Consider the following 57671-nt stretch of genomic DNA (forward strand, 5'->3'; position numbering starts at 1 on the left):
TCATCCCTCGACCGTCACCCGCCGACCGTCATCCGTCAACTGAAAACCCCTCACCCTTAGGAGCCACCCCTCCCATGTGCGGAATCGTCGCCTACATCGGTCCCAAGGACGCCACCCCCTTCCTCCTCGAAGGTCTGCAACGCCTGGAGTACCGCGGTTACGACTCCGCCGGTGTCGCCGTCACCGGGAAGGGCGCCGGCCTCAAGGTGCGCAAGGCCAAGGGCCGGGTCGCCGACCTGGCCGCCACCGTCCCCGCCCGCTTCAAGGGCGCCACCGGCATCGGCCACACCCGCTGGGCCACCCACGGCGAGCCGAGCGACGCCAACGCCCACCCGCACCTGGACAACGCCGGCCGCTTCGCCGTCGTGCACAACGGCATCATCGAGAACGCCGACCAGCTGCGGGCCCGCCTCACCGCCGAGGGCGCCGTCTTCACCTCCGAGACCGACACCGAGGTGCTGGTCCACCTGATCGCCGCGCACTCCGGCGAGGGCACCGACCTGGAGGAGGCGGTCCGCGCCGCCCTCGCCCTGGTGGTCGGAACCTACGGCATCGCCGTGCTCGACGCCGAGCAGCCCGACCGGATCGTGGTGGCCCGCAACGGCAGCCCGATCGTGCTGGGCATCGGTGAGAAGGAGATGTTCGTCGCCTCCGACGTCGCCGCCCTGGTCCGCTACACCCGCCAGGTGGTGCACCTGGAGGACGGCGAGCTCGCGGTGATCCGCGCCGAGGGCTTCCGCACCTTCACCGAGGACGCCCGCCCGACGACCCGTCAGCCCTCCACGGTGGACTGGGAGATCGACTCCTACGACACCGCCGGCCACGCGCACTTCCTGAGCAAGGAGATCCACGAGCAGCCCGCGGCCGTCGAGCGCACCCTGAGCGGCCGCCTCGACGAGCGGTTCGCCACCGCGCACCTGGGCGGCCTCAACATGGACGCCCGCGAGCTGCGCGACATCCGCCGGGTGAAGATCATCGGCTGCGGATCCGCCTACTACGCCGGCCAGATGGGCGCCCAGCTGATCGAGGAGCTGGCCCGGATCCCGGCCGACTCCGAGCCGGCCTCGGAGTTCCGCTACCGCAACCCGGTGATCGAGGCGGACACCCTCTACGTCGCGGTCAGCCAGTCCGGCGAGACCTACGACACGCTGGCCGCCGTCCAGGAGGTCAAGCGCAAGGGCGGCCGGGTGCTCGGCGTGGTCAACACGGTCGGCAGCGCGATCGCCCGGGCCTGCGACGGCGGCATCTACCTGCACGCGGGCCCGGAGATCTCGGTCGCCTCCACCAAGGCGTTCACCTCCACCGTGGTCGCCTTCGCGCTCCTCGCCCTGCACTTCGGTCGGATCAACGACCTCTCGCCGGCCGACGGGCGCCGCATCGTCGAGGGTCTCAAGGCGCTGCCCGGCCAGATCCGCGAGATCCTCCAGCAGGAGAAGGAGATCGCCGAGCTCGCCGCCGAGTACGCCGACTGCCAGGGCATGATGTTCATCGGTCGGGTGCGCGGCTACCCGGTGGCCCGTGAGGGCGCGCAGAAGCTGAAGGAGATCAGCTACGTGCACGCCGAGGCCTACCCGGCCTCCGAGCTGAAGCACGGCCCGCTGGCCCTGATCAGCCCCGAACTGCCCACCGTGGCCCTGGTCCCGGACGACGAGCTGCTCGACAAGAACCTCACCACCCTCGGCGAGATCCGGGCCCGGGCCGGCCGCGTGCTGGCCATCGCCCACCGGGCTCCCGACCCCAAGCTCGCCAACCACGCCCTGCTGATCCCCAAGAACGAGCCCGAGCTGGACCCGCTGCTGCTCAACATCCCGCTCCAGCTCCTCGCCTACCACGCCGCGGTGGCCCTCAAGCGGGACGTCGACAAGCCCCGCAACCTGGCCAAGTCGGTCACCGTCGAGTAGTCGCCGGCCCCACGAGCACACCGGCGGGGAGCCGTAACCCCTCGGCTCCCCGCCGGTTCAGCTCCCTGCCGGTTCAGCTCACGCGCCCTCAGCTCCCCGCCAGCGTGAACGCCGCGTTCACCAGCGCCACATGACTGAACGCCTGCGGAGTGTTCCCGAGCTGACGATCCGTCAGCGGATCCCACTCCTCCGACAGCAGTCCCAGGTCGTTCCCCAGTCGCACCGTCCGGTCGAACAGCTCGTGCGCCTGGTCGCGCTCGCCGATCGTGGCCAGCGCGTCCGCCAGCCAGAACGAGCAGGCCACGAAGGCGCCTTCGGTGCCGGCCAACCCGTCCTGCCGGTACCGGCGGACGAACCCGCCGTGGTCCAGCCGGTCCCGCACCGCCGCGACCGTGCGCCGCGCCCGGGGGTCGTCCGGTGGCAGGAATCCGGTCTTCACCACGAACAGCGTGGCCGCGTCCAACTCCCGCCCGCCGTAGTGCTGGACGAAGACGCCGAGCCGCTCGTCGTAGCCGTGCTCGCAGACGTCGGCGTGCACGGTCTCGCGCAGTGCCCGCCAGCGGTCGAGCGGCGCGGGCAGGCCGGTGGCCTCGGCCAGTTTGACGGCGCGGTCGGCGGCCACCCAGGTCATCACCTTGGAGTGGACGAAGTGCCGGCGGCGGCCGCGTACTTCCCACAGACCCTCGTCCGGTTCGCGCCAGTGGGTCTCCAGGTAGGCCATCAGCGAGCGCAGCAGCCCCCAGACCTGGCGCTCCATCGGGACCCCGGCCGCGAAGGCCAGGTGCAGGGTGTCCACCACCTCGCCGTAGACGTCGAGTTGGAGTTGGCCGACGGCCGCGTTGCCGAACCGTACCGGCGCCGAGTCGGCGTAGCCGGGCAGCCAGGCCGCCTCGGTCTCCGGCAGTCCGCGTTCGCCGGCGACGCCGTAGACCGCCTGCAGGTCCCCGGGGTCGCCGGCGATGGCCCGGAGCAGCCAGCGCCGCCAGGCCGCCGCCTCCTCCCGGAATCCGCCGCGCAGCAGCGCCGACAGGGTCATGCTGGAGTCGCGCAGCCAGCAGTAGCGGTAGTCCCAGTTGCGTTCGCCGCCCAGCACCTCGGGGAGCGCGGCGGTGGGCGCGGCGACGATCCCGCCGGTGGGCGCGTAAGCCAGTGCCTTCAGGGTGATCAGCGAGCGCAGTACCGCGTCCTGCCAGGGCCCCTGGTAGCGGCAGCCGTCGGCCCAGTGCTGCCAGCGCTCGGTGGTCTCGCGCAACTCGCGGGCGGGGTCGACCCGGTGGGCGCCGGGTCGGTGCGAGGGCTGCCAGGTGAGGACGAACGGGATGCTGTCGCCGGCGCGGACGGTGAACTCCGAGCGGGTGGCGCCGTCCTGACCGTAGGTGTGCACCCCGTCGGGGACTCGCAGCCAGGCCGAGTCGGGTCCGGCGACCGCGACCCGGTGGTGGTCGGTGCGCCGCACCCAGGGCACGATCCGCCCGTAGTTGAACCGCAGGCGAAGGTCCCCGGCCATCGGCACCTCTCCGGCCAGGCCGGTGACGATCCGGATCAGTTGCGGATTGCCCTCGCGCTGCGGCATGAAGTCGGTGACCTGCACCGTTCCGCCCGGTGCGGTCCAGCGGGATTCCAGCACCAGTGTGCCGTCCCGGTAGTTGCGGGAGACCTGGTAGCTTTCGGGGTCATTGGGAGCCAGTCGCCAATGGCCGTGTTGCTCCTCGCCGAGCAGTGCGGCGAAGCAGCTCGGCGAGTCGAAACGAGGCAGGCAGAGCCAGTCGACCGAGCCGTCCCGGGCCACCAGGGCGGCGGTCTGCAGGTCCCCGATCAGGGCGTAGTCCTCGATCCGTCCCGCCATGCGGCCATTGTCCGCTGCACTGGGAGAGTCGGCAGGCCCACCAGGCGGCCGCGCCGCCGCCGCTTGCGGTGAGCACGCGTCCGTAGGATGATCTTTGTGCCTCTTGTCTATTTCTGTGTCGGAAGGGGTCCCTGATGCGGCGACCGTCGTGGGTGCCCGCGGGTATGGATCTTGACCGGCCGGCAGCGGCCCGCGTGTACGACTACTACTTGGGTGGTTCCCACAATTTCGCGGCCGACCGCGAGATGGCGCGCAAGGCCATCGAGATGTGGCCGGACCTCCCGCTGATCATGCGGGCCAACCGCGCCTTCCTGCGCAGGTCGGTCACGTTCCTGGCCGAGCAGGGCTTCACCCGCTTCCTGGACATCGGCTCCGGCATACCGACCTTCGGCGCGGTGCACGAGGTGGCCCGGCAGATCCAGCCGGACAGCCGGGTGGTCTACGTCGACAAGGACCCGGTCGCGGTCGCGCACAGCCGGCTGCTGCTGCAGGACGACAAGCTCAGCGCCGTGGTCGACGCCGACCTCACCAACCCCGAGGACCTGCTCTCCCGCCCCGAAGTGGTCGAGCTGCTGGCGCCCGGCGAGCCGGTGGCGCTGCTGCTGGTCGCGGTGCTGCACTTCGTCACCGACGAGCAGGACCCGGAGGGCATCCTGGCCACGCTGCGTGACGCACTGCCGAGCGGCAGCGCGCTGGCGATCTGCCACGCCTCGCTGGAGGGCCGCCCGGACCAGGCCGAGACCCACCAGGCGCTGTACAACCGGACACCCACCCCGATGACCATGCGCGCGGCCGACCGGATCAACCGCTTCTTCGACGGCTTCGAGCTGGTCGAGCCCGGCGTGGTCTACCTGCCGCAGTGGCGCCCGGACGAGCCCGCCGCGGTCGGTGAACACCCCGAGCGGATGGTCGGCCTGGTCGGCGTGGGGCTCTTGCCGTGACCAGACCCCAGCCGGCAGGCGACCGCACGCTGACTCCCACCGCCGGGCAGCGCTTCCCCGACCCGGCGCAGTGGGGGCAGCTGCTGCGCAGCAGCCAGGGGGCCGCGATGCACCCCGACGCGCTGCACCGGCTGGTCAGCCGCACCGCCGAGCTGCTGCACCAGGCCCAGGCCGAGGCGCTGCTGGACACCGGCTCGGCCGCCGAGGCCGGCGCGCTGCTGGTCGAGGCGCACTTCACCGACCCGGACCTGCTGGCCCGGGCGATCGGCCTGCTGCAGGCCGGCGGCGCCGGGCAGCCGCACAGCGCCGAGCTGGCCGGGGCGTTCGCGGCCGGCTGGGCCGAGGCGCTGCGCGAGCGCACCCTGCAGGAGCAGGAGGCGATACGGCTGGCCGCGGACACCGCCCGCCGGGAGGCCGAGCGCGCGCTGCGCGAGTCCGAGGCCCGGTTCCGCGCACTCTTCGAGAGCGCCGCGATCGGCATCGGCATCGGCGACGTCGAGGGCAACATCCTGGCCGTCAACAAGGCGTTGCAGGAGATCTTCGGCGCCCGCCCGGAGGACATGCAGGGCCGCCGGGTCAACGACCTGGTGCACCCCGAGGACAGCCCGGGCGTCTGGGAGGCGTACGAGGAGCTGGTCAGCGGCAAGCGCGAGCACTTCTCCTTCGACAAGCCGTACTACCGCCAGGACGGCGAGGTGGTCTGGACCCACCTGACCTGCTCGCTGATCCGCGACGACGACGGCACCCCGGTCTACCAGGTGGCGATGCTGGAGGACATCACCGACCGTTACCGGCTGCAGGAGCGGCTGCGCCACCAGGCCACCCACGACCCGCTGACCGGCCTGCCCAACCGCTCGGCCTTCTTCGAGCGGCTGGAGGCGGTCTTCGACGCGCCCGAGCCGGGAGCCAGGTTCGGGCTGTGCTACGTGGACCTGGACGGCTTCAAGGTGGTCAACGACAGCCTGGGCCACGAGATGGGCGACCAGCTGCTGGCCGCCGTCGCACTGCGGCTGGAGTCCGCGCTGCGCCCGCTGGGGCACCTGGTGGCGCGCCTGGGCGGCGACGAGTTCGTGGTGCTGCTGGAGGACTGCCGGGGCGAGCAGGAGGCGGTGGCGGCGGCCAAGACGGTGCTGGCGGCGCTCGCCAAGCCGGTGCCGATCGACGGGCACCGCCTCGCGATCGGCGCCAGCGTCGGGGTGCTGGAGCGGCCGGTCGCGGCGACCACGCCGATGGCCGCCGTGCGGGCCGCCGACCTGACCCTGTACCGGGCCAAGGAGGAGGGCCGCGGCCGCTCTTCGACCCGCAGCGCAACGCCCGCGCGGTGAGCCGCTACGCGGTCTCGGTGCGGATGCCGGTGGCGCTCGATCGCGGTGAGTTCTTCATCGACTACCAGCCGCTGTGCAACCTGGTCGACGGCCGGCTCTCGGCGGTGGAGGCGCTGGTCCGCTGGCGTCACCCGCAGCTGGGCGTGCTCGGCCCGGACGAGTTCATCGGCACCGCCGAGGAGACCGGCCTGATCATGCCGCTGGGCCGCTGGGTGCTGGAGCAGGCCTGCGGGCAGGCCGCCGACTGGGTCGAGCAGTTCGGCGACCGGGCGCCGCAGATCAACGTCAACCTGGCGGTCCGTCAGGTCCGCAACGCCGGACTGGTCTCGGACATCGACCGGATCCTGCGCTCCTCGGGCCTCGATCCCAGCCGGCTGCAGCTGGAGATCACCGAGAGCGCCGTGGTCGGCCCCGAGGACGAGTCGCTGCGGGCCCTGCACTCGCTGGTGGACATGGGCGTCTCGCTGGCCATCGACGACTTCGGCACCGGCTGGTCCAACCTGGCCTACCTGCGCGACCTGCCGGTCTCCAGCCTGAAGATCGCCGGCTCCTTCGTCAGCGACCTCAAGGACTCCGGACGCGAGCAGGTGCTGGGCTGGCGGATCGTCGGCGGCCTGGTGTCGCTGGCCCACACGCTGGGACTGACCGTCACCGCCGAGGGCGTGGAGAACGCCGACCACGCGGAACGGCTGCGCTCGATGGGGTGCGACCGGGCGCAGGGCTGGCACTTCGGGCGTCCGACTCGGCCGCAGGAGATCGCCCGGCGAATCCTCGAATCGGACAAATAGCCACAAACCTCTTGACGTGGGCCGCTTTCGGCGCCCATGATGGGCCCATCGGGGGTGTTTTTGGGGAGGCCAGTGGGGGACGTGAGCGGGGGGCCAGTGGGGAGCGGGGGAATCTAATCCGCCAGGGCAACCCGTGTGCCTATCAGGCCCTGCCCTTGCCTCAGGAGAGGCAGTTCGCGATGACTTCCACTATGCCACCGAGGACCGTGCCGCCGAGCACGGACTACGGCCGTCGGGCTGACGACCGTCTGCTGCGCCGGTCCGGTGACCGGTCCCAGGTCAGACACACCGTCAGTCTGGTCGTCCCGGCCCGCGACGAGGCCCGCAACATCCCCTGGGTGTTCGAGCAGATCCCGCGCTGCGTGGACGAGGTGGTGCTGGTCGACGGCGATTCGCAGGACGCAACGCTGCGGATGGCCAGCACCTGTCTGCCGAGCGTGCGCAGCGTGCGCCAGAGCGGTCCCGGCAAGGGCACCGCACTGCGCACCGGCTTCGCCGCCGCCACCGGCGAGTACATCGTGATGATCGACGCCGACGGCTCGATGTCCCCCGGCGAGATCCCGCACTACCTGCACTTCCTGGACCACGGCTACGACTTCGTCAAGGGCTCGCGGTTCCTCTCCGGCGGCGGTTCGCTCGATCTCACCGCCGTCCGCTCGCTCGGCAACCGCGCCCTGCTCGCCGTAGTCAACCGGCTGTACGGCGCGCGGCTGACCGACCTCTGCTACGGCTACTGCGCGTTCCGGCGCGGCTTCCTGGACACCCTGGAACTGACCGCCAGCGGCTTCGAGATCGAGGCCGAGATGATCGCGCACGCGCTGCGCAAGGGACTTCGGATCGCCGAGGTCCCCAGCCTGGAACTCCCTCGCCGCAGCGGGCGCTCGCACCTGCATGCGGTCTCGGACGGCCGACGGGTACTGCGGACCCTGATCGCCGAGCGCCCAGGCGCCCGGCCCGCACAGACGAAGGCCGTGGGGGAGCGATGAACGGCTCCGACCGGTGCGCCGAAGCGGCCTGCCCCCGCCTTGCCGCCCGCGACTCGCTCTACACCCCCGTCCGGGTCGTCGAGCTGGACCTGGACAACCCGTGGGAGCTGCGCTCCCCCGCAGGCCAGGGTCCCGCCCACCCCGACGGACGCGTGTTGGCGTTGGTGCGGCTGCACGGACACCCGCTCGGACTGGTTTCTGCCACCGGCGCTCCTGGCCACGAAGCCGGGCTGTGCCGGGCACTGGTCGATGCCGCTCATCGCGAACTCGCCGTACCGATCGCCCGACACCTCGCGGCCGACGCCGCGTCCACCGGCGCCCCTTCCGCCACCTCAACCACCGCAGCCCCCGGAGCGCGCCCCTGTCGGGCGGGCCGCGCCCGGGTGCTTGCGGATCCGCCCGCGATCAGCGCCGTGGTCGCCACCCACAAGCGGGTGGACATGCTGCGCGGCTGCCTCGACTCCCTCCTGCGGACCGGCTATCCGTGGGTCGAGGTGATCGTGGTCGACAACGCCCCGGACAGCGGGCAGGCCGCCGAACTGGTGCGCACCCGCTATCCGGGGCAGGTGCGCTACCTGGCCGAGCCGGTGCCGGGCGTGGCCAGCGCACACAACCGCGCACTGCCGCTGCTCCGCAGCGAGATCACGGCCTTCGCCGACGACGACACCCTGGTGGACGCCGACTGGCCGTTCGCGATCGCCGAGACCTTCGCCCGCTCACCGCGGATCGGCTGCGTGACCGGGCTGATCCTGCCCGCCGAACTCGCCACCGCCGCGCAGGCCACCCTGCAGGCGCACGGCGACTACGAGAAGGGCTTCGAGGAGCGCAGCTACTCGCTGGACCAACCGCCCGACGACCCGCTCTTCCCGTTCGCCGCCGGCCGGTTCGGCTCCGGTGCCAACATGGCGTTCCACACCGAACTGCTGCGCCGGATCGGCGGGTTCGACCCGGTGATCGGCACCGGGACGCGCGCGCTCGGCGGTGAGGACCTGCTCTCGCTGTTCCGGGTGGTGGCCAGCGGCAGCACCCTGGCCTACCAGCCCGAGTCGATCGTCTGGCACCGGCACCGGCGCAACCCCGAGGCGCTGCCAGTGCAGGCCTTCAACTACGGTGCGGGACTGGCCGCCTACGTGATCGCCGCAGTGCTGGCCGAGCCCCGGCTGCTGCCTGCGCTGCTGCGCCGGCTGCCGCGCGGCATCGCCTACGCGCTCTCCCGGGCGCGGATCGACCCCGCCCCAGAGGGCGAGTGGTCGCGTCGACTCTCGCTGCTCGAACTCCAAGGGCTGCTCTACGGACCGGTCGGCTACCTGCGCAGCCGGTACCGCGCACGGCAACTGCCGCAACGGAGCTGAGCACGCCATGGCCACCCGCACCGCTCCCGCCCGGCTACCGCAGCAGTCGCTCTGCCGACCGTATCCGACCATCCTGCGGGCCCGCTTGCGGTCCGCCCTGGCCACCGAGCCGCTGCTGCGCAACGGGCATGTGCTGACCATCAGTTCTGTGCTCACCGCCGGCCTGGGCGCGGTCTTCTGGCTGCTCGCCACCTCCTGGTACAGCGCCGACACCGTGGGCCGCAGCTATGCGGCGCTGGGCACGGTCGCGCTGCTCGCCGGGATCGGCCAGTTGAACCTGGACGACCTGCTGGTCCGCTTCGTGCCGGTGGCCGGCCGGCGCACCCGCCGCCTGGTGCTGCACTGCTACGCCGTCGGCGCGCTGTGCAGCGCGCTGGCGGCGCTGCTCTTCCTCCTCCTGCTGCCCGAACTCGCCCCGAACCTGGGCTTCCTGCGGCATCCGGCGCTCGCCGCCTGCTTCGTGGCCGCCACCGCCGGATACGCGCTCTTCGTGCTCCAGGACGGCGCGCTGACCGGACTGCGCCGGGCCAACTGGGTGCTCGGCGAGAACGCGCTGTTCGCCGTGGTCAAGACCGGGCTGCTGGTCGGCTGCGCCGCCTGGGCGCTGGACTCGGGCATCCTGCTCTCCTGGACCGGCGCCCTGATCACCTCGCTGCTGGTGACCAACTACTTCCTGCTCAAGCGGGCGGTGCCGGTGCACCAGGGCGGCGACCGCGGCGGCACCGCGCCACCCCAGCGGCTGGTCGGCTACGCCGCCGCGGACTACTTCGGCGCCATCTTCCGGATGGCGGCCTACGACCTGATGCCGCTGCTGGTCCTGAACATCCTCGGCGCCGCACCGAGCGCCTACTTCTCGCTGGCCTGGGTGATCGCCTACACGCTCTACCAGGCCGCCTACAACATGGGCAGTTCGCTGATCGTCGAGGCGGTGCGCGAACCCGGCCGGCTCGGCGAGCACGGCCGCCGGGTGCTGCGGCACACCACCCTGGTGCTCACCGCCGTGATCCTGGCCGTCGAGGTGGCCGCGCCCTGGCTGCTGGGGCTCTTCGGCCCCGACTACGCCGCGCACGGCACCGGCGTACTGCGCCTGCTGGTGCTCGCCGCGCTGCCCAACCTGCTGGTCAGCGTGGCCATCGACGTGGCCCGCGCACGGCGCCGGCTGGTCTGGGCGATCGTCCTCCAACTCGCGCTCTGCGCCATGGTCCTGACGCTTGGCGTACTGCTGCTTCCGGTGCTCGGCATCGCCGGGGTCGGGGTGGCCTGGCTGGTGGCCGAGGGTGCGCTCTGCGTCCCGCTGCTGGCCACGCTGCCGCGCTGGCTGCCGGCACCCGCGAGGAGGTCACAATGACCAGTGAAACCGGGATGACCAGCGACGCCGGGACGAGCAGCGACGCCGGGATCACCAGCGACACCGGGACGGCCGGTGGCCCGGCGGCGGCGCCGGTGCCGTGCCGGCCGAGCCTGTCCGTGGTGATCTGCGCCTACACGGTGGACCGTTGGGACGACCTGCGGGCCGCGATCCGCTCGGTCCGGGCCCAGCGGCCGCCCGCCGACGAGATCGTGCTGGTCGTCGACCACTGTCCGGAGCTGCTCTTCCGGGCCCGCGAGACCATCGACGGCGTCCGGATCGTCGGCAACCAGGAGCACCAGGGCCTGTCCGGGGCCCGCAACACCGGGCTGGCGGTGAGCCACGGCGACGTGATCGCCTTCCTGGACGACGATGCCGAGGCCTGCCCCGACTGGACCGCCCGACTGCTGGACGGCTACCGCGACCAACGGGTGCTCGGCGTCGGCGGCCTGGTCCGGGCGAACTGGGAGGCCGGGCGGCCGCGCTGGTTCCCGCGCGAGTTCGACTGGGTGGTCGGCTGCTCCTATCGCGGCCTGCCCGAACACCGCTCGCCGGTACGGAACTTCATCGGCGCCAACATGTCCTTCCGGCGGTCCGAGCTGCTCGCTGTGGGCGGCTTCCGCACCGATCTGGGCCGGATCGGCAGCCGCCCGCTCGGCGGCGAGGAGACCGAACTGTGCCTGCGGGTCAGTGCCCGCACCCCGGACGCCGTGCTGCTCTACGAGCCGGGCGCGGCGGTCCGCCACCATGTGCCGGCCCGGCGCGCCACCTGGACCTACTTCCGGGCCCGCTGCTACGCCGAGGGGCTCTCCAAGGCGGTGGTGGCCCGGTACGCCGGCGCCGGCCCGGCCCTGGCCAGCGAACGCGGCTACCTGCGCTCGGCGATCCCTCGGGCCTTCGTGCACGGCCTGCGACCGGGCGGCGACGCCTCCCCGCGCACCACGGCCGCACTGGTCACCGGGGTCGGCAGCGCCGTGCTGGGCTACGCGGTCGGCCGGCTGCGGGTGCTGTGGAGCGCACTGGCGAGCCGGGCCCGGCTGCTGGTCGGCCCGTCGGCGGGGGGCCCGCCATGACCGAGGTACCGGTGCTGCTCTACCACTCGATCTCCGACGACCCGCCGTCCTGGATCGCGCCGTTCACCGTGACCCCACGGGTCTTCGTCGAGCAGCTCGACCGGCTCATCGACAGCGGCCGCACCGTGCTCCCGCTGCGCCGGCTGGTCGCGGCCCAACGCGGTGGCCACCCGCTGCCCGAGCGCGCCGCGGTGCTCACCTTCGACGACGGATTCGCCGACTTCTACTGGGCGGCGGCCCCGGCGCTCACCGCCCGTGAGCTGCCCGCCACCCTCTTCGTGACCACCGGCGCCGTCCATCCGCCCGGGATCGAGGCCGAGGGCAGCCTGCTGCCGTACGCGCCGATGCTGACCTGGCGTCAGATCACCACCCTGGACGCGCTCGGCTTCGAGATCGGTGGCCACTCGCGCACCCACCCGCAGCTGGACACCCTGCCGGGCCGCCGGCTCTGCGAGGAGATCGCCGGCTGCAAACGGCAGTTGGAGGAGGCGCTGGGGCATCCGGTGGCCGCCTTCGCCTACCCGCACGGCTACTTGAGCGCGACGGTGCGGCGCAAGGTGCAGAAGGCCGGCTGGAGTTCGGCCTGTGCGGTGGCCAACGCCTTCAGCTCGCCGGCCGACGACCCGCTGCGGATCGCCCGGTTGATGGTGATGGCCGACACGCCGGCCGAGCGCTTCCAGGAGTGGCTGGACGGCGTCGGCGCGCCGGTGGCGCCCTACCCGGAGCACTGGCGCACCCGGGGCTGGCGGGCCTACCGTCGGCTGCGCGCCAAGATCGGCCGCCCGGTCGGCGGCCCGCCGGCCGAGCCGACCACCGCTTAGCGCCGGTCCGTACCGGGTAGCCGTCCGCGGCAATCGTCGACAGTCATCGTCCGCAGGTCAGTGCTGCCAGATCCGCACCCAGTCCACCTGCATGGTGGCGGAGTTCACCGATTCGGGCGGCGGGCTCGGGAAGCCGACCGCGAGGTTGAGCAGCACCTCCATCGCCCCGGTCGGGATCTTGGCCGGGTCGGTCACCTTGAACCGCTGCACCCCGTCCACGTACCAGGTGACGGCGTCGCTCTCCCAGTCCACGGCGAAGACGTGGTAGCCGGCCGCGAAGTCCTGCGGTCCGTAACTGCCCTGCTCGATCTGGTCCGAGCCGTCGGGCGCCGGCCAGTGCAGGGTCAGCTCTACGGACTGGGTGGTGCCGATGAACTCCGCCGCGTCGATCTCCGGCGGGACGCTGCGGGTGTCGGGCATCAGCCAGAAGGCCGGGAACATCCCGCCGGCGGCCGGGACCCGGACCGCCGCCGCGAAGTAGCCGTGGGTGAAGGTGTGTCGCGGGGTGGCGTTCCAGGAGTCGCGGCCGGTGCTGACCATGCCGGAGCGCCAGGAGTACTGATGGCCGTCGGTGCCTTTGGTGTTCTCCCGCTGGGCGGTGAGGTTCAGCGCGCCGTCGGCCAGCTTCACCTGGCCGGGCAGGTACCACTCGAGCTCGTTGTTGCCGGAGTTGGTGCAGCCGCCGTCGTTCCAGTCGTAACAGGTGGTCCAGTCGGCCGAGTTCAGCGTGGAGCCGAGGAAGTCGTCCTGCATGACCAGATGCCACGGGCCGGGGGCGGCCGGGGCGGAGGGGCCCGCCGAGTTCCGCGACCCGCCGCCCGCCGCCCCCGCTGGGCTGCCCGGGCCCTTTCCGCCCGCACTGCCGCAGGCGGCGGTGAAGGCGAGCAGCCCGGCAGCGGCCAGTGCGGCGGCGGTGCGGGCGTGGCGGCCCCGGCCGGTACGGGAGTCGGGCTTGGCCGAGCCCGGCTTTCCGGCGACGGGCGACGGGCTGGCCGCCCCGCCGCGGTCGGCCCGTCGGCCGAGCCACCCGGTGAACAGGGTGAGCAGCGTGGTGACGGTGGCCAGCGCGGCCAGCGCCCGCACGGTGCTGAAGCCACGGGTGAGGTAGAGGCCCTCGGCGGTCAGCGCGGCGCAGGACAGACTGAGCGCGACGGTCAGCACACCGGCCTCCAACGCCTCCATCCGCTGGCCACGGGCGGCGAGCAGCACGTCGGCCGCCCGGACCGCCGCGCCACCGGGGCAGACCAGGACGAAGGCCGTGGCGATCGCGACCCGCAGCGGGGTGACGGCGCCGGGCAGGGCGGTGGCGGCCAGCGCGAGCCAGCCGGAGAGCGCCAGGGCCAGGGTGAGCGGCGAGCCGGGGAGCGGCCACCGGCCGGTCGGGGGCAGCGGATTCCGCATCGGATTCCTCCCGGTCACGGGTTCGGGACGAAGCGGTAGACCACCGCGTCGGAGTTGCGGTACACCAGGGTGAACCGGGGCGAGCCGGCGGCGGCCGCGTCCAGCCGGGCCACCGTGTCGGCGGGGAACACGCCGGTCAGGAAGCACTCGGCGGCCTGGGCGCGGTTGAGGATCAGGTAGGCGGGGGTCCCGCGGGTCGTGTACGTCACGTAGGACTGCAGGCCGGCCAGCGGGTTCTGGGCCAGCCGTGCCTTGATCTCCGGTGGACCGTCGATCATCTGGATCCGGTTGTGGTGGTCGTAGCCGAAGGCGCTGCCGGGCGCGTCGCCGGTGACCGTGACGATCAGCGCGCCCGGTGGCGCGGTGTCGAGCACGAAGCGGGTGGCGGCGACCTCCTTGGTGCTGAAGTAGTTCATCGCCTCCTTGCTCTCGTAACCGAAGAGCAGCCCGCCGATCATGGCCAGCAGCACCGCGACCACCCCGACCGCCCGCAGCCGTGGGCGCGGCCCGCGCTGCAGGAGCAGCGTGGCGGCCAGGAAGGCGGTGGCCGGCAGCGCGAACAGGTAGACCCGGAAGACCATCTCACCGCCGTAGCTGTTCGCGGCGAGCATCGGCAGCGGGGCGATCGCGAGCAACGGGATGCCGGTGCGGCGCACCCAGGGGCGGCGCACCAGGGCCAGCACGGCCAGCACGAAGACGGCGGCGGACAGCCCGCGGTCCACCCAGTCGACGATCACCTGTCCCGGCGCCGCCGCGCCCAGCCCCGCCAGCCCGGAGGTGACGTTGCCGTCCGGCCTGGTCAGCGCGCTCAGGAAGTCGTGCAGGTTGGCGGCCAGATACGGCCGGGCCACCGTGCTGTCCCAGAGCACCATCAGGACCAGCGCGCCGGCCAGCGCGGGCAGCACCACCCGCCGGTTGCGGCGCGGGATCGCCAGCGCGATCAGGGTGCAGACCAGCATCACCGGGGTCAGCTGGTGGGAGGAGACGATCACCGCCTCGATCAGCAGCACCAGCGGGAGCCGGACCAGCCAGCCGCCGTCGGCCCGCTGCGGCAGTCGCCAGGGCGAGGCGCCGCGTTCGTCCCCGGCCGGGTCACCCGGCCCGAGCAGGCCGGGTGACCCGGCCTTGCCGGGTTTGCTGGGTTTTCCGGGGCCGGGCAGCTGGCGCAGCACCATGGCCAGCACCACGACGTACAGCACGAAGGCGAAGGCCTGCGGGGCAAAGTAGTCCTGGCCCACCCAGGAGCAGGAGAAGAAGATCCAGACTCCGCCCCAGACCAGCCTGCGGTCCCGGGTGACCGCCCGGTAGAGCAGCAGCAGCGGGGCCACCAGCAGCGCGTTGACCACCACCGGCGCCCAGTTCGCGTAGCCCAGCGCCGAGTGCAGGCCGGTCACCTTCAGCACCAGCCAGTTGAGGACGAAGAAGCCCGGCCACTGGTTGTAGATGTCCAGACCCTGCGCGTCGGGGACCGGACCGCCGTGCCGCAGCATGGCGTCGACCACCGCGACGTGCTTCCAGGCCCAGGCGTAGCGCAGCTCCGGGTAGAGCAGCGCGGGTGTCGCGTGGATCATGCCGATCAGGCCGAGCAGGTACCCGGCCAGCCAGCCCTGCCGGATCCCGCGGTCGTGCAGCGCGCAGCCGAAACCGACGGTGAGCAGGACCAGCGCGACCCAGAACAGCACCGGCAGCACCTGGATCAGCCCGAGGTCGGCCATCTTGTCCAGCGCCACCCGGCGCAGCGAGAGCAGCCAGAGCAGCAGCGCCACCGGCAGGGCGGCCCGGACCGCGATCGCCCAGGCCCGGTTGCTCTGCTGCCCGGCGCCCGGCGGCCGGCCGCCGCGGGGCCGGGTCTGCAGCAGACGGGCGGTCAGCGCTGTTCGGTCGGCCATCGGGCCGCCTCCGCCAGCACCGGGGCCACATTGCGGGCCACCCACCAGTGGCTGCGCCCGTACTGCGGTGCCTTCGCCAGGTTGGCCGCCAGGTGCCACAGCCAGGCCAGCAGCGGCAGCGCGGCCGGATCCGGGGCCTGGGCGCGCCCGACCGCCGCGGTCTCGATCAGGCCCAGCTCCTCGGGGGAGAGCGCCCCGCCGCGCAGCAGGTCGGCGATCACCGCGCCGAGGTCGCAGTCGCCCGCCCGGCGGCGCAGCGCCAGCACGAAGTAGTAGAGGTCGATCACCGCGGGGCCGTCCGGTCGGGCATCCTCCCAGTCGAGCATGCCGGTGACGTGGTCGCCCGCCTCGTCGAGCAGGACGTTGCCCGGATGGAAGTCGCAGTGGGTCCACGCGGTGTACAGCCGCAGATCCGCCAGGCCCGTGTGCAGCCGCCCGCGCAGCGCGGAGAGCCCCTCGCCGCCGGCCGTGCGACGGCACCAGGGGATCTGTGCCGGCAGCAGGGCCAGCGGTTGGTCCACCCAGGCGGACAGGTGGCGGTCGGTCGGCTCGTCCTGCCCGGTGGCCCGGTGCAGTCGGGCGACGGCGGCCAGCGACAGGGCGGCCAGCCGGGTGCTCCGCTCCGGTCGGCGGTCCATCAGGTGCTCGGCCGTCACTCCGGGCAGCCAGCTCTCGGCGGTCAGCGGCAGCGGCCCGGACAGTCGGCACTCGGTCGGGCGCGGCAGCAGCCGACGGGTGTCGGCCAGCCGCTCGTCGGCGGCCAGCCGCCGCAGGACATCCGACCCGTGGGCCAGCGCCGCGCGGGACTGGACGCTGCGTGGGTGCTTGACCGCGAGGTCGACGGTGTCGGTCCCGGCCAGCCGCAGCACCAGGACGTCGGCGCTGCTGCGCCCGATCGGGCGCAGTGTCGCGGGGGCGGTGTGCAGGCTGCGGGCCAGCCGCCGGGCCGTCAGGTGGTCCGCGGGAGCCCGGAACAGGGCGGGCCGGCGCAGCGGGAGCAGACCCTGGAGGGTGGCCCAGAGGCCGGCGGGTGCGGGTTCGGGTGCGGGTTCGGGTTCGGGTTCGGCCTTCATGGTGGCCTCCGGTGCGGGTTCGGCGGCCGGCAGCCACCAGGAGCGGCGGGCCAGCAGGACGGCCGCCACCGCGCACTGGGCGAGCAGCCAGGCCAGCCCCGCGCCGGCGATGCCCAGCGGCGGCAGCAGCAGCGCGGTCAGCCCGAGCACCAGGGTGACCAGCACCGCCAGCACGGTTACCACCAGGCGCATCCGGCGTCGCACCCTGGCCACCCCCACCACCACGGTGACCAGCAGGTTGGGCAGGGCGGACAGTGCGAGCAGCCGCAGCACCGAGGTGCCGCCGCGCGCGTAGTCGGCGCCGAACAGGGTGAGCAGCCAGGGCGCGGTGACCACCACGACGAGCACCGCCGCACCGAGCAGCGTCCCGACGTGGCGCAGCACGTGCAGGCAGTGCCGACGCAGCAGCGCCGGACTGTCGGCGGCCTCCACGATCAGCGAGGCGGACATGTTGATGGCGAACTGGTACAGCGCGTAGCCGATCAGCCAGGCGATCGAGAAGTACGCGCTGGCGGCGGCGCCGAGCCGGTTGAGCACGACGATCGGCGGCAGCGTGATCGCGGCCAGCCAGCAGAGCGAGCCCACCCAGTCGGCGGCCAGGTACCCGAAGGTGGGCGCGGCGGCCGGCCGGTTGTCGGCCTGCTCGGGCGCCCGGCGCTGGTGGCGGGGGATCGCGCGGGCGAACAGGAAGGTGTTGGTGAACGCCAGGGCGATCACCAGTCCGCCGCCCCAGGAGCCGAGGATCCCGGTGTTGGCACCGGCACCCGCGAGCAGCACCAGGAAGAGCACCTTCGCCACCGCGAACAGCGCGTTCTCCAGCACCACCCAGTCCGCCCGCCGCAGCCCGGTCAGCACGCCGTCCTGCATGACGAAGATGGCGTAGCCGGCGGTGGCCACGGCGAAGGCGGTGCCCAGCAGCGGAGTGTGCAGGAAGGCAAGGGCGGGCACCAGGTGCGGCACCAGCAGCACGAAGCCCGCGCCGCAGGCCAGCGCGGCGGTGGCCGCGGCCAGGTAGCCGAGCAGCACCAGGCGCCGGGTCCGCCGCCCGGCGGGCGGGACGAAACGGATCATGGTGTTGTTCAGGTTGAGCTGGCCGACTCCGGACAGGAAGAGCACCACCGAGACGGCGGCGTAGGTCCGTCCGACGCCGTCGGGGCCGTAGAGGTGGGCGGCGAGCGCCCAGTAGGCCGCGCCGACGCCGGCCGTCAACAGCGAACTGACCGTCAGCAGATGTCCGTTGCGCAGCAGCGGGTCGGTGCGGGAGATCGCCGCCCACCAGGACGCGGGTCGCAGCCGCCGCCCCGTCCACCGGCGGGACGGGAGCCGCTTGCCCTGCTGGACGGCCGAGGAATTCATCGGGGCGGCCGCCCTTCCGCCGCCCGGGCCCGGGGTGAACCGGTCGAGCGGCGACGTGTGCGGGCGGCGGCGGTGGCACGGGCCGAGACCTGGGCGGTGACCCGGGCCAGCCGGGCGATCCTGGCCGGGGCACCGGGCCGGCCGGCCTCCGGGACGGCCAGCAGCGCGAGCAGGGCCTCGGTCTCGGGCGGCTGGAAGAGTGGCTTGCAGAACGGGCAGCCGCCGGGCGGATGGCCGATCAGCCGCCCCACGGCCGCGGCCAGCCCCGCCTGGTAGCGCGGGCGCAGCACCGGCACGCCGGCGGCCCGCAGCTCGGGCGCGGCGTTGCCGGGTGCGAGCCCGAGCTCGGCCCAGCGCAGCAGCGCGAGGTCGGCCGGGCCGTCGCCGACCGCGAGCCGGGGGACGGCCTCGCCCGCGCCGAGCAGCCGGAGTAGTGCTTGCACGCCGTCGCGCTTGTCGGTGCCGCGCGGCACGAAGTCGCTCTGCGCGTCGCCGGGCACCACGGTGTAGCGGTCGTCGAGCTCGGGGTCGGTGAGCAGTCGCGCCACGGTCTGCGGTGCCAGCGCCGTGCGGTGGCGGCCGGAGCCGGTCGAGGCGCGCACGCACCACTCGGAGAGCGGGTCCACCCAGACCTCGGGCAGTTCGGCCAGCCGCTGCCGCAACCCGTCCTGCCGTAGCCTGTGCTGCCGCAGCTGGTCCGGCTGCGACTCGGACCAGCCGGCCGGCAGGCGCAGTTCGACGCGGTCCCGGACGGCGTCGAAGCAGACCGCGCCGTACTCGGCCACCCCGCCGGCCAGCCGGTAGACCGCGCAGCGGTCGCGCAGCTCCGGGAGCGAGCGGCCGGTGGCCAGCAGTGTCCGGTAGCCGTGGGCGCGCAGCGCACGCAGCGCGAGCATGCCCTGCGGTGCGGAGCTGGGGAAGCCGAGGATGTCGGCCTCCAGGACACCGTCGATGTCCAGCACGCACCACGGGCCGGCCGGCTCGAGGTCCAGGTCCGCGAGGTACACCTCGGCCAGGAAGCGCTGCACGATCCGGGCGTTGAGCCGGCGGAGCTGCTCGGGCGGGACCGCGGGCTCGACGCCGAGCGCGGCCATCCGTTCCACGTCCCAGGCGTGCACCAGCTTGAGCAGGCACCAGCGGGCGGCGGGGACGGTGGCGCCGGTCAGCTCGGTGAAGGCGGTCAGCAGGGCGTCCTCGCTCGCGGCGTCCGGGGCGAGCACGGCGGCGCCGGCCAGGTCGAAGGCGGCGTCGTAGCTGGCCAGGTCGCGATGGCTGAAGGCGCCCTCGGCGAAGTCGGTCTTGCGGTGGCTGCCGTCCGCGGCCGCCACCCAGCGCTGCGGGGTGGTCCGGCCGTCCACCACGCAGGGCCGGTCGGCGGCCAGCAGGGCCCGGACCAGTGGGTGCAGCAGGGTGGGCCGCAGCGCCAGGTCGAGTCGGCCGAAGACGGGGGCGAGCAGGCGGGCGGCGATCTCCCAGACCGGCTGGCGGCCGGCCAGCTCCAGACTGCGGTCGGCGGGGCAGGCGAGACGGTGTCGGCGGGCGGCGACATAGCGGGCCACCTCGGCGGGGGTGACCGTGGACGGGCGGGCGGTGCGGGGTGTTGCGGGCAGCGGGGGCGTCGCGGGCTCGGGCGGCGCTGCCGGCGCGGATGGCGGCGCGGGCAAGGGAGGCGTCACGGGCGTGGGGGGTGTCGCCGGCTGCTCGTCGGGGAGGCGTTCGCGGAGCAGGACGCCGTCGGCGAAGCCGTACACCCGGGGGACCAGACCGGGCAGCGCCGCGGCGAGCAGGGCGGCGTGTTCCCCGAGGTAGCCGATGCCGGCCCACTCGGCGAGCAGGGGAAGCTCGAGCGGGCCGGCCGCGGGATCCTCGAGCCGGGCGGTCAGCGGGACGGCGAGGTGTCGGGCCCGTGAGACCGGGCCCGGTTCGGCCGCCGTGATGCCGGTCAGTCGTCGGCCCGGTGGCAGCAGCGCGGGCAGCAGTCGGGCCAGTGCCGCCGGTCGCAGCTGCGCCCCGGCCCGCCAGTCGCTGCCCGGCAGGATCTGGCAGGGGTAGCGGAGCAGCACCGGCGGCACCGCCCCGTCCGCGTCGAAGGTGGCGAACAGCGGGAGCACCGCCTCGGTGGCGAACCCGGTGCGTTCGGCCCGGGCGCAGACGGCGGCCAGCGAGCCGCCGGTCACCGGAGGGTCGTCCAGCACCAGGACGGCTCCGCCGCGGTCGCGGATCCGGCGGACCTCGGCGGCGCGGCCGGGCAGCAGGGGCAGGCCCGGACGAGTGGTGCCGCTGCGCACGGACCGGTAGCCGAGCCTGCGCAGGGCGGCGGCGGCCAGCGGGCCCAGGTAGCTGCCGGAGGTCCGCACCCCGAGGACCAGGAGTGGGCGGTCGCGGTCGGGGTGCGCGGCGGCGAAGCGCTCGACCAGGGCGAGGACGTCGGCGGGGTGCTGGTCGAAGCTGCAGAAGCAGCAGGGTGGGCGGAGCAGCCCGGCGGTCGGGGCCCGGCCGCGGCCGACCCTGCCTCGGCCTGGCAGTGGGGCCGGGCCGTCGGGGCGGGGGCCGGATGCGGTGGCGGGTGAGTTGGCGGGTGCGGTGGCGCTGTCGCCGAGGTTCCGCAGGCCGTCGAGCACCCGCTCGGCGAGCGCGTCGGTCAGAGTGCCCGTGGCCGCGCACCAGTTGCGCAGGCCGCGGCGGCCCGGCACGGTGAGTGCGGCCGCGGTGGCCAGGTCGAGGCCGCCCCGGGCGAGGCCCAGGGCGGCCCGGGTGGCCGGTGCTTCGGTGTGTCGGCCGAGGTGGTCGGCCAGCCGCCGGGGCGGCCAGGAGACGCCCTGCAGACGGTCCTCGGCGACCTGTAGGGCGCCGGCGGCCAGCAGGTAGGAGTCCAGCCAGTGGCCCGCGTCGAGCGCGGCCCGCAGCCGGTCGGTCAGCTGTCCGAGATCGGCCTGCAGGTCGACGACCTGCTCGGCATCCCGCTGGTCGGCGTCAGGTCGATCGGCCGGTCCGTCGGCAGCCGGATACCGAGGACCCGGGTCGCGGTTCGCGTCGGGTCCGGTCAGCGCCGGTGCGTCACTCATGGTTACGGCTCCCATGGCTGGAACACCCCCACCTCGGACACCTGCTCCGCTCAGCTGCCGAACGGAGAGTCCGGGCCGTGGGCTGCGAGGCGACGGCCCCCTCACTCCCTGGCTCGCACTCTCGGCTCGCGCTCACCAGCAGTCAACGGCTAACTAAACATTTTACTCAGAACGGACTATTCGCAGCCACTCAGGTCACCCCGTGTGATGGCTGCGAGCTCCGAGCGGCGGCGGTGTTGACAGATAGTCATGTCCGCGCCAAATTTGCCAGACCTCCACGCAAGAGAACCCCCACGGTCAGAGGAGTTCCGCAGTGAAGAAGCCCCTGCTCGGCGTCATGGCAGCGACCCTGCTGGGCGCCGCGAGCGCCCTGGTCGGCGCGGCACCCGCGCAAGCCGCCACCGCCGCGGTCACCGTCAACTTCGCCGGGACGGTCGCGCTCAGCGACTGCTCCGGGTCGGTGGTCCGGATGCCCAACTCCCAGGCCACCGACCCGGCCCTGGTACTCACCAACGGCCACTGCCTGGAGACCGGGATGCCCGGCCCCGGCGAGGTGATCGTCGACCAGCCGTCCAACCGGAGCTTCACCCTGCTCAGCGCCTCCGGCGGCCGCCTCGGCACGCTGCGGGCCGGCAAGGTCGCCTACGCCACCATGACCGACACGGATGTGACGCTGTATCAGCTCTCCACGAGCTACGCGAGCATCAAGTCGCGGTACGGCATCAGCCCGTTGACCATCTCGCCGAACCACCCGGTGGCGGGCACCTCGATCAAGGTGGTCTCCGGCTACTGGAAGACCACCTACTCCTGCTCGATAGACGGCTTCGTCAACCAGTTGGACGAGGGCGACTGGGTCTGGAAGGACTCGGTCCGCTACACCTCCACCTGCAACACCATCGGCGGCACCTCGGGCTCCCCGGTGATCGACACCAGCACCGGGCTGCTGGTCGCGGTCAACAACACCGGCAACGAGGACGGTGAGACCTGCACCGTGAACAACCCGTGCGAGGTCGACGCCAACGGCCATGTGACGGTCCATCAGGGGACCAACTACGCGGAGGAGACCTACCTGCTCACGCGGTGCTTCGCGGCCGGCAACAAGCTCGACCTCACCCTCGCGGGGTGCACTCTGCCCCGGCCCTAGGATCGGACGGCTCGCCGTCGGCGCCGGGCCGGTTCACGGCCGCTCGCGCTCGGTCGGGATGCCCTCGTCCGGGCGGACCAGTTTGAGCGGCAGGTGCGAGTTGACCTGGGCGATGCCTGGCAGGCCGCAGAGCACCTCGGTGTGGAAACGCTCGTAGGCGGCCAGGTCGGCCACGGCGACCCGGAGCAGGTAGTCCGGGTCGCCGAACAGCCGGTGCGCCTCCACCACCTCGGGCAGTGCGGCGACCTGGCGCTCGAACTCGGTCACCGTCGGCTTGTCCTCGCGCGCCATCACCACGGTCACGAAGGCCTGGAAGCCGAGGCCCAGCGCCGCTCCGTCCAGCAGGGCGCGGTAGCCGCGGATCACGCCGTCCTGCTCCAGCTGGCGCACCCGGCGCAGGCACGGGGAGGGGGTCAGGCCGACCCGGTCGGCCAGCTCGGCGTTGGTGAGCCGCCCGTTCTGCTGAAGCTCCCGCAGGATCCTGCGGTCAATCCGGTCCATGGCGCAATATCCTGCCACAGTGGCGGCGGCGACTGGACGAAGTAGCCATCGGCTGCCACGCCCTTTTGGTTAGCGTCAGCCGCATCATGAACACCCACCTGCTGCTGCTCTTCCTGGGCGTGGACCTGCTGCTGGTCTGCACCCCGGGGCCCGACTGGCTCTACGTCGTGGCCCGCAGTCTCGGCCAGGGCCGCCGCACCGGACTCACCGCCGTGGCCGGCATCTGCGCCGGCTACGCCACCCACACCCTGCTCGCCGCCGCCGGCCTGGCCGCCGCGCTGCGCGCGATACCCGCCGCACTGCCCGCGCTGCGCTACTTCGGCGCCGCCTACCTGGTGCTGATCGCGATCAGCCTGCTGCGCTCGGCCCGCCGCGGCGTCCCCGCGCTGAGTGCCCGCACGGCCGCCCAGCCCACCGGCGCGGTGTTGCGCCAGAGCGTGCTCACCGCGCTGCTCAACCCCAAGGGCATGCTGCTCTACCTGTCGCTGATCCCGCAGTTCATCACCCCGCAGGCGACGCTGCCGATCGGCCTGCAGGTGGCCGTGCTCGGCGCGCTCAACGTGCTGGCCTGCGGCGGGATCTACGGTGTGGTGGCGCTGGTGGCCGGCCGGGCCGGCGGCTCGCTGGGGCGCAGCGAGCACGGCGCCCGCCGGGTCTCCACCGCCTCGGCGGTGCTGCTGCTGGCGGTGGCCGCCGTCACCGCGAGTGCCTGAATGGCAGTGAGTGCGTGGCGACAGCTGGGTGCTTGATGACAGCTGGGTGCCTGATGACAGCTGAGGGCCTGATGACAGCTGAGCGATGGGTGGCACACTGAGCTGACGCACCGTCGGGCGAAGGGGGACCGCACGTGGACATCAGCAGCTACCGGATGGTCGTCACCAGCGGCTACGACTACGTCACCACCGGGTCCATCGCCGACGAGCAACTGCGCGCCTGGCTGCGGGAGATCAAGCAGTACGACGCCGAAGCCCTGGAGAGCGGCCGCAGTTCACCGGCCCCGGGCGTCCAGCTGGACACCGACTCCGAGACCAACCTGCATGGCGCGTACACCCGTTGGCGGATGCGGGAGGTGAGCCCGGACGGGCTCTGGCAGACCACCCTGCTGGTCCGCTCCCGACCCGAGGGCGCCACCCCCTGGGTGTGGCTGGAGGTCGAGCAACTGCCCGCCGACCCGGCCGTCCGGCCCGCGCGGGCCAACACCCCGCGCCTGGCCGCCCCGTTGCTCGGCGCGCTGGCGGCCCGGGACTCACTGGCCGCCGTCACCCCCGGGCCGACCACGATCGGGCCCGCCGAGGTCGGCCGGGTGGTCCAGGAACTGCGCGACCCGCTGCGGCGGCTGCCGATCGTGATCGTCGCCACCCCGTCCGACGCCGAGCCCAAGGAGTGGCTGGCCGGCACCGCCGAACCGCTGCTGCGCTTCCTGACCGGACTGGCCGTCCCCTACCTGCTGGACGCCGAGGCGGAGCGGTCCTTCAGCCGGGCGCTGCCGCACCACCGGGTGCCGGACGGCGGCGTGCGCACCTACCTGCCCGGGGTCGAGCCCGGGCGGCGCGCCGACGGCTACCGGCACCCCGCGATGCACCGCCGCACCCACACCGAGGACCAGGCCGGCGCCGCCCACCTGCTGGCCCGACTGCCCCGGCGGCTGGCGGTCCGTTCCCCGCTGCCCGCCGAACTGGTCGCCACACCCGCACTGCGCACCCGTCCGGCCGCCGCCGTCAGCGCCTCCGAGCTCGACCGGCTGCGCGCCGACAACGCCCTGCTCACCGGCCTGCTGGACGAGGCCGCGCACGAGGAGAGTTCGCGGCTCAAGGAGATCAGCGATCTGCGGCTCGAACTGCGCGACCGGGAGGACACCGGCTTCGAGCTGGCCGTGGAACTGGAGGAGCGGGCCGAGGAACTGCGCCGCACCGCGAGCCGGCTGCGCGAGCTGCAGCGGTACCTGGTGGGGATCGGTGCGGCGGCGGCCGCGTTCGGCGAGGCGGTGGAACCGGTCGAGCCGGCCGGGCCGACCGGCTTCGAGGCGCTGCTGGAGCGCTTCGGTGAGCTGTCCGAGCTGCGCTTCACCGGGAACCACCGGGTCACGGCGGAGTTGGACGCGCAGGCGCTCGGCTCCGACTGGGCGGCGACCGCCTGGGACGCGCTGCTCGCGTTGCAGGACTACGCGGCGGCCCGGCGCGAGGGTGCGCCGTTGCGGGACTTCCTGCACTGGTGCCGGGAGACCCCGCCCGGCGGGCACGGCTTCCCGCCGGGCAAGGTGGTACGGGACGAGTCGCCGCAGACGGCCGGCCGGCGGGCCTGGCGGCTGCAGCGGACCTTCCCGGTGCCGGTGGAGGTCGACCCGGCGGGCGAGCTCTTCATGGGCGCCCACCTGCGGATCGGCGCGGGCAACAGCAAGGCGCCGCGCATGCACTTCCACGACGATGCGGGCCGGGGCGGCCTGGTGTACGTGGGCTACCTCGGCCCGCACCTCAACAACACGCTGAGCGGGAGCATCTGAGGATCGGGCGCAGCTGCAGCGGGCGGTCCTGTGCGGGCGGTCCTGTGCGGGTGGTCGTGAGCGAGCGGTCGTGAGCGAGCGGTCCTGAGCAAGCGCTCAGTCAGCCTTCGCCGGTCACGCCTCGGCGCCGAGCATCCGCAGCACCAGCTCGCCGTAGCGCACGCCGAGCTGCTCGGGGGACTCGCTGCTGCGCTCGTTGTACCAGCGGGCCACGTCGATGCCCAGGCCGGTGACGGCGCGGGCGGCGGTCCGGGTGTCGGTGGTGGCGAAGACGCCGGCCCGGATGCCGTCCTCGATCACCTGCTTGACCGTGTCCTCGATCTTGCGGCGCAGCTCGGCCACCACCGCGAAGTCCTCCTCGGGGAGGGCCCGCAGCTCGTAGTTGACGATCCGGCCGACCGTGTTGCCGCGCGCGTGCCAGGCGGTGAACTCCTCGACCACGCGGCGCATCTGCTCCACCGGGTGATCGCTGCTCGCCACCGCCCGCTCGACCAGCGCGAGGGTGGCGGTGTGCCCGCCACGGCTGATCTCGGCCAGCAGCGCGGCCTTGGACGGGTAGTGGATGTAGAGCGCAGCCGGGCTCATCCCGGCGCCGGTGGCGATGTCCCGGGTGGTGGTGGCGTGGAAGCCACGGGCGGCGAAGGAGTCGACGGCGGCGACCAGCAGTCGCTGCGCCGCCTCGGGGCGCTCACCGGGCCACTGCTCGGCGAGGTGCTGCGCGGTAGTCATGGTCGACATCCTTGCACGAGTGGGGCGGTGGTCGGTGTTGACAGTGTGCTCTGTGGACAACATGCTAAGCAAGCGCTTAGTTACCCGTGAGTTCATGCACTTGTGAGGACGATCATGACGCTGACGTTCAAGGGACAGGTGGCGCTCGTCACCGGTGCCAGCCGGGGGATCGGGCTGGGCATCGCCCGGGAACTGGTCGACCGCGGTGCCAAGGTCTGCATCACCGCCCGCAACCCCGAACCGCTCGCCGAGGCGGTGCGCGACCTGGGCGGCGAGGACCACGCGATCGCCGTCGCGGGCAAGGCCGACGACCCCGAGCACCAGCGGGCCGCCGTCGAGCGGACCGTCGAGGCCTTCGGCCGGCTCGACCTGCTGGTCAACAACACCGGGATCAACCCGGTCTTCGGCCCGGTGCTGGACACTGATCCGGCCGCCGCCGCCAAGATCCTGGCCGTCAACGTGCTCGGCCCGCTCGCCTGGACCAGGCTGGCCTGCGAGGCCTGGATGCGCGAGCACGGCGGCGCGATCGTCAACGTCTCCTCGATCGCCGGCCTGCGCACCTCGCCCGGCATCGGCATGTACGGGGTCAGCAAGGCCGCCCTCTCCCGGCTCACCATGGAGCTGGCCGGTGAACTCGGCCCGAACATCCGGGTCAACGCGGTGGCCCCCGCCGTGGTCAAGACCCGTTTCGCGGAAGCCCTCTACGTCGGTCGCGAGGAGGAGGCCGCCGCGCCCTACCCGCTCAAGCGGCTCGGCGTGCCGGAGGACGTCGCGGGTGCGGTGGCCTTTCTGCTCTCCGACGCGGCGGCCTGGATCACCGGCCAGACCCTGGTGGTGGACGGCGGCGTCACCCTGGGCGGCGGACTGTGACCGGCCCGCGGGTCGTGGTCACCGGAGCCGGGCGCGGCATCGGCGCGGCACTGGCCGCCGCGTTCATTGCTGACGGTGCGTCAGTGGTGGTCAACGACCTGGACACGCAGGCCGCCCGGGAGACCGCGGCCCGGCTCGGCGCGGTCGCCGTGCCCGGTGACGCCGCGAGCCGCGAGGGCGTGGCGGCGCTGATCGAGGCCGCGCGGGCGGAGTTGGGCGGCATCGACGTCTTCTGCGCCAACGCCGGGGTGGCGCCCGGCGGTGGCGCGGACGCCCCCGAGGCGCTCTGGGCTGCGGCCTGGGAGGTCAATGTGATGGCTCATGTCCGGGCCGCCGAACTCCTGTTGCCCGAGTGGCTGGAGCGGGGCGAGGGGCGGTTCATCGCCACCGTCTCGGCGGCCGGGCTGCTCACCATGCTCGGCTCGGCGCCGTACTCGGTCAGCAAGCACGCCGCGCTGGCCTTCGCCGAGTGGCTCTCCGCCACCTACCGGCACCGCGGCATCCGGGTGCACGCGCTCTGCCCGCAGGGCGTGCGGACCCAGATCCTGGAGGAGTCCGGCGAGCTCGGCAAGGCGCTGATGGCGGCCACCGCGCTGGAGCCGGAGCAGGTCGCGGCCGACGTGCTGCAGGCCATCGCCGAGGAGCGCTTCATGATCTTGCCGCACCCCGAGGTGGCCCGCTTCTACGCGGCCCGGGCCGGCGATCCGGACCACTGGCTGGACGCTATGAACCACCTGCAGCGCAAGTTCGTCGAGGAGCAGTCATGAAGGCTTGGCAGGTCACCGAGTTGGGGCTGCCGCGCGAGGTGATGCGGCTGGTCGAGGACGCGCCGCAGCCCGAACCGGGCGAGCACCAGGTACTGGTGAGGGTCCGGGCGGCCGCGGTGAACTTCCCGGACGCCCTGATGTGCCTCGGCCTCTACCAGGTCAAGCCGCCGCTGCCGTACACCCCCGGTGTCGAACTCTGCGGCGAACTCCCCGGTGGGGAGCGGGTGATCGGCAATCCGGTGGGCACCAGCGGGGCCTTCGCCGAGTTCGCGCTGATGGACTCGCGCGCACTCTTCCCGGCCCCGGACGCACTGGACGACGCCGAGGCCGCCGCCCTGCACATCGGCTACCAGACCGCCTGGTTCGCGCTGCACCGCCGGGCCGCGCTGCGGGCCGGCGAGACGCTGCTGGTGCACGCGGCCGCCGGCGGCGTGGGCAGCGCGGCCGTGCAACTGGGCAAGGCCGCCGGTGCGACCGTGATCGGGGTCGTCGGCGGCGCCGAGAAGGCAGCCGTGGCCCGCGAGTTGGGCTGCGACCTGGTGATCGACCGGCAGGCCGGGGACTTCGTCGCCGCAGTCCGCGAGGCGACCGGTGGACGCGGCGTCGACGTGGTCTTCGACCCGGTCGGTGGCGAGGCCTACACCGGCTCCACCAAGTGCATCGCCTTCGAGGGCCGGATCGTGGTGATCGGCTTCGCCAGCGGCACCATCCCCGCCCCGTCGCTGGGCCACGCCCTGGTGAAGAACTACTCCGTGTTGGGTCTGCACTGGGGCCTCTACAACACCAAGGACCCGGCTGCCGTGCGCGCCTGCCACGAGGAACTGACCAAGCTCGCCGAGGCCGGGGTCGTCCGCCCGCTGGTGAGTGAGCGCTTGCTTTTCGAACAGGCCGCGGACGGCGTCCAGCGAGTCGCGGAGGGGAAGACCACAGGGCGAGTGGTGATCCTGCCGTAGAGCCGGCAAAGGGGGGTGCGAGCGTCTGCTCGCACCCCCCTTTGCGCTGCTCAGGCCGGCAGGTCCGCCAGCTCCGCGAGCCGGGCCCGGTGGTGGCCCGGGGTGCCCAGGGCCAGCTGGTCGGCCTTGGCGCGCTTGAGGTAGAGGTGCGCCGGGTGTTCCCAGGTCATGCCGATGCCGCCGTGCAGTTGGATGCACTCCTCGGCGGCCCTCACCGCGACCGTGCCGCAGTGCGAGGCGGCCACCGCCACGGTGACGGCCGCGTCCGGGGCGTCGGTGGCCAGGGCGTCCGCCGCCGCTCGGGCCGCCGCCCGGGCGCCGACCACGTCGAGCCAGAGGTCGGCGAGGCGGTGCTTGAGCGCCTGGAAGGAGCCGACCGGTCGGTTGAACTGGCGCCGCTCGCGCAGGTAGTCGACGGTCATGGTCAGGCAGTGCTCGGCGAGCCCGAGCTGCTCGGAGGCCAGCAGGCCGGCTCCGGTCAGCAGGGCGCGGTCCAGGACCGCCGGGTCCTCGGTCACCAACCGCGCGGGCGCGCCGTCCAGGACGACGTCCGCCAGCGGGCGGGTCAGGTCCAGCGAGGTGCGCGCGGTGACGGTGAAACCGCCCTCCACCAGGTAGAGCGCGCCGCCCTCGGTGGGCACCACCAGCCAGTCGGCCGACAGGGCGTCGGCCACTGAGGTGACCCGTCCGGTCAGGGTGCCCCCGGCGGCCCGCACAGTGGGAGCGCCGAGCGAGAACGGCACCGCGAGGGTGGCCGTCCGCTCGCCGTTCGCCAGCGCGTCCAGCGCCGGGTCACCGGCCAGCGCGGTGCTCGCCAGCACGGCGCTGCCCAGGAACGGCACCGGAGCGACGGAGCGGCCCAACTCCTCCATCACCACGGCCACTTCGCGCAGCGAACCGCCGACTTCGGGCAGCTGCAGGCCGGTCACGCCGAGCGCGGTCAACTCCCGCCAGAGCGTGGGGTCGTAGCCCTCCTGGCGAGAGACCCGGGCGAGCACGGCGTCGATCGGGCTGTGGTCGCCGAGCAGGTCACGCAGGCTGGCCCGCAGCTCCTCCTCGATCTCCGAGTACAGCAGGTTCACCGGGACAGCTCCTTCCACGGGACGTCCTTGTCCGTGCGCGGCTCGGGCGGCAGTCCCAGCACCCGTTCGGCGATGATGTTGCGCAGGATCTCGCTGGTCCCGCCCTCGATCGAGTTGCCCTTGGCCCGCAGGTAGCGGTAGCCCGCCTCGCGCCCGTTGAAGTCGACCAGCTCGGGGCGGACCAGGGTCCAGTCGTCGTAGCCGAGTCCCTCCTCGGCCAGCAGCTCGACCTCGAAGCCGGTCAACTGCTGGGCGAGGCGGGCGAATCCGAGCTTGCCGCCGGCGCCCTCGGGCCCCGGCTGGCCGGCCGCCAGCTGCTGGCGCAGCCGCTCGCCGGTCAGTCGCAGCACCTCCGCGTCCACCCAGTGCTGCAGCAGTCGCTGGTGCAGCTCGGGGGTGCGCAACTCGGGGCGCTCGCGCCAGGTCCGGGCCACCATGCCGATCAACCCGCCCTCGCGCGGCATCCGTTGGCCGCCGATCGAGACCCGCTCGTTGTTCAGCGTGGTCTGCGCGACCTGCCAGCCCTCGCCGACCGCGCCGAGCCGGTCGGTGTCGGGGATCCGCACCCCGGTCAGGAAGACCTCGTTGAACTCCGCCTCTCCGGTGATCTGCCGCAGCGGGCGGACCTCCACGCCGGGGTCGGTCATGTCGCAGACGAAGTAGGTGATGCCCCGGTGCTTGGGCACGGCCGGGTCGGTGCGGGCGATCAGGATCGCCCAGCGGGCGGTGTGCGCGGAGGAGGTCCACACCTTCTGACCGTCCACCGCCCAGACCCCGTCCGCGTCGAGCACCGCGCGGGTGGCCAGCGCGGCCAGGTCGGAGCCGGCGCCGGGCTCGCTGAACAGCTGGCACCAGACCTCCTCTCCGGTCCACAGCGGCCGCAGCCAGCGCCGCTGCTGCTCCGGCGTGCCGTAGCGCAGGATGGTCGGGGCGGCCATGCCGAGGCCGATGCCGATCCGGCGCGGATCGTTGTCCGGCGCGCCGGCCGCCGCCAACTCGGCGTCCACCAGGGCCTGCAGGGCGCGCGGTGCGCCCAGACCGCCGAGGCCGACGGGGAAGTGCACCCAGGCGAGCCCGGCGTCGAAGCGGGCGCGCAGGAAGTTGAGGGGGTCGACTTCCGACGGATCGTTGGCGGTGAGCAGGGCCTGCACCCGCTCGCGGATCTCGGCCTCGCGGATCTGGGCCTCGCTGATCTCGACGGTGCTCATCCCTGGTACCTCTTCAGCTCACGGCGGGCCAGCGAGCGGCGGTGCACCTCGTCCGGGCCGTCGGCGAGCCGCAGCGTGCGGTTGCCGGCGAAGAGCTGGGCGAGCGGGGTGTCCTGGCTGACGCCTGCCGCGCCGTGGGCCTGCACGGCCTTGTCGAGGATCCACTCGACGGTCTGCGGGACCACGATCTTGATCGCCTGGATCTCGGTGTGCGCGCCCTTGTTGCCCACGGTGTCCATCAGCCAGGCGGTCTTGAGCACCAGCAGCCGGGCCTGCTCGATCCGCACCCGGGACTCGGCGATCCAGTCCTGCACCACCCCCTGGGCGGCCAGCGGCTTGCCGAAGGCGACCCGCTCGGTCACCCGACGGCACATCAGCTCCAGGGCCCGCTCGGCGAGGCCGATCGCGCGCATGCAGTGGTGGATCCGACCCGGGCCGAGCCGGGCCTGGGCGATCGCGAATCCGGAACCCGGCTCGCCGATCAGGTTGCTCGCCGGCACCCGGACGTTGTCGAAGACCACCTCGGCGTGGCCGCCGTGGTCGCGGTCCTCGTAGCCGAAGACGGTCATCGCGCGCCTGACGGTGACGCCCGGGGTGTCCCGGGGCACCAGGATCATCGACTGCTGGCGGCGCACGTCGGCGGTGAGGTCGGTCTTGCCCATCACGATGAAGATCTTGCACTCGGGGTTCATCGCGCCGGTGATGTACCACTTGCGGCCGTTGACGACGTACTCGTCGCCGTCGAGCTCGATCCGGGTCTCGATGTTGGTGGCGTCGGAGGAGGCGACATCGGGCTCGGTCATCGCGAACGCGGAGCGGATCTCGCCGGCCAGCAGCGGCTCCAGCCACTGCTTGCGCTGGGCCTCGTCGCCGAACTGGGTGAGCAGCTCCATGTTCCCGGTGTCGGGGGCCGCGCAGTTGAACGCGGCGGGAGCCAACTGAATGCTGCGGCCGGTCAGTTCGGCGATCGGTGCGTACTGCAGGTTGGGCAGCTCGTAGAACAGGTTCCACAGCCCTTGGGCGCGGGCCTCGCGCTGGAGTTCGCGGACCACCTCGGGGGTCGACCAGTCCGCGTTGGTCACCAGCCGGGCCTCGGCCGGGTAGACGTGCTCCGTCATGAAGGCGGTGACCTGCTCGCGCAGTTCCTCGGTGCGGGCGTCGAAGGCGAAGTCCATGCTCAGTGCTCCTTGAGTGCGGTCAGGCCGTGTGCGACGAAGAGCGGGACCAGCGCGCCGACCCGGTCGAAGCCGGCGCCCACGGTGCGGCCCTGGCCGAACCGGAAGTGGATGCCCTCCAGGACCACGGCGAGCTTGAACGAGGCGAAGGCCACGTACCAGTGGACGCTGGAGACATCGCGTCCGGAGCGTGCCGCGTAGCGGTCGACCAGCTCGGCGCCGGACGGGAAGCCCGGCGCCAGCGCGACGCCCGGGATCACGCCGGCGAACTCGGCGGCCAGCTCGGTGTACATCACCAGCAGGCCGAGATCGGTGAGCGGGTCGCCGAGGGTGGACATCTCCCAGTCGAGGACGGCGGTGATGCGGTCGTCCGGGCCGACCAGCACGTTGTCCAGGCGGTAGTCGCCGTGCACCAGGGTGGGGGCGGGGGAGACCGGCAGGGTCTCGGCCAGGCGCTCGCGCAACTGGTCGATGCCCTCGACCTCACGGCTGCGGGAAGCGTCGAGCTGCTTGCCCCAGCGCGCCACCTGCCGGGCCAGGAAGCCCTCGGGGCGCCCGAAGTCGGCCAGGCCGACTTCCGCCGGATCGATGGCGTGCAGCTCGACCAGGGTGTCCACCAGGTGGTCGGCCAGCGCCCGGACCCTCTCGGGTCCGAGCGCGGCCAGGGCGGCACTGTCACGGTGCGCCACGCCGTCCACGTACTCCATCAGGTAGAACGGCGCGCCGATCACCTCGGGGTCCTCGGTCAGGCGCACGGTGCGCGGGACCGGGACCGGCGAGTCGTGCAGGGCGCTGAGCACCCGGTACTCGCGGGCCATGTCGTGGGCGGTGGCCAGCACATGTCCGAGCGGCGGGCGGCGCAGCACCCAGCGGGTGGTGCCGTCGGTCAGCCGGTAGGTCAGGTTGGAGCGGCCGCCCTCGATCAGCTCGGCTCGCAGCGGCCCGGTGCCCAGATGGGCCTGCAGCCTGGCGAGGTCGAGTCCGGGGGGATTGTCGGTCATGGCATCCTCGGGGGGTGAGACTGACTAAGCGCTTGCTTAGCTTCGTCCCGCATGCCGGGGATGTCAACGCCACCGGGGCGGACCGGCGGGTCAGTGACCGTCCGAGCGCCGGCGGTGCAGCACGAAGTTCTCCAGTGCGCTGATTGCACCGGTCGGCTGGGCGACGTTGTAGTAGGTGACGTGCATGCTGGTGGTCCCGCCGGGCTGGTGGCCCGGGTCCACGGTGAACGCCGCGAAGCCGTAGGCGCTCTTCAGGTCCCGCACACCCACCCACGGCGCGTCCTCGAAGACGTACACCGGAGTGCGCTTGCCGTTGCCGCCGACCGCGCCGACACCCGTGATCACCTTGGCCTTGCCGGGCCCGAAGAACTTCCCGTTGGTCGGCGAGCCGGTGCCGCCACCGCCGAGCACCATGTGCACCGTGCCCTGTGAGGTGTCGATCACATCGGTGGCGGTGGCCACCGGGTTCGGCGTCAGCGTCTCCGAGCCGGAGACCACCCCGCGCACCGGCAGCGAGCGCTCGTAGTCGTGCTCGTGCCCGCAGACCACCAAGTCCACCTGGTAGCGGTCGAAGAGCGGTCCCCACTGCTCGCGGATACCCCGGTCGGCGCCGTTGGCGTCGGAGGAGCTGACCACCACCTGGTGCATGCAGACCACCACCCAGTCGACCGAGCGGTCCGCCCGCGCCGCCGCCAAGTCCCGCTCCAGCCAGGCCCGCTGGGCGCCGCCGCTGTAGCCGTGGACATAGGCGTCGCCGGCGTCCTGGTAGGCCACGTCGTCGTTCTGCAGCACCACGACGTGCACCGAGCCGACCGTGAAGGAGTACCACAGGCCCTGGGTCTCGGCGTCGCCGCCGTTGCCCGGCAGGTCGAACCGGGTCTGGAAGGCCGTGAAGCCGAGCGGGCCGTTGGCCTTCTCGTTCTCGTGGTTGCCGGCCGCCGGCATCCACGGGCGGTAGCGCGCCGAGCGGGTGTTGTTGGCGAAGAAGCCCTGCCAGGTGCGCAGTCGGTCGGGGGAGATGTTGGCGTAGCACAGGTCGCCGTTGAGCAGGTGGAAGAGCGGGTCGACCTGCTCGATGCCGGCCACGATGTCCGCCGAGGCGGGCGAGGCGATGCCGCTCGGCACCGAGGTGTAGCCGCCCTTGCCGTCCGGCTGCCAGGTGGTGCTGGGCACCGCCTGGTCGCCGAAGCTGGTGAAGGTGAAGGCGTGCCGGCCGCGCCCGGCGGTGCGGAAGGTGCCCGCGTCCGGGCGGCCGCCGTCGTGCAGCGCGGCGTAGGTGTAGTAGGTGCCCGGGCGCAGGTTCTGCATCCGGGCGTGGTGGGTGTAGACCACCCGGTTGCTGATCCCGTCGGTGTAGGTGCGGGTCTCGGCCTCCACGGTGTGGCCGAACCCGCCTTCCAGGGTGCCCAGTTGGACGCGGGGCCGGCGGACCGGGCCGTCGGTGGTCCAGGAGGCGGTCATCTCCCGGGTCGGATCGGCGCCGAAGGTCAGGTGCAGGCCCTCGACGGCGGGTGCGCCCAGCGATTCGGGGCGGGTGAGCAGCAGTGGCGAGCTCGCACCGTCCTCGCCGTTGCCTGACGTGCGGTCAGCGGCCGCTGCCGGGGTGGCGCCGAGCAGCGGTGCGGTGACCAGTGCGGCGCCGCCGACTCCGGCGGACAGTCGCAGGGCGGTGCGGCGGCTGAGCGTTCCGTCCGCCGGCTGCTGGGGGGAGTCGATGGGCTGGTCCATGAAGGGTCCTCACTTCCGGTCGCCGAAGGCCGCTCACGCTAGGCCCGTTGGCCGCCGGAGTGGTGAACGCAACGAAGCGCCCCACTGAACGCTTCCAGCGGTTAGAGTGGTCCCCATGCGCGCACCGCTGCTCGTACTCAGCTGGTGGCCGTCCTAGGACGGCCGCGCATCCCGCATGCCCTGGGCCGTCCGGACGGACGGCCCTTTCTGCTGGCTTCTCGCCTCGGGCCTCCGGCCGGACCGCCGCCGGATCCACCCACAGAGGAGAGAACCCGATGCCCACCCAGCCCTGCCGCGTCCTGACCGGCGACCGCCCCACCGGCGCGCTCCACCTCGGCCACTACTTCGGCAGCCTGCAGAACCGGGTGCGGCTGCAGGCCGAGGGCGCCGAACTGTTCATCGTGGTGCCCGACTACCAGGTGCTCACCGACCGCGACGTGGCCGAGCATCTCGCCGAACGGGTCGAGGACTTGGTGCTGGACTACCTCGCGGTCGGCATCGACGCGGCGAAGGCCGTCATCTTCACCCACAGCGCGGTGCCGGCCCTCAACCAACTGCTGCTGCCCTTCCTCAGCCTGGTCAGCGTCGCCGAACTGCACCGCAATCCCACGGTCAAGGACGAGATCGCGCACTCGCGTCAGGCCGCGGTGAGCGGGCTGATGCTGACCTACCCGGTGCACCAGGCGGCCGACATCCTGTTCTGCAAGGCGGGCCTGGTACCGGTCGGCCAGGACCAGCTGCCGCACCTGGAGGCCGCCCGGACCATCGCCCGCCGGTTCAACAGCCGCTACGCCCCAGGTGGTTCGCCGGTCTTCCCGGAGCCGGAAGCGCTGCTGTCGGCGATGCCGCTGTTGCTCGGCACCGACGGCGGCAAGATGAGCAAGAGCCGCGGCAACGCGATCGCGCTGGGCGCGAGCGAGGACGAGACCGCGCGGCTGCTCAAGGGGGCCAAGACCGACGCCGAGCGGCGGATCGCTTTCGACCCGGTGAGTCGGCCCGAAGTGTCCAGCCTGCTGCAGCTGGCTGCGCTCTGCCAGGGCCGTGACCCGCACACGGTGGCCGCCGAGATCGGCGATGCGGGTGCCAGCCGCCTCAAGGCGGTGGTCACCGAGGCGGTCAACGAGTACCTGCGCCCGATCCGCAAGCGCCGCGCCGACCTGGCCACCGATCGGGCGCACCTGCGCGCCGTCCTGGCCCGCGGCAACGCCCGCGCCAACGAGATCGCCGACGCCACGCTCGCCCAGGTCAAGACGGCGATGGGGATGCGTTACTGAGCGCTTGTTCACCGCTCTTGGACAAAGCTCCAAGAGCGAACTGAGTACCCGACAGAGCGGCGGGAGCTATTGACGAAGGTCCTTCCGCTTTCTACATTCTGTTCAAGCGGAAGTCATCTTCCGCATCGTGGAATCCCTCGTTCCCCGCCGACCCCCGTGGCGGGGAGCGTAGCTCAGGGACCGGACCTGTCGCCGCAGGGGCCGGTAGGTGGGCGACGGTACTGCCGTCCGCCAGGGTCGTCCCAGCGTCGCCGTGCTCCGTCCCGCAGATCGGTGGTCGTTCCCGGGCCCGAAGACCACCGTGAGATGTGGAGGGACCAGCAGATGGGCCATCAGGACTCGGCGGCGCCGGACGTGGCAGTGCACAGCGTGCACCCGGTGGACGAGATGCTGCCGGTCGGGAGGATGTCGGCCGTCGCGTTGCAGCACGTGGCCAGCATGTACGCGGGAGTGGCCGCCCCGCCCCTGATCATCGGCGGCGCGGTCGGACTGACGGCGACCCAGCTGGCCACGCTGCTGGCCGCGAGCCTGTTCATCGCGGGGGTGGCGACGCTGCTGCAGACCCTCGGGGTCTGGAAGATCGGTTCGCGGCTGCCGTTCGTCAACGGGGTCTCGTTCGCCACCGTCTCGCCGATCCTGGCGGTCGTCGAGGCGAAGAAGGGCGCCGCGCTGCCGCTGATCTTCGGCTCCACACTGGTCGCGGGCCTGTTCTGCTTCCTGCTGGCGCCTGCCTTCTGTCGACTGGTCAGATTCTTCCCACCGGTGGTCAGCGGCACGGTGATCACCCTGATCGGCATCTCCCTGCTGCCGGTGGCCGGGAACTGGTCGCAGGGCGGCAACTCGCACGCGCCGGGCTACGGTTCGCTCGCCAACCTGGGCCTGGCGGGGCTGACACTGCTCGCCGTGCTGCTCTTCAACCGCTTCCTGCGCGGCTTCCTGCAGCGGATCTCGATCCTGCTCGGACTGCTGGTCGGCACCCTGGCGGCGATCCCGCTCGGCAAGGTGGACGTGCACGCGCTCAGCAGCCTGCCGGTCTTCGAACTGCCGCACCCCTTCGCCTTCGGCGCGCCGCGCTTCGAGGCGGCCTCGATCATCTCGATGCTGGTGGTGATGGTGGTCTCGATGACCGAGTCGACCGCCGACATGATCGCGCTGGGCGAGGTGGTCGAGCGGCCCGCCGACGACCGCACGATCGCCGGCGGCCTGCGCGCCGACGGCCTGGCCACCGCCTTCGGCGGGGTGTTCAACGGCTTCATCTGCTCGGCCTTCGCGCAGAACATCGGACTGGTCGCGCTGACCAGGATCCGCAGCCGGTTCGTGGTGGCGCTGGCCGGCGGCTTCCTGATCGTGATGGGCCTGCTGCCGGTGGTCGGCGGGCTGGTCTCGCTGGTGCCGCAGCCGGTGCTCGGCGGGGCGGGCGTGGTGCTCTTCGGCTCGGTGGCGGTGGCGGGCATCCGCACCCTCGGCAAGGCGGACCTGAGCGTCGGGTCGAACGCGATCATCGTCGCCGTCAGCCTGGCCTTCGGGATCTTCCCGATCGCCTACCCGGGCTTCTACCACGCCTTCCCCGAGCAGATCGCGACCGTGCTGCACTCGGGCATCTCGGCGGGCTGCCTGCTGGCGATCACCCTCAACCTGCTCTTCAACCACCTGGGCCGGGGCCGCGAGATCCCGCCCGCGCACGTCCCCGAGGCGCAGATCGCCGCGCTCGGCCGGGTGGAGGAGCTGAGCGAGCAGCACTGAGCCGGCTCGGGCAGGGTGGGCGGCATGGCCGCCCCCGTGCCCGGGCTCGACCCGATGACCTCGCTCGCCATGTGCGTGCACGCCGCCCCCGGGGTGTACGCGCTGCTGCTCGGGGCCGGGGTGTCCCGGGCGGCGGGGCTGCCCACCGGCTGGGACATCGTCACCGACCTGGTCCGCCGGGCCGCTGTCGCCCGGGGCGCCGACCCCGCCGGGGCGGCGGCCGCCGCAGCCGACCCCGAGGCCTGGTGGGCCGCCCACGGCAGCGGCGAGCTCGGCTACTCCGCGCTGCTGGAGCAGCTCGGCGACACCTCGGCGGCCCGCCACCAGCTGCTGCGCGGCTACTTCGAGGCCGACGAGGTCAGCGCGAAGCAGCCAGGGCCCGCGCACCGGGCGATCGCCGCCCTGGTGGCCCGCGGCTCGGTGCGGGTGGTGCTGACCACCAACTTCGACCGCCTCACCGAGCAGGCCTTGGCCGCCGTCGGCGTGCAACCCCAGGTGATCAGCACCCCGGACGGCCTGCGCGGCATGACCCCGCTCGCACACGCCCGCGCCACCGTGGTCAAGCTGCACGGTGACCTGGCCGACCTGGAGACCCGCAACACCGAGGCGGAGCTCACCGCCTACCCGCCCGCCTGGGCCGCGCTGCTGGACCAAGTGCTCGACGAGTACGGCCTGTTGGTCTGCGGCTGGTCCGCCCAGTGGGACGAGGGGCTGGTCCGCGGCTTCGAGCGTCGGGCCTCCCGCCGCTACCCGATCTTCTGGTCCTGCTCCAGCGGCCCCGGCCGTCAGGCGGCCGAGCTGATCGAGCGTCACCGAGCGGTGCTGCTCACCGGATTGACTGCGGACAACCTCTTCACCGGCCTGCTGGCCCGGGTCGAGGCGCTGGACTCGCTCGCCGCCCCGGCCCCCACCCGCGAGCTCGCGGTGGCCCGGCTCAAGCAGGCGCTGCCCGACCCGGTCCGCCGGATCGAGCTGCACGACCTGGTGGACGGCGAGACCACCCGGACGCTGGGCCGCCTCGCCGGGCGTGACCAGGAGCCCCGGCAGGCCTGCGACGTCCTGCTCCACCTGCTCGCGGTCGGCGCCTTCCACGACCGGGCGGGCGCGCACGCCGACCTGTGGGTGCGCACGGTGCGCCGGCTCGGTGACGGCTACCCGGCCCAGCTCGCCGTCGGTGCGGCCGGCACGGCCGCCGTACTGGCCGGCCGCGAGGAGCTGCTGGCCCGGCTGCTGCTCGAACCCGCCACCGACGGCAGGCTGCTCGCGCTGCCCGAGCACCAGCGACTCCGCGCCGACCTGGCCGAACCGCTCACCGAGCCCGGCGGCGGCACCGACCGCACGCTGCACGAGGCGCTGGACCGGTACCGGTACCTGACCGCGCTGGTCCAGGCCGATCTGGACCAACTCCAGCCGCTGCCGGAGGAGTTCCTGGACCAGGAGCGGCTGACCCCGGACGGCCGGCTGCGGGTGGCGGTCCGGGTGCAGACCGAACTCGTGGACGAGTGGCCGATGTTGACCGCGGGCGCGTTCGGCGGCCGACTGGACCGGGCGCACGCGGCCGCAGCGGTGGTGGAGGCGGTGGTGGAGGCGGCGGTGGAGGCGCAGTGCGCGCGCCGCCGCCGGGCGGGGTAACCCGGACGGCCACCCCCGGTCGCGGAGCGTATACGCACGGTCCTAGCGTTGGGCGCAGACACGGAAGGAGAGGGTGACAATGACGCAGAGCGGTGGCGATTCCGTCCAGGTGACGGTCAACGGCGAGCCGGTGGTGCTGACCGGTGGTGTCGCGGGCAGTTGGAGGGTGGATCAGATCCTCGCCCAGAGCCATGAGCAGATCACCGGCAGCGGCAATCCGGCCGGCGCTCAGGACCACTGCCCCGGCGCCGGCTGCCCGACGGTCGAGCACGAGATGACCGTGCCGCTGACCGGGGGCGAGCAGCTCACGATGCGTCCGAAGCGGGCTGCGGACGGGGGCTGAGCGGTAGTTCGGGCGCGCCGCGGCTGATCCGGTCGCGGAAGCGGTCGTGGCAGAACTGGTGCACCGCGCCCACCTGGCGCAGCACGCTGAGCAGCCGGGCGTCCTCCAGGAAGACCATCGGGCGGCGCGGCAGCTGCCGCAGCGCGGCGAGCCGCAGGCAGGTCTCCCGGTAGGTGAAGAAGGCCGTTCCGGAGGCCAGCACCAGTCCCACCGCCAGGCCCAGCGCGAGGTTGACCTCGGTGGTCGGGTACCAGTCCGCCTGGGCCCGCACCACCAGGCTGTGCCCGGGGTCGCCCAGCCCGGCGGCCCGGGCGACCGTGTTGCGCAGCACCGGCGGCAGCACGCCGACCAGCAGGCAGCCGAGGAAGACCCGCCGCTCGCCCAGCAGCGTGTTGCGCGGGCCGACCTGGTCCAGCCGGGCCGGCACCCGGGCCCAGCGGAAGACCGCGACCTCCGTCCCGAAGACCAGGCCGAGCGAGGTGCAGTAGGCCGCCGCCGCGCCGATCCGCACCGCCCAGGACGGGTACGGGTCCCAGGGCACCAGCACGCTGAAGATCGCGCCCAGCAGCGCACCGAGCAGCAGTCCCTGCCCGACCGCCGCCGGTAGCCGTTCGAGCAGTGCGGCGCCCCGGCCGGGCAGCCGGAAGTCCAGGTAGGTCGGCGCGGCGCGATGGTCCACCAGTCGCAGGATCAGCATCAGGCAGACCAGCAGCAGCAGGAGCACGCTGCGGGTGACCGCCCGCCGTCCGGCGAAGTCGGCCATCGAGCCGAACTGTGGCACGCTGAGGCCGAGGAAGCCCGGGCCGGGCACCCCCACCATGATCAGGAAGGTCAGTTCGCCCAGCAGCTCGGCGCCGAACCAGAAGACCAGGCAGAGCCCCAGTGCCCGGACGAAGCGGCTCACTGAGGCGTACTCTTCGGTCCGGTACGGAATCTGACGAACAGTCAGCGAGGTCAGCAGGAGCAGGGCGGCGAACAGCAGCATCCCGCACCCCCACCCCAGGCCGGCGTCCAGCCCCGGGTGCGGAACGGCCCGCAGCTGCCACTCGGCCCCGTACGCCGTCTGCGGCCCGACCCGGTCGAAGTGCCCGATCACCGATCCCACCGCCGCCCCGAGCGGTACCAGCGCGCCCAGTGTCAGCAGCGCCCGCCACAGCAGCGGACGCCGGGTCACTGCCGGGCGCACCACCTCCCGGCGCGGCACCCAGGCCAGCCGCATCAGCAGTGCCCCGGCCAGCGTGGTGGCCACTGTGACGACCAGGAAGCCCAGCAGCTGTTCCCAGCCGCCGAGGTAGAAGTCGAAGTAGTCCGCGGCCATGCACCCCGCGCCCAGTCCGAGCAGTGCCCCGGTCAGCGGGGCCGAGAGCGGCCCGGCCGGATCCGGCGGCAGCGCCTTGTACAGCTGCCACCAGGCGATCTCGTCGGTGTCCTGGTCGTGCAGGTGCCGGGCCAGGAAGGCGAGCCAGGCCCGGGCCTGCTCGGGTCGCCAGCGCGCGGCCGCGGCCCGCCGGGCATCCGGCACGGCCGGGTCGGCGGGGGAGGGGGTGTCGCCGGTGAAGACGGCCGGGACCAGTGCGTCCAGCAGCTCGGCCTGCAATTCCTCCGGGTCGTCCCAGCGGAGCAGTTCGGCCGGATCGCGCCCGGGCGCCGCGTACACGGTGTGCGCCAGCCAGACGTTGAGCGGCAGGGCGAAGGCGGTGGCCAGCGGGCCGCCCGGCTGCTCGCGCAGTTCCGCCAGCACCGGTTCCCAGGCCGGCAGCCGGCGCGGCGCGATCACCGTGCGCAGGTAGTCCAGCACGTCCGTGGCGGCGGCCGGCACGGCGGTGACCACGGCTGCCGCGGTGACCACGTCGGCCTCGGTCAGCGCCTGCTCGAACTCGGTGGAGCGGGAGGTCAGGATCAGCTGATGGCCCATCGCCCCGGCCCGGTTGAGCGCCGCGATGCCGGCTTGGCGCAGCTCGTCGGTGAGCTCGTCCAGGCCGTCGAGCACCGGCAGCACCCGGCGGTCGCCGACCAGTCGGCGGGCCGCGAAACGGCCGTAGTACTCGTGGTTGCGCAGCGCCGGGTAGTCCTCCTCCATCCGGCGGGCGATCCAGCCGATCAGCGACTCGCGCGCCGGGTTCCAGGTGGACAGGCAGAGCAGGACCGGCACCGCCTCCTCGTCGGTGCGGGTGTCCAGCAGTTCGCGGACCAGCAGCATCGCCAGGGTCGACTTGCCCGAGCCCGGTCCGCCGAGGATCACCAGCCGCCGGTGCGGCAGCGCCCGGAAGCCGGCCGCGAAGGCGGGCATGTCGTCGCTGCGGCCGGTCAGGGTGCGGCCGACCAGACGGGGGTGGTCGCCGGACTCGGACTGGGCGCTGCGCCAACGCACCGCGAGCGCCACCGGGTCGGACAGGCCCCGGGCCGCGGCCTCCTCGGCCCACTGGGCGCGCACCATCTTGGCCAGCGCCTCGGCCGCCCGGTCCAGATCGGCCGGCCCGCTCGGCCCGAGCGGGCGGGACCGGCGCCAGGCCCAGCCGCTGAGCGCCACGCTCATCGAGATCACCAAGGTGAGCGAGGCGACCGCCGCCTGCCCGCCCTGACGCACCGCCAGCACCACCGCCACGATCAGCGCGAGTGCGGTGCAGATCCCCACCGCCCAGGGCCACCAGCGCTTTTGATCTCCCATAGGGCGGAGTATGGCCGTTGGCCCACGACCGGTGGCGCAGGCGCCCGGACCGGTTGGCCCGAACGGGTGGGCCCTGGCGCGGGATGGCCGAGTCGGCGCGGCGAAACGCCCGCGAGGCCGGGGTGTTGTGGTGCTCTTGATACGAACCAGATGGGTGAGGTGGTTTCTTCCGTATGTGCGCCGACAGCATCCACACCGACACACTGATCGTCGGCTCCGGCCCGGTGGGCGCGACCTTCGCCCGCACCTTGGTGGAGGCCGGGCGGCAGGTCCACATGATCGACGCCGGGCCGCTGCTCTCCGCCCGCCCCGGCGCCCACCTCAAGAACAGCTACCTGTACCAGCGCAATGTGGACCTGTTCACCTCGGTGATCCAGGGGCATCTGTCGCTGCTCTCGGTGCCGCCCCGGACCCGGCCCGAAGTGACCCTGGACCCCTCGGCGTTCCGGGTGGACCACGACCGCTTCCGCGGCTTCGTGAACAACAACCAGAACCCGGCCCAGGATCCGGAGACCAACCTGGACGCGGCCGCGGTCTGCTACGCCGTCGGCGGCATGGCCACGCACTGGACCTGCGCCACCCCGCGGCACCACCCCCGACTGGAACGCTGCGAGTTGCTCGACGAGGCGCAGTGGAACGAGCTCTACGAGGTGAGCGAGCGCTTGCTCGGCACCCGCGCCGACGCCTTCGAGCAGTCCGTGCGCCACCGCCTGGTGCTGGGCGCGCTGCACGCGGAGTACCCCGAACTCGACGGGCCCTACGGGGTGCGGGCACTGCCGCTGGCCGTCGAACGCCGGCGCGACAACCCGGCGTTGGTGCACTGGAGCGGCACCGACACGGTGCTCGGACCGCTCGCCCACACCCGGCTGGTCGGCAACTCGCTGGTGGCCGAGCCGGAGTCCGGCGGCAGCTTCACCCTGCTGCCCGAACACCTCTGCACCAGGCTGGTGCTGGACGACGCCGGCGAACGGGTCGAGTACGCCGAGGTGACCGACCTGGCCGACTGGCGCACCATCCGGATCGAGGCGGAGAACTTCGTGGTGGCGGGCGGCGCCGCGCTCACCCCGCAACTGCTCTACGCCTCCCGGATCCGCCCGGAAGCACTCGGACGGTACCTGCACGAGCAGCCGGTGGCGTTCTGCCAGATCGTGCTGCACCAGCACCTGGTGGACCAGGTGGAGACCGAGGAGAGGTTCGCCGACCAGGTCCGCGCGCACCGCAAACGCAGCCCCGAGGACCCGGTGCCGATCCCGGTGGACGACCCCGAGCCGAACGTCTGGATCCCGGTCTGCGAACAGCGGCCCTGGCACTGCCAGATCCACCGGGACGCCTTCCACTACGGCAGCGTGGCCCCCAACATCGACCCGCGGCTGATCGTGGACCTGCGCTGGTTCGGCATGATCGAACCGCGCCGGGAGAACCGGATGACCTTCTCCGACACCGGCCAGGACAGCTTCGGGATGCCGCAGCCGACCTTCCAGTTCGAGCTGACCCGGCAGGACCGCGACCAACAGCACGCGATGATGCGCGACATGCTGCGCGCCGCCAGCGCGCTCGGCGGGTTCCTGCCCGGCTCGGAACCGCGGTTCGTCGCCCCCGGACTGCCGCTGCACATCACCGGCACCACCCGGATCGGCGAGGACCCGGACACCAGCGTGGTCGACGTCAACTCCCAGGTCTGGGGCCTGGACAACCTCTACCTCGGCGGCAACGGCCTGCTGCCGCGCCCCAACGCCAGCAATCCCACCCTGACCTCGGTGGCGCTGGCCGTCCGCGCGGCCCGTCACATCCTGGCCAGGTGACCGGAGTTGCCCATGTTCACCCGAGACCAGGTGCTGCTCGGCATCACGCCGACCGGCTGGACCAACGACGACCTGCCGAGCCTCGGCGCCGAAATCCCCTACGAACAGATCCTCAGCGAGATCGCGCTGGCGGGATTCGACGGCTGCAGCATCGGCCACAGCTTCCCGCGCGACCCGGCCGTGCTGGGCGCGGCCCTCGAACTGCGCGGGCTGCGGATCTCCGAGCCCTGGGTCAGCACCTACTTCACCGTTCGCGAGATGCGCGAGGCCACCGTGGCCGAGTTCCGCCGGCAACTCGAGCTGCTGCGCTCGCTCGGCGGCACCGACCTGGTGGTCGCCGAACTCGGCGGCTCGGTGCACCAGCAGCCGGTCGACCTGCGCGCCAACCGGCCGGTCCTCGACGACCGTGGCTGGAAGGAACTGGTGGACGGGCTCCACGAGTTGGGCGAGATCGCGAGCGGGAACGGGATGCGGCTCTGCTACCACCACCACATGGGCACGGTGGTCCAGAGCCCGGCCGAGGTGGACCGGCTGATGGCCGCCACCGACCCCGAACTGGTCCACCTGCTGCTCGACACAGGCCACTTCAGCTGGGCCGGCGGCGACCCGGCGGCCGCCGTCCGCGCGCACGGCCCGCGAATCGCCCACGTGCACCTCAAGGACCTGCGCCCGCAGGTACTGGCCGCCGCCGACCGGTCCAGCTTCCTGCAGGCCGTACTGGACGGGGTGTTCACCGTCCCCGGCGACGGCATGGTCGACTTCCCGGAGGTGCTGGCGGAGCTGGCGCAGGCCGGCTACCGGGGGTGGCTGACCGTCGAGGCGGAGCAGGACCCGGCCAAGGCCCACCCGTTGACGTACGCGCTCAAGGCGCGGGCCTACCTGCGCGAGGTGATCGGGGTATGACCAACTCCGTTGGCATCCACGCGCTGGTCTGGGTCGGCGACTGGAGCGGCGACGCACCCAAGCGGGCGATGGCCGGTGCCAGGGACTGCGGCTACGACCGGATCGAGATCCCGCTGCTCGGCTCCTGGCAGATCGACACCGGGCGGACCAGAGCACTGCTGGACGAGTGCCAACTCGCCATGACAGCGAATCAGTTCCTCACCGAGGCGACCGACATCAGCAGCGCGGACCCCGCCGCGGTGGCCGCCGGTGAGCAGCTGCTGCACCGCGCGGTGGAGACCGTGGCCGCCCTCGGTGGCGACTACATCTGCGGCACCCTCTACAGCAGGCTCGGGCGCTACGACCGGCAGCCGACCGAGCGCGGGCGTCGCAGCAGCGCCGAGGTGCTGCGCGGGGTGGCCGACCGGGCGGCCGACGCCGGGATCAGGATCGGGCTCGAACTTTGCAACCGGTACGAGACCAACCTGCTCAACACGGCCGAACAGGCCCTGGAGATGCTGGAGTTGATCGACCGGCCGAACGCCGTGGTGCACCTGGACACCTTCCACATGAACCTGGAGGAGACCGACATGGTCACGCCGGTGCTCGCCTGCGGTGAGCGGCTGGGCTACGTCCACATCGGCGAGAGCCACCGCGGCTACCTCGGTACCGGGACCGTCGACTTCGACGGCTTCTTCGGGGCGCTGGCCCGGATCGGCTACACCGGGCCGATCACCTTCGAATCCTTCTCCTCCGCGGTCCTGGCCCCCGAACTCACCGGTGCGCTGTGCATCTGGCGGGACCGGTGGCAGGACTCGGCCGATCTCGCCCGGCACGCCCGGCAGTTCATCGCGCAGCAGCTGACCCGTTGACGCGCGCCCGTTCGTCAGGAGTTCTCTCGTGCACACCACCGTCAAGAGCGAGGGCCCGCAGCGCGCCTACGAGCTGGTCTTCGAGACCGGCGAGGAGATCATCGGCGGGCTGCGTGCCTTCGCGATCGCCGAGCGGCTGGCCCCCTCCGAGTTCAACGCGATCGGCGGCGTCCACCAGGCCGATCTCGGCTTCTACAACCTGACCGACGGCACCTTCAACCCGGTGCCGTTCCACCGCGACCAGTGCGAGGTGCTCTCGCTGATCGGGGACATCACGCCGGAGGCCGACAAGCCGGGCGGCTACAACGTGCACGGCCATGTGGTGCTGGGCTCGCCGGACGGGCAGGCGAACGGCGGACATCTGCTGCACGCCATCACCCGGCCGATCCTGTTCGTCACCATCGAGGAGCTGGAGCACGCCAAGCCGGCGCACCATTGAGCAAGCGCTTGGTCGGCGTGGGCGGGTGAGCAAGCGCTCGCTCGAGGCTCGACGGCGTCCGCTGAGTGAGCGCTTGCTCAGGGCGGCCAGATGAGCGAGCGCTTGCTCAGCGCGGCCGCATGAGTGAGCGCTTGCTCAGCGGAGGCCCTCAGTGTCGTCCAACCGGAACCACGGCCACCGGGCACTGGGCCTTCTCCAACACGTGTGCCGCGACGCCCATCCGGGTGTTGCCGAGCAGGCTCGGTTCGGTCGGCCGCCCGACCACCACCAGTCCGGCCTGCTTGGAGGCCTCGACCAACTCGGCCTCCGGTGCGCCGGCCGCCGCCCGCACCTTCACCGGGATCTCAGGGAACCGGGCCTGCTGACGCTCCAACAGCTCCTGCAGGTCGGCCGCGTCGGCCGGCTCGGCGATCACCCGCACCGCGCTCGCGGTCATCAGCGCGGCCCGGTACGCCAGGTCCACCACACCCAGGGCTGGCACGCCCGGGTCCACGACCACCACCACATCGCCCTCGGGCATCGGGGAGCCCTCCACCTCGTCGATGTCCTCCACCGTCTTGCAGACCACCACCGGGCAGAGCGCGTGCTCGGCGACCGCGCGGCTCACCGAGCCGACCCACCAGCCGCGCAGCCCCGTCACCCCACGACTCCCCAGCACCAGCAGCGCGGCCGCTCGGGACTCGGCCGGCAGCACGTTCTGCGGAGAGCCGCGCAGCAGCCTCGCCGTCACCGCCAGATCCGGGGTCATCTTGGCCACCCGGGCCAGCGCCTCCTCGGTCACCTGATCCTCCGTCGGCGCGGGCTGCCCGGCACCGGTGACCGCGGCCAGCAGGTCCCGCGGCACGGCGTACAGCACCTCCAGCGGCGCGCCACCGCCCTCGGCCACCCGGGCCCCCCAGGCCAAGGCCGTCCAGCCACCGGGCGACCCGTCCACCGCGACCTGAACCGGGCGAAGATTGGACATAGTGCTACTCCTTCGAATGGACCCGCGCAGTGCGGGGATGCTGGCAGCCCGGACGGTTGCGCTCCGTCCGGGCCACCAGGTCTGCAGGCCGCCGGGTCACCAAGTCACCAGGTCAGCCGGGTCACCAAGTCACCAAGTCACCAGGTCAGCCGGGTCACCAAGTCACCAGGTCAGCCGGTCAGCCGGTCACGAGGTCACCAGGTCAGCAGGACGCCGGGCGCGGGCTCACGGCTTGCGCAGCACGTCCAGCTGGTTGGTCGCGTCGTCGACGAAGTAGACCGCGTCGTGGTCGTGGTCCACCGCGAGGCCGAAGAGCGCGCCGGCTCCGACGTTCGGCGGCGTCCCGCTGGAGTCCAGCTGGCGGACCGCCACCTGCTCACCGCGCGGAGTGGTCTCCACCAGGTTGCCGTCGCCCCCGTTCACGGTGAGGATCTCGCCCCGAGGGGCCACGGCCAGTCCCAGCGGAGCGTTGAGGCTGCCGCCCTCGGTGACCAACTCGCCGGTTCCGGCGCTGTCGTGGCGGCGCAGCGCGTCCGGGATCGCGGTGATCCGGCTGTTCACGGTGTCCGCCACATAGAGCGTTCCGTCGTGACCGAGGCCCACCCCGGTCGGGCCGACCACCAGCGCGGCCGGGTCGGTCCGCTGGTCGAAGCCGCTGCCGATCACCGTACTGCGCTCCAGGCAGGGCGGCTCGTCACCGCGGTCCTTGAGGGTGAGCCGCAGCACCGTCCCCTCCGGCACCACCGAACCGCCGCCGGCCACCGTGTCGTTGAGCACGTTGGTGACGAACAGCTCACTGGTTCCGTGATGGCTGACCGAGGTCATGTCCCAGGGCCCGTTGATGCCGTTGCCGGTGAGGGTCTCGCGCACCGTGCCGTGCTTGTCGAGCACCAGCAGGCATCCGGCCTGCGCGGTGGCCGCCGTCCCGTCCGTGGTGGGCAGGCTGCCGACCACCACCCAGCCGCCCGGCAGCACGGTCAGTGCGGTGGTCAGCCCGACCCCGCCGGGGCACTCGCCGGGCAGGTGGTTCGGGTCGATCTGGGCGAACTGGCTCACCGATCCGTCCGGGGCGATCTGGACCAGGGTGGTGCCGGTGCCCTGCTGGTTGGCAGCGTTGTTGAAGTTGCTGACCAGGATGCTGTTGCGGTGCAGTAGGCCCTCGTCGCTCGGGACGACCACGGTGCCGTACGGGTTCACGTCACCATTGGCGGGCACGGTGGAGGCGATCGTGGCGACGGTGTTCAGCGGGCCGACGAACGGCTCGCGGGCGGTGGCGGGCGCGGCCGCGCCGAGTGTGCCGAGTGCGGTGGCCCCGGTCACCGCAAGGGCGGCGAGCGGGCGAGGTAACAGGTAGTGATGTCTCATAAGCATCACGTTAAATCTGGATCCCGGGCAGCTCACGGAGGACGCGCGCGCCGATCGGAGGGACTGTCATGACGCGGCCGGGAGCGGTCGGTGCGCCCCGGGGCCCGTCCGGTCGGGTGCCAGCGCGAGGTAGGTGAGGATCGCGCCCAGAGTCGAGAGCAGTGCGAGGGCGAGGCCGAGGGTGTGGAATGCGCCGGTGAAGGCGGTGGCCAGCGCCGGGTGATCGGTGCCGCGGGCCTGCCCCTGGACGGCCTGCCCGGCGAGTTGGGTGGCGGAGGCGGCATCGAGGCCGCTGTCGCGCAGCTGCCCGGCGGTGAGCGAGGTGAGCCAGGCCGCCGCGCCGGCGACCGCGACGGACTCGCCGGTGATCCGCATCGTGTCGAAGATGCCGGCCGCGGCGCCGGCATGCTCGACCGCGACGGTGCTGACGGCCGCGTTGTCCATCACCCCGAAGGCCAGCCCCACCCCGGCACCGAACGGGAGCAACGGTAGCGCCAACGCCGTCGCCGAGCCGTCGCCGCGCAGCGTGACCAGCAGCAGCGCCCCGAGGCGGAGAAGCGGGCGGCGGAGAACCGGGTGGGGGAGAACTGGGTGCGGGAGAAGAGGACATGGCCCGATCCTCGGCGGGGCGTCGCCGGCGGATGAAGTGAGCGGCACACCCTGGGACTCACAGGGCCACCCTCAGCCCTCGGAGCCCACGCCGGGCCGCCGCCATACTTGACCGCATGCCCGAGACGAGAACGATCGCCAGCAGCCTCGGCGGCTACCTCCGCACCCGGCGGGCCCTGGTCTCGCCCGCCGACGTCGGCCTCCCCCCGACGGGCCGCCGCCGAGTGCCCGGGCTGCGCCGCGAGGAGGTCGCCGAGCTGGTCGGGCTGAGCACCGACTACTACGTGCGACTCGAGCAGGGACGCGCCGACCGCCCCTCCGCCGAGGTCCTGGACGCGCTGGCCAGGGCGCTGCAGCTGAGCGCCGCCGAACGCGCACACCTGTACGACCTGGCCCGGCCGCGCCGCGGTGCCGCGAGCCGCACCGAGGCGGCCGTGCGTCCGGCGCTGCGACAGGTGGTGCAGGCCATCCCCAGCACGCCGGCGCTGATCATGAACGACCGCAACGACGTGCTGGCCTGGAACCCGCTGGCCGCCGCGCTGATCGCCGACTTCCCCCAACTGCGGCCACACGAGCGCAACATGGCCCGCCGGATCTTCCTGGACCCGGACGCCAGGCAGGTCCATCCCGACTGGGACGAAGCCGCCCGCAGTACGGTCGGCATGCTGCGAATGGCAGCCGGACGGCGACCGAACGACCCGGCGCTGGTCCGCCTGATTGGCGAACTCTCCCTCGGCAGCCCGGCCTTCCGCACCCTGTGGGCCACCCACTACGTGCACGAGAAGACCCACGGCCCCAAGCGCTTCCGCCACCCCGTGGTCGGAGAAGTCGCCCTCCGCTACGAGACCTTCCAGGCCCCCGGAACCGCGCACCAGTTGCTGGTGGTCTACACGGCCGCACCGGGAAGCCCCGCCGAGGAGGCGCTCACCTTCCTCGGCATGCTCACGCGAGCCTGAGCCTGAACCGCGTCAATGGCGCGGAGACCTCGATCCCGAGCAGCCGATGCCCGGTGCCCAGGGGCGGGTCCCCGGGCTGGTGCCCGGGGACCCGCCCAGTACTCAACTGGCCTTCGGCGGCGCCTCCAGTGGGGTGGGCTGCGTTACCGGCTCGTCCTGCACAAGCAGGTGCGGGGCGTCCTCGGCCTCACGCAGCTGGTCGAGCACGGCCTCGCGATCGGTGAGCATGACCGTCAGAATCCGGCGGGCCGACTTCAGCAGGTCGGAGACGTCCGCGCCGGCCAGTGCGTACAGCACGGTCCCCTTCTCCCGGGTGGAGACGACGATCCCGGACCGCTTGAGCACCGCGAGCTGCTGGGACAGGCTGGACGGCTCGATCCCGATGTCGGCCAGCAGGTCGCGGACCGGTAGCGGCCCGCCCTGGAGCAGCTCCAGCACCCGGATGCGCACCGGGTGCCCGAGCAGGCGGAAGAACTCCGCCTTGACCTGGTAGAGCGGCAGCTGCATCAGACCTCCAGCGTCCCCTCGACCTGCTTCAGCCGGTGCCTGGCCATGGCCAGGTTGGCACGCGACCGGTCCAGGGCGAGATAGAGGAACAGGCCCTGGCCGCTGCGGGAGGTGAGCGGGCGGATGAGGTGGTACTGCTTGGTGAGCGTCACCAGGATGTCCTCGATGCCGCCGGGCAGCCCCAGCATCTCCATCGTGCGCATCTTCGCCCGCACCAGATCGGTGTTGCCCGCCGCCGCGACCGTGAGGTCCAGCCCGGCGCCTCCCAACACACCCAGCGCCATGCCGCTGCCGTAGTCGACGAGCGCCACGCCCAGCGCGCCCTCGATCGTCATGGCTTCCTTCAATGCAATGTCTGTCTCTGCCATGGCCCGAGGCTAGGGTCCGTCAAGCTTCGTTCCTTCGAGAATTGCAGAACTCTGCAACTCCAAGGCGCAGCAGATGTACGATCCGCCCTCCGGCGCGCCCTTACCCGCCGCGCGGGCCGGCTGCCTGCCGCTCGTGTCCGCGTCGCAGCAGGCCGTATGCCCAGCGTTCGTTCAGTCCGGCGAGGAAGCCGACGCTGCCCCAGAAGAACCAGGCCTTGATCAGCGCCTGGTGGCCGGCCAGGGAGAGCGGTACTGCTCCGCAGAGGCCGTCCGGCACGGCGGGAGGGGTGAGCAGGGTGAGGATGCCGCCGTTGATGAGCAGGAAGAGCGAGGTGGCCAGGAACCAGCCGACCACCACCCGGTACCAGCCCTCCTGACGCATGGTCTGGGCCAGCTGCACAGGGTCGGTGGGGACGTCGGGGGTCGTGTCGCGGCCGGGCCCCTGCTGGATCAGCTGGTAGGCGTCGCGAAGCCGGACGATGACGCTGAAGACCGCGCCCATCGCCCCGCCCGCGAAGCAGACCAGGGCGTACATCAGGCTGAGCTCCTCGGGACAGCCGAGGGAGCTGTGGAAGAGCGGTGGCACCGCACGGCCTATCGCGAGTGCCGCCAGCAGGATGGCCGGGCTCAGCAGGACTCCGAAGGCCAGGCCCGTGTTGAGTCCGCGCCCGCCGGCGAGCGCCGCGTCCGTCTCCAGCCGCCGCGCGGCGGCGTTGGCCTCGTCCTTGAGGCGGTCGGTGCCGTGGGCGACGACGGGCTGCTCGGCGGGGCCGACTGCGATCTCCCGCAGGCTGACCCGCACCACCTGCTCCAGGCTCCGGCACACATCGATCCTGGTGCGCTGCTCAAAGGCACGCTGTGCCGCCGTGTGCAGGCGTTCGATCCGCAGGAGTTGGTGCGGCTCCGCCCGCCGCAGGCGCTGCAGATCGGGCGCCTCCTCGGCGAGGCCGAGCGCCTCGGCCAGCGTCCTCGGCTCGGCCGAGCCGGCACCCAGGAACCATTCCTTCATCAGCCGTGCCCGGCGCGCTCGTTCTGCGCTCATCTGCCCCCGCCCCTCGATCACAGAGGCAGTTCTACCGTTCCGCGCCCCGAAGCGGAACCCGAGCCCTGATCTCCACGTCAGGCCCAGTCTCCTCGCGAACTTCCCGAACGACCGTGGCCGGCAGGGACTCACCGAGGTCCATGGTCCTGCCTGGCAGCGCGAACAGACGATTGCCGGTCCGCCGTTGCAGGAGGATGCGCCCGTCGTCGGTGGCCACGGCGGAGGCTGCCACGTCCCAGCTCTCCACGACTGGCGATCCGGATCGCGCGCGCCTCAGCCGCTCGCTGCTGAAGAAGATCATTCAGGCGAGGGTGAGCCTCACGAGTAGCTGGGCTTGCCGAGGAAGCGCTGGGCTTCCTCGGCAGCCTGACGGCGCCCGGTCACGCGCCGCTTGTGGAACGGTCGGTCAGCTGCCGGCCTTGAGCAGCTCGCCCGAGCCGACGGCCGAGGTGAACCGAGTGAACGCGGCCTGGTCGAAGCGGAGGGCCGGGCCGTGCGGGTCCTTGCTGTCGCGCACGGCGATCTCACCAGGCAGGCCGAGGGCGCACTCCACGCAGTTCTCGTTCCCTCCGCTGTAGCTCGACTTGCGGAAGCTGAACCCGGTGGCGGCGGCATCGGAGTGGTGACTCACTTGATCGCGTCTCTCTGTTCGGTGATGAAGGCGAGCGAGTCGTCCTTGGCCATGGCCTCGGACGTGATTTCGGTGAACCTCGCTCGGTACAGCTCCACATCGGTCGGATCCTCGACCAAGGTGCGGGCTCGACCGGTGCTCGAGGAAGTGACTGAGCTTGAGACGCTGCGTGTGGTGGATGGGTAGATCGGTCAGTTCGGACGGGTCGATGAAGCGCAGTTCTGTGGACTCGTCAGAGATGCGCAGCGTTCCGCAGATCACCCGTGCGGTGAAGCAGACGTTGAACTGCTGGCGCACCTCGCCGTCCGAGTAGGCGATGATGTGGCGCGGATCGGTGTAGGTACCGACCAGCAACCGCCGATTGGGAGCCGGGCCGGACGGAGTACGTGGTTGTGCAGTCCGGGCCCCGCCGGTTGTGGGACCAGGTAGCCGGCGCCTGGCAGTGGTGGGCGGACCATGGGCGACCAGGCTTCGACCGGTTCGGTCTCACTGTCACCCCCGACGGACAGACCGTCTGGTTGGACGCGCCAGCCAAGCTCGTTCCAGTCAGGAGCTGACCGCCCGAGTGCTGCCCCGTCCGTGGCGCCGCTGTGGTGGTTAGCCGGATGCTGAACCCGGATGGTGGGTCTTCCTCGCCCTGCCTTGAAAGCGAGCTGCCCTCCCGTTGTTTCGACGGGAGGGCAGCTGTCACATCCAGAAGTGGATGCCGACGCAGATGAGCGCCGTCAGTGCGGCTATGCAGGGCATGCGCGAATTGACCCTCTTTCAGGCTCTGTTCTGTGCGGAAGCTTAACGATGATCATAGGTCAACTACCGGGCCGAGCTGCAAATCCGACCGAGCACCGGACCGAAACGTCGTATCATCCGACCTTGCTGCCGCACATATGAGCGAGAAAAGATGTCAGTCGGACCGATTAGATTCGACGCGCGACGGCTCGGCTGTGGCCGAGCCGGACCAGAAGCTTGGCGCGCGCGGACTGTGCCGCTGCTTCCTCCACGGGCGCGTTCAGCTGACGAGCAAGGTCCACTGCGGCCTCCAAGTGCCTTCCGGCGATGTCGAGTCGACCGGTCTCCAGCTCGGCCAGCCCGAGGCCGCGAAGTGCGACGGTGCGGTGATGGTCGGCGCCGATGATGGTGGCAAGGGTGACGGCTTGCTGGTACCACTCCTCGGCCGTGGCGGGGTCGCGTGCGTCAAGATGGAGGGTGCCGAGCGCGATCATGGTCGCCACCTGACTCCAGCGTTCGCCGTGCTGACGGAAGGTCTCCAATGCGACCCGTTGGAGGCTTCGGGCACGGTCGAGTTCCGTTGCGATGTCCAAGGTTGCCGCCAGGTTGTTTCTAATGGTGGCGAGTTCCAGCGGCGACAGCACCGAGTGGCCGATTGCCAGTGCGCCTTCGAAGGATTCTCTTGCTGCGCGCAGGTCGCCCTGTCCTTCGTGGAGCAGACCGAGATTGACGCGGAGCTTGGCTTCGAGTCGCAGGTCTCCCGAGCGCCGAAAGCCGGTGAGTGCCTGTTCGTATTCGGCGTTGGCTGCAGCGTGGTCACCCAGCAGCGAGTAGGCGATTCCGACATTGTTCCGCAAACGGTCGACCTGTCGGAGGGCCCCATGGTGGCGGCTCACGGCGAGCGCCTCCTGCTGGAGCTCCAACGCCCTCCGGTACTCACCCAGGTTCCCCTGCAGGATCCCCGCCAGGCTCATGGCCTCGGCCACCGCACTGAGGTCGTCTGCGGCTCGGGCCAGGCTGAGGGCACGGTCGATGACGACTGCCGCCTGCGAGTAGTTGGCGATTCGTAGGTAGGCCGTCGCCAGGTCGAGCAGCGCGTAGATCTCGGCCTCGGGTCGGCCGATGGTGTGCCAGTGCTCGACCGCGGAGCGGTGGAGGTTGACGGCTTCGGTCCAGCGCCCCTCGGCGTCGAGGAAACCGGCGAGTGAGTGGGCGAGTTGACCAGCTTCGGTGAAATGCCCGTGGCTGGCGGCGTGCTGCTGGATGGCCAGTAGCGCGGCCTGCTCGGTGACCAGCCACTGGCGGGCATCTGCGAGGGTGGACCAGTCGAGGTCCTCGGCGGGCGGTGTCGCGGGCGTGGGGTGATCGAGGCGTAGGCGGTGCGGGTAGAGGAGCCGGTCGACTCGGTCCACCGAGGCGATCGCGAACCGGACCAGCCGACCGAGCGCGTCCTCTCGTTCCTGCGCCGTGTCCTCCTGGTGCGAGGCGCGGACGGCGAACGCGCTCAGAAGATCATGAAAGGTATACGAATCGGGTGAGTTCTCCTCGATCAGGTGAGTATCGATCAATTCGAGTAGTGAACGTTCGGTCGCGTACCGGGAGCTGCCGAGCAGAGCGGCCGCTGCGTGGGTGTCGAATCGGGGTCCGGGATGCAGCGCCAGGCGGCGGAACGCGAGCCGGCGGTCAGGGCGGAGCGCCTGGTAGGAGAGATCCAGCAAGGGAGTCAACTCCCGCTCGGAATCGTGGATCTCATCGAGCAGATGAGACGCCTGGGACAGTCGGTGAATCAGATGGTCGAGAGTCCAGGAACTACGGGTTTTGAACTGGGTGGCGATGATGTCGATCGCCAGCGGATGGCACTTGCACAGCGCGACCACCTCGCCCACCCGCTCCAGGTCGGTCGCCCGTTCCGGCCCGACCAGTCGCTGGAACAGCTCGATCGCGTCCTGTCCTGGTAGCGCCTCGACCACGGTCTGACGCACTCCTGGTAGCTCGCTCAGCCGTCGGCGGCTGGTGATGATGATCAGTGAGGCGGTCTCGACGGGTAGCAGGGGGCGCACCTGAGCGGTGTTGGCCGCGTCGTCAAGGATGAGCACGTACCGGAGGCGGCCGATCTGCCGGTGCCAGTAAGCGAGTCGGCCCTCATGATCGGCCGGGATCGCCTGGACCGGGAAGTTGAGCAGTCGGAACAGGCTGGGGAGGGCGGCTTCCACGGTCATCGGCTCTCGGACGGCGGAGTGTCCGTGCAGGTTGAGCAGGTACTGGCCGGCCGGGTACTGGTCGCGTAACCGATGGGCGGCTTGGGTGGCGAGAGCGGTCTTGCCGATACCGCCCATGCCGGTGACGCAGACCGCCCCTGGGCCGGGGCCGAGGCGCGACAGCTCGTGTTCCCGGCCCACCAGCGGCCGTGGCTGCGCGAGGTTCGACGGCGATGTCATCGGTGGGGCGAGCGCGAGCGGTGTCGCGGTCGGTGCCGGCCGCGGGACCAGGTCGGGGGCGGGGGTGCCGGTGAGGATGCCGGTGTGGAGGTCGGTCAGTTCCTTGCCGGGGTCGGTGCCCAGGCGCTTGTCGAGGACCCCGCGGGTGTGGAGGTAGACGGCGAGTGCCTCGTCCTGGCGGCCGGCGCCGTGCAGGGCGAGCATCAGGCGGGCGACCAGGGTCTGGTCGGTGGGGTGCGCGGAGACCAGCTCGGAGAGTTCCGGCACCAGGTCGGCGAAGCGGCCCAGCCGGAGTTCGACGGTCGAGCGGGTGATCGTGGTGGCCAGGTGGGTGGCGGTCATCCGGGCTCGGGCGGTGTGGGCCCATTCGCCGCGCAGGCCGGCCAGCGGGTCGCCGCGCCAGAGGGATTCGGCCTGGGTGAGGTGAGCAAGCGCTTGCTCGTCGTCGCCGCCCTCGGCGGCGGTGCGGGCGCGGTCGGCGAGGCGGCGGAAGCGGTGGTAGTCGACCAGGCCCGGGTCGGCGTCGAGGGTGTAGGCGTGTGCGCGGCTGACCACCAGCAGGGGCGGCCCGGCTGCTTCCGCCTCGGCGGCGGTGCGCAGTGCGCGGCGGACCTTGGAGATGAGCGAGTGCAGACTCGCTGCCGGATCGGCGGGCAGGTCGCCGTCCCAGAGCCGGTCGGCGAGGGTTTCGAGTGACAGCGGTCGACCGGCGTCCAGCGCCAGGGCCGCGAGCAGGCAGCGGACTTTCTCCGGGCTGAGTCTGGTCCCTCTGCCGTCCGCCAGGAGCTCGACCGTACCCAGGAGTCGCAGCTCTACCAAGGTTCTCCCCCTTCGGTCGGGCGTCGCCCCGCCCCGCGTTCCGAGGTGCCAGTGCTGGGGGCGACTGCGTTACCACGTGTGCTCGCGGGGTAGAGAACACCTCACCACCTCTTGCTGGTTGTGCAAAGTCTTTGACGTAAATCGATTGAACGGAGAGTCGCGGCGATCAGAAGTTGACCGGATGGTGACCATGCGGTTGGGGGAGGACCAATGGGACCACTGGCGATCGATGCGGTCGAGGCCGTGGTCGCGGGCGCGGACGCGTGCGAACGGGCGGAACTGGCAGGACTGTTGGGCTGGTTACCGCAGGCCCGGCGGAGCGATCGGGAGTTGGCGGCGGCGCTGCTCGAACGGGCCGTAGGCGAAGGCGAGTTCGCCGACCGATTGCGACGCTGGATCGCGGAGCACGCCGGCGCCACCGTGACGGCGAACACGATCAGCGGTGGCCAGATGTTCGGGACAGTGGTGCAGGCGCGTTCCGTTCAACTGCACACGGCTCCGGCCGTGCGGCCGACACCACGCCAACTTCCCCCGCCGGCCGGACCGTTCATTGGCCGCCGGGCCGAACTCGCCGAGTTGGCGCTGCTCGCGGCCGAGCCGGCGGCGCGGCAGTTGGTGGTGGTCAGCGGCCCAGCCGGTGTCGGCAAGACAGCACTGGTGCTGGAGTGGCTGCGCGAGTTGAGCCCGCGCTATCCGGACGGTCAGCTCTACGCCGACCTGCGCGGCCATGCCCCCGGCGGCCCGGCTGAGGTGGGCGAGACCCTGGGG

General features: G+C 72.4%; 46 protein-coding genes and 2 pseudogenes (1 of these 48 only partly in view). 25 read left to right on the forward strand and 23 right to left on the reverse strand.

Annotation, left to right across the window (positions count from 1 at the left end; all coding sequences use genetic code 11):
- The first annotated feature begins 74 nt into the window (after positions 1 to 74).
- The gene (gene glmS, locus BR98_RS33010; RefSeq protein WP_035850740.1) at positions 75 to 1901 is read left to right on the forward strand and encodes a glutamine--fructose-6-phosphate transaminase (isomerizing); all 1827 of its coding nucleotides are present in this window, start codon (positions 75 to 77) and stop codon (positions 1899 to 1901) included.
- Positions 1902 to 1989: 88 nt separating this feature from the next.
- Here glmS and BR98_RS33015 read toward each other — a convergent pair whose 3' ends face one another.
- Positions 1990 to 3747 carry a glycoside hydrolase family 15 protein gene (locus tag BR98_RS33015; protein WP_035850743.1) on the reverse strand — a complete coding sequence of 586 codons (1758 nt, stop codon included), beginning with the start codon at positions 3745 to 3747 and terminating at the stop codon, positions 1990 to 1992.
- Positions 3748 to 3881: 134 nt separating this feature from the next.
- Here BR98_RS33015 and BR98_RS33020 point away from each other — a divergent pair, with 134 nt between their 5' ends.
- The 8 genes from BR98_RS33020 (at position 3882) to BR98_RS33050 (ending at position 12381) form a co-directional block, all read left to right on the forward strand.
- Positions 3882 to 4688, forward strand: coding sequence for an SAM-dependent methyltransferase (locus BR98_RS33020; RefSeq protein ID WP_035850746.1), 807 nt, complete (start codon positions 3882 to 3884; stop codon positions 4686 to 4688).
- Complete coding sequence (locus BR98_RS41770; RefSeq protein WP_232247794.1) at positions 4685 to 6013, forward strand: GGDEF domain-containing protein; 1329 nt, start codon at positions 4685 to 4687, stop codon at positions 6011 to 6013. Before BR98_RS33020 ends, BR98_RS41770 begins: the two co-directional genes overlap by 4 nt.
- On the forward strand, positions 6010 to 6801 hold the full coding sequence (locus BR98_RS41775) for a putative bifunctional diguanylate cyclase/phosphodiesterase (RefSeq protein WP_157538027.1): 792 nt from the start codon (positions 6010 to 6012) through the stop codon (positions 6799 to 6801). The genes BR98_RS41770 and BR98_RS41775 overlap by 4 nt, the downstream gene beginning before the upstream one ends.
- Positions 6802 to 6980: 179 nt before the next feature.
- Positions 6981 to 7787 carry a glycosyltransferase family 2 protein gene (locus tag BR98_RS33030; RefSeq protein ID WP_083977276.1) on the forward strand — a complete coding sequence of 269 codons (807 nt, stop codon included), beginning with the start codon at positions 6981 to 6983 and terminating at the stop codon, positions 7785 to 7787.
- Positions 7784 to 9139, forward strand: a complete 1356-nt coding sequence (locus BR98_RS33035; protein WP_051970682.1) for a glycosyltransferase family 2 protein — start codon at positions 7784 to 7786, stop codon at positions 9137 to 9139. The genes BR98_RS33030 and BR98_RS33035 overlap by 4 nt, the downstream gene beginning before the upstream one ends.
- Before the next feature lie 7 nt (positions 9140 to 9146).
- Positions 9147 to 10487, forward strand: a complete 1341-nt coding sequence (locus tag BR98_RS33040) for a lipopolysaccharide biosynthesis protein (RefSeq protein ID WP_051970684.1) — start codon at positions 9147 to 9149, stop codon at positions 10485 to 10487.
- Positions 10484 to 11560: a glycosyltransferase family 2 protein gene (locus BR98_RS33045; protein WP_232247795.1), complete on the forward strand. Its 1077-nt coding sequence runs from the start codon at positions 10484 to 10486 to the stop codon at positions 11558 to 11560. Before BR98_RS33040 ends, BR98_RS33045 begins: the two co-directional genes overlap by 4 nt.
- Positions 11557 to 12381, forward strand: a complete 825-nt coding sequence (locus tag BR98_RS33050) for a polysaccharide deacetylase family protein (RefSeq protein WP_232247796.1) — start codon at positions 11557 to 11559, stop codon at positions 12379 to 12381. The genes BR98_RS33045 and BR98_RS33050 overlap by 4 nt, the downstream gene beginning before the upstream one ends.
- Before the next feature lie 57 nt (positions 12382 to 12438).
- Here BR98_RS33050 and BR98_RS33055 read toward each other — a convergent pair whose 3' ends face one another.
- Genes BR98_RS33055 through BR98_RS33070 form a run of 4 tightly spaced genes read right to left on the reverse strand, consistent with a single transcriptional unit; the run spans position 12439 to position 21165 of the window.
- The gene (locus BR98_RS33055; protein WP_035850749.1) at positions 12439 to 13782 is read right to left on the reverse strand and encodes a family 16 glycosylhydrolase; all 1344 of its coding nucleotides are present in this window, start codon (positions 13780 to 13782) and stop codon (positions 12439 to 12441) included.
- A gap of 14 nt (positions 13783 to 13796) precedes the next feature.
- On the reverse strand, positions 13797 to 15671 hold the full coding sequence (locus tag BR98_RS33060) for a hypothetical protein (protein WP_051970687.1): 1875 nt from the start codon (positions 15669 to 15671) through the stop codon (positions 13797 to 13799).
- Positions 15650 to 18100, reverse strand: a complete 2451-nt coding sequence (locus tag BR98_RS33065; RefSeq protein ID WP_035850752.1) for a phosphotransferase — start codon at positions 18098 to 18100, stop codon at positions 15650 to 15652. The genes BR98_RS33060 and BR98_RS33065 overlap by 22 nt, the downstream gene beginning before the upstream one ends.
- Entirely contained in the window at positions 18097 to 21165 is a 3069-nt protein-coding gene (locus BR98_RS33070; RefSeq protein ID WP_035850755.1) for an HAD family hydrolase, read from the reverse strand. Before BR98_RS33070 ends, BR98_RS33065 begins: the two co-directional genes overlap by 4 nt.
- A 313-nt stretch (positions 21166 to 21478) precedes the next feature.
- On the opposite strand from BR98_RS33070, the gene BR98_RS33075 reads away from it, so the two are divergent.
- Positions 21479 to 22309 (forward strand): S1 family peptidase, encoded by an 831-nt coding sequence (locus BR98_RS33075; protein ID WP_198042321.1) that lies wholly within the window; start codon positions 21479 to 21481, stop codon positions 22307 to 22309.
- 33 nt (positions 22310 to 22342) lie between these two features.
- On the opposite strand, the gene BR98_RS33080 is transcribed toward BR98_RS33075, so the two are convergent.
- Positions 22343 to 22810, reverse strand: a complete 468-nt coding sequence (locus BR98_RS33080; protein ID WP_035850758.1) for an Lrp/AsnC family transcriptional regulator — start codon at positions 22808 to 22810, stop codon at positions 22343 to 22345.
- Positions 22811 to 22896: 86 nt separating this feature from the next.
- Between BR98_RS33080 and BR98_RS33085 the strand changes: the two genes are divergently transcribed.
- Together BR98_RS33085 and BR98_RS33090 are read left to right on the forward strand one after the other, a co-directional pair.
- The gene (locus BR98_RS33085; protein WP_035850761.1) at positions 22897 to 23523 is read left to right on the forward strand and encodes a LysE family translocator; all 627 of its coding nucleotides are present in this window, start codon (positions 22897 to 22899) and stop codon (positions 23521 to 23523) included.
- 134 nt (positions 23524 to 23657) lie between these two features.
- Positions 23658 to 25310 (forward strand): hypothetical protein, encoded by a 1653-nt coding sequence (locus tag BR98_RS33090; RefSeq protein ID WP_051970689.1) that lies wholly within the window; start codon positions 23658 to 23660, stop codon positions 25308 to 25310.
- Between the two features lie 114 nt (positions 25311 to 25424).
- On the opposite strand, the gene BR98_RS33095 is transcribed toward BR98_RS33090, so the two are convergent.
- Complete coding sequence (locus tag BR98_RS33095) at positions 25425 to 26039, reverse strand: TetR/AcrR family transcriptional regulator (RefSeq protein WP_035850764.1); 615 nt, start codon at positions 26037 to 26039, stop codon at positions 25425 to 25427.
- A gap of 120 nt (positions 26040 to 26159) precedes the next feature.
- Here BR98_RS33095 and BR98_RS33100 point away from each other — a divergent pair, with 120 nt between their 5' ends.
- The 3 genes from BR98_RS33100 to BR98_RS33110 are packed head-to-tail and all read left to right on the forward strand — an operon-like array spanning position 26160 to position 28629.
- Positions 26160 to 26909: an SDR family oxidoreductase gene (locus BR98_RS33100; RefSeq protein WP_407639549.1), complete on the forward strand. Its 750-nt coding sequence runs from the start codon at positions 26160 to 26162 to the stop codon at positions 26907 to 26909.
- Entirely contained in the window at positions 26906 to 27676 is a 771-nt protein-coding gene (locus BR98_RS33105; RefSeq protein ID WP_035850769.1) for an SDR family oxidoreductase, read from the forward strand. The genes BR98_RS33100 and BR98_RS33105 overlap by 4 nt, the downstream gene beginning before the upstream one ends.
- Positions 27673 to 28629 carry an NADPH:quinone oxidoreductase family protein gene (locus tag BR98_RS33110; RefSeq protein WP_035850772.1) on the forward strand — a complete coding sequence of 319 codons (957 nt, stop codon included), beginning with the start codon at positions 27673 to 27675 and terminating at the stop codon, positions 28627 to 28629. The genes BR98_RS33105 and BR98_RS33110 overlap by 4 nt, the downstream gene beginning before the upstream one ends.
- A 50-nt stretch (positions 28630 to 28679) precedes the next feature.
- Here BR98_RS33110 and BR98_RS33115 read toward each other — a convergent pair whose 3' ends face one another.
- From BR98_RS33115 to BR98_RS33135, 5 genes are all read right to left on the reverse strand, one after another.
- Positions 28680 to 29711 (reverse strand): acyl-CoA dehydrogenase family protein, encoded by a 1032-nt coding sequence (locus BR98_RS33115; protein ID WP_232247798.1) that lies wholly within the window; start codon positions 29709 to 29711, stop codon positions 28680 to 28682.
- The gene (locus BR98_RS33120; protein WP_051970691.1) at positions 29708 to 30919 is read right to left on the reverse strand and encodes an acyl-CoA dehydrogenase family protein; all 1212 of its coding nucleotides are present in this window, start codon (positions 30917 to 30919) and stop codon (positions 29708 to 29710) included. The genes BR98_RS33115 and BR98_RS33120 overlap by 4 nt, the downstream gene beginning before the upstream one ends.
- A complete protein-coding gene (locus BR98_RS33125; protein WP_035850778.1) occupies positions 30916 to 32094 on the reverse strand; it encodes an acyl-CoA dehydrogenase family protein in 1179 nt (392 codons plus the stop codon). Before BR98_RS33125 ends, BR98_RS33120 begins: the two co-directional genes overlap by 4 nt.
- Positions 32095 to 32096: 2 nt before the next feature.
- Positions 32097 to 33095 (reverse strand): phosphotransferase family protein, encoded by a 999-nt coding sequence (locus BR98_RS33130; protein WP_035850781.1) that lies wholly within the window; start codon positions 33093 to 33095, stop codon positions 32097 to 32099.
- Between the two features lie 90 nt (positions 33096 to 33185).
- Positions 33186 to 34823, reverse strand: a complete 1638-nt coding sequence (locus BR98_RS33135; RefSeq protein ID WP_035850783.1) for a purple acid phosphatase family protein — start codon at positions 34821 to 34823, stop codon at positions 33186 to 33188.
- 275 nt (positions 34824 to 35098) lie between these two features.
- Here BR98_RS33135 and trpS point away from each other — a divergent pair, with 275 nt between their 5' ends.
- From trpS to BR98_RS33155, 4 genes are all read left to right on the forward strand, one after another.
- Positions 35099 to 36097, forward strand: coding sequence for a tryptophan--tRNA ligase (gene trpS, locus BR98_RS33140; protein ID WP_051970693.1), 999 nt, complete (start codon positions 35099 to 35101; stop codon positions 36095 to 36097).
- A 324-nt stretch (positions 36098 to 36421) separates the two neighbouring features.
- Positions 36422 to 37840, forward strand: coding sequence for a nucleobase:cation symporter-2 family protein (locus BR98_RS33145; protein WP_063774876.1), 1419 nt, complete (start codon positions 36422 to 36424; stop codon positions 37838 to 37840).
- Between the two features lie 24 nt (positions 37841 to 37864).
- Positions 37865 to 39472 (forward strand): SIR2 family protein, encoded by a 1608-nt coding sequence (locus BR98_RS36805; RefSeq protein ID WP_051971242.1) that lies wholly within the window; start codon positions 37865 to 37867, stop codon positions 39470 to 39472.
- Between the two features lie 79 nt (positions 39473 to 39551).
- Complete coding sequence (locus tag BR98_RS33155) at positions 39552 to 39815, forward strand: hypothetical protein (RefSeq protein ID WP_035850785.1); 264 nt, start codon at positions 39552 to 39554, stop codon at positions 39813 to 39815.
- Here the strand turns inward: BR98_RS33155 and BR98_RS36810 are convergent.
- Positions 39778 to 42483, reverse strand: coding sequence for an NACHT domain-containing protein (locus BR98_RS36810; protein ID WP_063774877.1), 2706 nt, complete (start codon positions 42481 to 42483; stop codon positions 39778 to 39780). The genes BR98_RS33155 and BR98_RS36810 overlap by 38 nt on opposite strands.
- 173 nt (positions 42484 to 42656) lie before the next feature.
- Here BR98_RS36810 and BR98_RS33165 point away from each other — a divergent pair, with 173 nt between their 5' ends.
- From BR98_RS33165 to BR98_RS33180, 4 genes are read left to right on the forward strand one after another with little or no spacing between them, the layout of a single operon-like run.
- On the forward strand, positions 42657 to 44285 hold the full coding sequence (locus BR98_RS33165) for a pyranose oxidase (protein WP_035850787.1): 1629 nt from the start codon (positions 42657 to 42659) through the stop codon (positions 44283 to 44285).
- A 12-nt stretch (positions 44286 to 44297) separates the two neighbouring features.
- Entirely contained in the window at positions 44298 to 45188 is an 891-nt protein-coding gene (gene iolE, locus BR98_RS33170) for a myo-inosose-2 dehydratase (RefSeq protein ID WP_035850788.1), read from the forward strand.
- Positions 45185 to 46039 carry a sugar phosphate isomerase/epimerase family protein gene (locus BR98_RS33175; protein ID WP_035850790.1) on the forward strand — a complete coding sequence of 285 codons (855 nt, stop codon included), beginning with the start codon at positions 45185 to 45187 and terminating at the stop codon, positions 46037 to 46039. Before iolE ends, BR98_RS33175 begins: the two co-directional genes overlap by 4 nt.
- A gap of 28 nt (positions 46040 to 46067) precedes the next feature.
- On the forward strand, positions 46068 to 46478 hold the full coding sequence (locus BR98_RS33180) for a PPC domain-containing DNA-binding protein (protein ID WP_051970698.1): 411 nt from the start codon (positions 46068 to 46070) through the stop codon (positions 46476 to 46478).
- Positions 46479 to 46626: 148 nt separating this feature from the next.
- On the opposite strand, the gene BR98_RS36815 is transcribed toward BR98_RS33180, so the two are convergent.
- From BR98_RS36815 to BR98_RS33195, 3 genes are all read right to left on the reverse strand, one after another.
- Entirely contained in the window at positions 46627 to 47442 is an 816-nt protein-coding gene (locus BR98_RS36815; RefSeq protein ID WP_051970699.1) for a universal stress protein, read from the reverse strand.
- A 225-nt stretch (positions 47443 to 47667) separates the two neighbouring features.
- Positions 47668 to 48807: an NHL repeat-containing protein gene (locus BR98_RS33190; RefSeq protein ID WP_063774878.1), complete on the reverse strand. Its 1140-nt coding sequence runs from the start codon at positions 48805 to 48807 to the stop codon at positions 47668 to 47670.
- Between the two features lie 66 nt (positions 48808 to 48873).
- On the reverse strand, positions 48874 to 49293 hold the full coding sequence (locus tag BR98_RS33195; protein ID WP_232247799.1) for an MFS transporter: 420 nt from the start codon (positions 49291 to 49293) through the stop codon (positions 48874 to 48876).
- A 239-nt stretch (positions 49294 to 49532) separates the two neighbouring features.
- Here BR98_RS33195 and BR98_RS33200 point away from each other — a divergent pair, with 239 nt between their 5' ends.
- Complete coding sequence (locus tag BR98_RS33200; RefSeq protein WP_035850794.1) at positions 49533 to 50372, forward strand: helix-turn-helix transcriptional regulator; 840 nt, start codon at positions 49533 to 49535, stop codon at positions 50370 to 50372.
- A 102-nt stretch (positions 50373 to 50474) separates the two neighbouring features.
- Here the strand turns inward: BR98_RS33200 and BR98_RS33205 are convergent, their stop codons facing one another.
- From BR98_RS33205 to BR98_RS33230, 7 genes and pseudogenes are all read right to left on the reverse strand, one after another.
- Positions 50475 to 50879, reverse strand: a complete 405-nt coding sequence (locus tag BR98_RS33205; RefSeq protein ID WP_083977279.1) for an ArsR/SmtB family transcription factor — start codon at positions 50877 to 50879, stop codon at positions 50475 to 50477.
- Complete coding sequence (locus BR98_RS33210; RefSeq protein ID WP_035850796.1) at positions 50879 to 51247, reverse strand: hypothetical protein; 369 nt, start codon at positions 51245 to 51247, stop codon at positions 50879 to 50881. The genes BR98_RS33205 and BR98_RS33210 overlap by 1 nt, the downstream gene beginning before the upstream one ends.
- A gap of 100 nt (positions 51248 to 51347) precedes the next feature.
- Positions 51348 to 52289: a hypothetical protein gene (locus tag BR98_RS33215; protein WP_157538029.1), complete on the reverse strand. Its 942-nt coding sequence runs from the start codon at positions 52287 to 52289 to the stop codon at positions 51348 to 51350.
- A gap of 55 nt (positions 52290 to 52344) precedes the next feature.
- Positions 52345 to 52590: pseudogene (locus BR98_RS33220) on the reverse strand (NUDIX domain-containing protein); the annotation flags it as partial.
- A 105-nt stretch (positions 52591 to 52695) separates the two neighbouring features.
- Positions 52696 to 52920 (reverse strand): DUF397 domain-containing protein, encoded by a 225-nt coding sequence (locus BR98_RS40630; protein ID WP_035850798.1) that lies wholly within the window; start codon positions 52918 to 52920, stop codon positions 52696 to 52698.
- Positions 52921 to 53034: 114 nt separating this feature from the next.
- Positions 53035 to 53271 (reverse strand): annotated as a pseudogene (locus tag BR98_RS40635) (DNA mismatch repair protein MutT); the annotation flags it as partial.
- Positions 53272 to 53834: 563 nt separating this feature from the next.
- Positions 53835 to 56903 (reverse strand): AfsR/SARP family transcriptional regulator, encoded by a 3069-nt coding sequence (locus BR98_RS33230; RefSeq protein WP_051970705.1) that lies wholly within the window; start codon positions 56901 to 56903, stop codon positions 53835 to 53837.
- 210 nt (positions 56904 to 57113) lie between these two features.
- Between BR98_RS33230 and BR98_RS33235 the strand changes: the two genes are divergently transcribed.
- Positions 57114 to 57671: the 5' portion of an ATP-binding protein gene (locus BR98_RS33235; RefSeq protein ID WP_083977285.1), read on the forward strand. 1734 nt of this gene lie beyond the right edge of the window; 558 of the gene's 2292 nt are visible here — the first part of the coding sequence; the start codon lies at positions 57114 to 57116; the stop codon falls past the right edge of the window.

This window comes from Kitasatospora azatica KCTC 9699 (assembly GCF_000744785.1).
GTDB lineage: Bacteria > Actinomycetota > Actinomycetes > Streptomycetales > Streptomycetaceae > Kitasatospora > Kitasatospora azatica.

Coding starts and splice junctions, on each gene's coding strand:
- glmS (WP_035850740.1), top strand. CDS start 75: ATGTGCGGAATCGTCGCCTACATCGGTCCCAAGGACGCCACCCCCTTC.
- BR98_RS33155 (WP_035850785.1), top strand. CDS start 39,552: ATGACGCAGAGCGGTGGCGATTCCGTCCAGGTGACGGTCAACGGCGAG.
- BR98_RS33200 (WP_035850794.1), top strand. CDS start 49,533: ATGCCCGAGACGAGAACGATCGCCAGCAGCCTCGGCGGCTACCTCCGC.
- BR98_RS33040 (WP_051970684.1), top strand. CDS start 9,147: ATGGCCACCCGCACCGCTCCCGCCCGGCTACCGCAGCAGTCGCTCTGC.
- BR98_RS36815 (WP_051970699.1), bottom strand. CDS start 47,442: ATGTCCAATCTTCGCCCGGTTCAGGTCGCGGTGGACGGGTCGCCCGGT.
- BR98_RS33055 (WP_035850749.1), bottom strand. CDS start 13,782: ATGCGGAATCCGCTGCCCCCGACCGGCCGGTGGCCGCTCCCCGGCTCG.
- BR98_RS33080 (WP_035850758.1), bottom strand. CDS start 22,810: ATGGACCGGATTGACCGCAGGATCCTGCGGGAGCTTCAGCAGAACGGG.
- BR98_RS33030 (WP_083977276.1), top strand. CDS start 6,981: ATGACTTCCACTATGCCACCGAGGACCGTGCCGCCGAGCACGGACTAC.
- iolE (WP_035850788.1), top strand. CDS start 44,298: ATGTTCACCCGAGACCAGGTGCTGCTCGGCATCACGCCGACCGGCTGG.
- BR98_RS33060 (WP_051970687.1), bottom strand. CDS start 15,671: ATGGCCGACCGAACAGCGCTGACCGCCCGTCTGCTGCAGACCCGGCCC.
- BR98_RS33125 (WP_035850778.1), bottom strand. CDS start 32,094: ATGGACTTCGCCTTCGACGCCCGCACCGAGGAACTGCGCGAGCAGGTC.
- BR98_RS33165 (WP_035850787.1), top strand. CDS start 42,657: ATGTGCGCCGACAGCATCCACACCGACACACTGATCGTCGGCTCCGGC.
- BR98_RS36810 (WP_063774877.1), bottom strand. CDS start 42,483: ATGGGAGATCAAAAGCGCTGGTGGCCCTGGGCGGTGGGGATCTGCACC.
- BR98_RS33120 (WP_051970691.1), bottom strand. CDS start 30,919: ATGAGCACCGTCGAGATCAGCGAGGCCCAGATCCGCGAGGCCGAGATC.
- BR98_RS33175 (WP_035850790.1), top strand. CDS start 45,185: ATGACCAACTCCGTTGGCATCCACGCGCTGGTCTGGGTCGGCGACTGG.
- BR98_RS33020 (WP_035850746.1), top strand. CDS start 3,882: ATGCGGCGACCGTCGTGGGTGCCCGCGGGTATGGATCTTGACCGGCCG.
- BR98_RS33045 (WP_232247795.1), top strand. CDS start 10,484: ATGACCAGTGAAACCGGGATGACCAGCGACGCCGGGACGAGCAGCGAC.
- BR98_RS33205 (WP_083977279.1), bottom strand. CDS start 50,879: ATGCAGCTGCCGCTCTACCAGGTCAAGGCGGAGTTCTTCCGCCTGCTC.
- BR98_RS33135 (WP_035850783.1), bottom strand. CDS start 34,823: ATGGACCAGCCCATCGACTCCCCCCAGCAGCCGGCGGACGGAACGCTC.
- BR98_RS33110 (WP_035850772.1), top strand. CDS start 27,673: ATGAAGGCTTGGCAGGTCACCGAGTTGGGGCTGCCGCGCGAGGTGATG.
- BR98_RS33065 (WP_035850752.1), bottom strand. CDS start 18,100: ATGAATTCCTCGGCCGTCCAGCAGGGCAAGCGGCTCCCGTCCCGCCGG.
- BR98_RS33145 (WP_063774876.1), top strand. CDS start 36,422: ATGGGCCATCAGGACTCGGCGGCGCCGGACGTGGCAGTGCACAGCGTG.
- BR98_RS33130 (WP_035850781.1), bottom strand. CDS start 33,095: ATGACCGACAATCCCCCCGGACTCGACCTCGCCAGGCTGCAGGCCCAT.
- trpS (WP_051970693.1), top strand. CDS start 35,099: ATGCCCACCCAGCCCTGCCGCGTCCTGACCGGCGACCGCCCCACCGGC.
- BR98_RS33085 (WP_035850761.1), top strand. CDS start 22,897: ATGAACACCCACCTGCTGCTGCTCTTCCTGGGCGTGGACCTGCTGCTG.
- BR98_RS33095 (WP_035850764.1), bottom strand. CDS start 26,039: ATGACTACCGCGCAGCACCTCGCCGAGCAGTGGCCCGGTGAGCGCCCC.
- BR98_RS33035 (WP_051970682.1), top strand. CDS start 7,784: ATGAACGGCTCCGACCGGTGCGCCGAAGCGGCCTGCCCCCGCCTTGCC.
- BR98_RS33210 (WP_035850796.1), bottom strand. CDS start 51,247: ATGGCAGAGACAGACATTGCATTGAAGGAAGCCATGACGATCGAGGGC.
- BR98_RS33190 (WP_063774878.1), bottom strand. CDS start 48,807: ATGAGACATCACTACCTGTTACCTCGCCCGCTCGCCGCCCTTGCGGTG.
- BR98_RS33215 (WP_157538029.1), bottom strand. CDS start 52,289: ATGAGCGCAGAACGAGCGCGCCGGGCACGGCTGATGAAGGAATGGTTC.
- BR98_RS33070 (WP_035850755.1), bottom strand. CDS start 21,165: ATGAGTGACGCACCGGCGCTGACCGGACCCGACGCGAACCGCGACCCG.
- BR98_RS33050 (WP_232247796.1), top strand. CDS start 11,557: ATGACCGAGGTACCGGTGCTGCTCTACCACTCGATCTCCGACGACCCG.
- BR98_RS36805 (WP_051971242.1), top strand. CDS start 37,865: ATGGCCGCCCCCGTGCCCGGGCTCGACCCGATGACCTCGCTCGCCATG.
- BR98_RS33015 (WP_035850743.1), bottom strand. CDS start 3,747: ATGGCGGGACGGATCGAGGACTACGCCCTGATCGGGGACCTGCAGACC.